Source organism: Streptomyces sp. ISL-1, from assembly GCF_018614585.1.
Taxonomy (GTDB): Bacteria; Actinomycetota; Actinomycetes; order Streptomycetales; family Streptomycetaceae; genus Streptomyces; species Streptomyces maoxianensis.
This window is the reverse complement of record NZ_JAGGOI010000029.1, coordinates 1-57,671: the sequence shown is the minus strand read 5'-3', so window position 1 is coordinate 57,671 and position 57,671 is coordinate 1. Positions and strand designations below refer to the sequence as shown.

The following is a 57,671-nucleotide window of genomic DNA, read 5'->3' as shown; positions in this document are numbered from 1 at the left end:
CGGAAGCACTACGGGCGTAGTACGCGCTTCGGCTCGCTAAGGACTGACCATTCGTGCGCGGTCAGGTAGTTGGAGAAGTTGGGCTCATCGCTGGCCACGGTTACGCGGCCGTCTGGGGTGAGGCACTGCCCAACGGCGAGGCCGTGGTCGCCGAGGGTCCAGCAGATGAGGGGACGGGCGTGGAAGTGGGTCTCTCCATCGGTACCGGTGGTGGTGAAGAGGGCGAGGTGCCCAGTGCCGGGGATGAGGGTGCTCATGGGACTTCCGTTTCTGAGGGGGTGCACGGTTCCCCCCCTTGTAAGGGGGGTGGGGAACGTGCACCTAGAGCGTGTGAGGGTGCGTGTACCTCTGCGTGTAGCTGTGACCTGGCCTTTTATGGAAGTCGTGCACCTCCGTGCGGGGTGCGTGTGGGTGCACGGCTGTGAGGGTGCGTGTACCTCTGCGTGCACCTCCGTGCGGCTCATGCGGCATCCGCGCGGCCGAGGTAGTAGCGGGCGGGGTCGCCGGGTGCAGTGGGGTCGATGCGGGCCAGGAGACCGGACTTGACGAGCTTGTCGAGCTTCCGGCGGGCCTTCTCCTTCTGTGCGGGCGTGACCTTCTTCGTCTCGAAGATCGCTTCTGCCGCTGCGATCGCCGTGATTCCGTGGACACCGCCAAAGCGGGCCATCTCAAGGAGGTCGGCAGCGTGCTGTACGGCCGTCGTGCCGGCTGCGTGGTCGTGCACCAGGTGGAAGGGGCCGACCTCGTCCATCGGCTGCTTGAGGTGCCGGAACGAGATGATCGGGTCGCCCGCCTCGCCCCACAGGAGCACCACGGAGCCAGCGCCGGAGGTGATCCAGGTGGAGCCGTAGATGTCGGCCATGGTGTTGGGCGCAGCTCCGTTCGGGCCGCGCTTGATGACGTGGTGGTTCTCCAGGACCTGCACGCCTTCGGCCAAGGCCTTCTGCCGGGCCCGGTTGTACCCGGCGCCCACCGCGTCGTCAGACAGGCCGAGCGCGGCGTCCTTGATGCTGTCGATGATGACCGTGTCAACCTTGGCCTTGGCGCACATCGCGGCGAGGATGTCCGGCTGCTTGGCGAGGTCGAACGGCGGTGGGCCCTCCCAGACGACGAGGTGGTCGTTCAGGTACTTCGGATCGTCCTTGCCGAAGATGCGGCCGCCTGCGCGACGGGTCTGTGAGGGCCTGTCCATGGCTAGCAGCAGCGCCACGCCACCAGGCATCACGGGGAAGCCGAGGACGCTCTCCTGCAAGCCGAGGCGGGCCCGGATGAGCTGATGGGCGAGCGTGGTCTTGCCGACGCCCTGCGGCGCGGCGATTAGCAGCGCTTCCCCCTCTGCCCAGAGCACGTCACCGCCGCTCCCCCAGACGGCCGGCGGTGTCTCCGGTACGTCGTGGAAGAACGAGCCGCCGGGCTTGAAGGGGGAGAACGCCTCATCCGTCGACTCCGCCGGCGTCGGCTCGGGTTCCCGCACCGTCAGGGAGGCGCGCAGCCTGTCGTGTTGCGGCTCGGCTTCCTGCTCGGGCCCCAGCAGTGCCGAGAAGTCGTTGCGGTCGTCTGCTCGAGATACTGGGGGCCAAGGGTGCCGGGGTTGGGCCATGCCTGCTCGGAGCCCGGATTCGATGGTGGCGAGGGCACGCCCTTCGGGGTGGTTACCGGCGCGCGCTGCGGCGAGCAGGTCGTCACGGGCCTCGGCCTCGCTGAGGGCGCGAGCACCGACGAGGGTGCCGAGGCTGAACGCGGCTGTATTGATGGTGTTGTTCTGGTCGCCGAGCGGGGCCCCGGTGATCGCGTCGCATTCGGCTTGGACGACCTTGCGGGTGTATGCGTCGTGGCGGTCCGCGGGGATGACGATGTTCGTTGCCGGGGCGACCGGTGGCGTTGCACGCGTCTGGAGCGCGGTGAGCAGCCACTCAGGCGCCGGTGCGGGCCAGCAGTTGGGGTCTTCCAGGGTGTAGATGACCCCTGTTGCGTGGACCGATCCGGGCCCGATGACGTACGCGTTCCCTGCTCGTACGTCGCCGTCGAACTTGCCTTTCAGCGCGCCGAGTCCGTTGCCGAGCTGCGCGTCAGCAGGTGCCCAGTAGTAGTCATGGTGGCCCTTGGCCGTGAACACCCGCATCGTGGGCGCGTGCTGCTGGCCGAGGTCCGCAGCAGTGTCCTCGATGGCTCCGGGCCGGTCGCTGTCGACGACCAGGAGCCGCGCACCGTCAGGGCCCGTGCAGGCGCCTACGGCTACACCGACGTTGCGCAGCTGGCCACCGAACAGCCGGCGCACCTCCGCCTCGTCGGCGGTGTTGCTGCGGGTGAAGGGCACGGCCGGGTGCTTTCCACGGTCGGTGCAGGTCGCGGGGTCGTGTCCGCGGCCCACCCCGGAGCACCGTTCGGCTCCGGGGTGGTCCGCGGGGAAGACGGCGAAGCCATGCTGTACGAGCCACAGGGCGCCTTCGAGGGGCGCCATGGTGGCCGTGCCGTCGTCGGGGTTGGTCACTTACGGCGCTCCATGGCGAAGGCGTGCGCTGCTTGGCTGATGACGTTGGCGATCGCGTCGAGGCCGTGGATCAGCCCGAAGTCGTCAACCCGTCCGCGCGCGCTGTGGTCGGCGGTGCCGCTGATCGTGATCTCGGAGCAGTGGGCGAGGCTGCGGCCGATGAACCGGGCCTGCTCCACCGTCATAGCGGTGGCGCTGCCTGCGTCGAGGACGACGGACGCGCCCGGGGGGAACGGCCGGTAGTGCTCGCCGAGGAATCCGGCGCTCAGGATGCGGCCATCGGCCGGGAGCTTGAGCCGGTATTCGGCGCGTACGGCGGGCCCCCGCCCGGCCATCACGGCCGGACGGGGGCGCTCCTCGGTGCGGCGGCCATTCACTTACTGGCCTCGATGGCGGCGAGCTGGTCGGCGAGCGCGTCGAGCCGGTCGCAGTGCGCCCGGATCTTCGCAGCCTCAGCGCGGAGGCCGGCAGAGTCGAGGTCCTGCCAGGTTCCGGCGTCGAGTCCGGCGACCGCGCCGCCGCCGAGGTCGATCAGGTACGCGCCGAGGTACGGCTTTTCCTGCGGGTCCGGGGCGGGGATGTCGATGGTGGCGCCCATGTGGGCGTCGTGCTCGCCGGTCCCGGTGCACCAGGTGTGCGTTTCGCACTCGGTACGGGCGGCGTTGCCCATGAGGGTGAGGACCTGGTCCGTGACGGCGGTCGGGTCGCCGGTCCGGCGGATTTCGGCGGCGACGATGTCGAGGATTTCGGCGCCCGGGCCGGTGGAGTCCTTGCGGAACTCGCCGAGCTTGGCCAGCGCGTTGGTGACGTCGGAGTTGGCCTCGGAGACGATGTACGCCTCGTGGCCGGTCGGGGTGAGGTCGAGCGGTCCGATGTTGGCGGTCTGTGCCATCATGGCGATATCCGTTTCTGTCGTTGAAGCCCTGGGTCGCTGGCGAGCGAATGAGCCCGGGGCTTCGGCGTTTCTTCAGCTGGCTTGCTGAGTGGATTCGGTGGGCGGCGTCGAGGGTGCAACCTCGGCGCCGTTCTGCTGTCGCCGATCCCGACCGAGGCCGAGGAGAGCGAAGAGGCGGCGTACCTGCGCGTCCGTGAGCTCGCGGTCGGCGTAGACGTCGGAGATGGTTCGCTGCGCGGCCATCAGGCGGCGTCCCGCAGGGCGCGGATCGCGTCGACGTACCGGTCCAGCAGCGCCCCTCGCGGGGTGCGTGTGCCGGCCTCCCATTGCGATATGGCCGCGCGGGTGACGCCGATGGCGTCGGCGACTTCCTGCTGAGTGAGTCCCGCGGCCTCACGCAGCGCCCGACGCTCGTCGGGCTGAGGGAGTTCAAGGCGAACCCCCAGGCGAGAGCGGATGTAATCCGCCGTTGCGGTCATGTGAACAACGGTAGGCCCACCCCTTCAGTTTGTCCAGCAGGGTGAGCGCACCACTTCACTTCAATGCTGTGGGTGGGCCCAATCCGGCCCAATTCGCTGCGTCCCGTTGACCTGGCGTTACGGAAGGTGCGACATTTTCGGGGTGACCACCCCCCAGAGCGACCGACACGCGGACCGCCACAATGAGCCCGCGTGGATGCACCCGCTGACCAGCTTCCAGGAGCCCGCTCCCGAGGAGGAGGAGGCCGGGATCGTCGCGCACTTCGCAAAGGGCGGCGAGGGATGGCGAGCCACGGGGACTGTTGCCCGCAGCTCTCACGGTCTCGTGATCACGCGGCTTGTAGTCGTCCCGGGCGCGTGGGGTGAGCCGGTCGGCGCGAGCGTGACCTCGCGGTTGCTCCGGGACATCCCAGTGGGGTCGATTCTCGACGAGGTACGGCATTGGGTCGCTACGAAGGAGTGGATCACCGCAGCAGACGAGCAGGGCGTTCCCGGCCCCGTGTCCATGGAGTTCGTCACGCCCAGTCGGACCGCAGACCAGATCATCGCCGCGAGCAGCCCTGATAAGCCGAGCCCCGGCAGGGCCGCCCTGCCTGACGAGCTGATGCAGGCGGTCGCTGAGGGGTACATCGCCGAGTCTGCGGCAGGCATGCCACGAGGCGCGGTCAAGCGGCTAGCCGCTGCCTTGGATCGTCCCGAGCAGACCGTCTCCCGATGGGTCGTCCGGGCCCGTAAAGAGGGCTGGCTGGGCCCCGGCGCAGCTGGCCGCGAGGGTGCCGAGCCTGGCATCAAGCTCATCGCCGCACGAGCGACACGGCGGGACGACGCCAGCTCGGAGTGAGCTCCTGCGGGGCCACCGAACCTACGTGGCGGGGTCAAGTGGAACGAGCCGGGCAGGGTCGAATCGTCGCGCCACACCCTCCTCCATCGGCATCACGCGGTAGCCGGGCAGGATCGCGAGCAGCACCTCACGACGGCCGGCAGGCTTCAACTCCGCCCACCCCTCGCGCACATCCCCAGCGAGCAGCGCCCGCAGCACCCGCGGCGCCTGCGACTTGACGAGCGCTTCCGACTCCTTCACCCGCGTGGCGATGATGCGCCGGGCCTCGGTGTACTCCTGGAGTCCCATTTCCCTGCGCGCCCACATGCCCGCCAACTCCCGCAGCTGCTTCTCGTCTTCGGCCAGCTCGGCACGCGCTGCCGCGCTCGTCTCCGTGCTCGCGAGCGACCGCAGCCGGGCGAGGACGTTGCGCTTCCCGAGGAAGTCGAGGACCTGGCGCTCTAGTTCGGCCTCAGCGTGCGCCGCGTTTATCGTGATCTTCCCGCAGCCACCCCGCGGCGTAGCGCACCAGTACCGCGGCCCCCGGTTGCCCTGCCAGCCGCACAACGGGCGGTCGCACCGCGAGCAGATCAGGGCCCCGGTAAGCCACCGTACGAAGTCGTTGCGGGAGCCGCCGCCGCGCTCGTTGAGGCGTGCCTGAACGTCGTGCCAGGTCTCGCGGTCGATGATCGCGGGCCATGAGGCATCGCCGATGACCTCGCCGCGGAAGCGACGCAGGCCGGTGATGCGGGGGCCGCGGAGGATCGAGGACACGGAGCGCGGGTTCCACGTCTCGGCTTTGGCCGGCTTGACGCCACGTGCGTTGAGGTCGTCGCAGATCTCGTTCTGTGACCAGCCTTCGAGGACGCGAGCGGCCATCCACCGGATGACTTCGGCCTCAGGCTCGCAGACGGTCATGCCGTCGCGCTCGTAGCCGTACGGGCGGAAGCCGCCGCCGCCCACCTTGCCCTCTGCGGCCAACTCCTCGTGCTTGCGGGAGACACGGCGGGAGGTGTCCCGGCTGCTCTTGTTGGCGACGGCGCACATGATGCGGGCCATGGTGATGTCGGCGTCGTTGGCGAGCCTCAGTGAGCCGGTGACGGACTCCACGGGGATGCGGGGCCGGCGGGACTCCACTACGTCGATCAGGTCCTCAAGGTCACGCGGATCGCGCGCCACGCGGTCAAGGTCGTCTGCGATGAGTCCGTCGCACTCCCCCGAAGCGAGCATGTCGAGAGCGGCACGGAAGCCGGGGCGAACGGTGCGAAGGGCGGTGGTGCCATCGGGGAGCTTGATCTTGCGCCGCTTGAAGGCGGACGTGTCGTCCTCGGGGATGACCTTGACGATCGTCCACCCGAGCCGCTTCGCGAGGGCGCGGCCGTCCTCTTCCTGGCGGCCGATGCCCTTGGAGATCCTGTGCACGCGCTCGATAGTGGTCTCGTCAGCAGCGTCCGCAGCCTCCTCCTCGGCCTTGCGGTAGCTGATCCGGAGCAGGAGCACGGCCCTTGTTGGCGTCATGTTCGATAGGTTACATTGACAGCGTCGGATCGCCGATCCCATTGACCTCGCGGAGCTCGTCGACCGACCGGAAACCCCCTTGCTGGGTGCGGTAGTCGACGATGTGCTGGGCCAGTACGGGACCGACCCCCGGCAAGGTGTCGAGCTGCTCCACGGTCGCCGAGTTGAGGCTCACCGGCCCAGCGTTCTGCCCACCCGCGCCCGCTCCCGGCATCGGCGATCCCGGCATCGGCGATCCAGGGGGCGCGAGCGCGCCCACCACCACCTGCTCGCCGTCCATGAGTACCCGCGCCCGGTTGAGCCCCGTCAGGTCCGTACCGGCCCGGACGCCTCCGGCGGCCCGCAGCGCGTCGGCGACCCTGGATCCGGCCGGCAGCCGGTGCACCCCCGGCCGCCTCACCTTGCCGCTCACATCGACGACGATCCGTCCTCCGGGCCCCGCGTCGGACGGCGGCGGCCCCGGTGACGGCTGTGGCTCCGGCTCCCGCGTGCCCGCGCCTTGCTGGACCAGTTCCGGGGCCGGCACGGTCTGTGGCCGCCCCGCCCAGAAGTGCTGCGCCGCGAAGACCGCTGCCACTACGAGTACGACGGCCAGGGCGGCGAGGGCCCTGGGCTCGAGCCCGCATCTGAGCTGCATCCACAGCGGCAACCGCTCCCGCACCGCAAGCCCCACGCGCTGCCGAGTACCCGTGCTCGTCGTGGAGTCGACGTCCGCGGCCGCGCGGCCGCCCCCGCCCGCTTCGATGCGCGAGCGCCCCGCAGCGCTGTCGAGACTCGTGCCCGTACTGCGTGGCGGGCCCTCGAACAGCGCGTCCGCCCGGCGGCGCAGGGCGGCCGTACCCGGTGCGGCAGCCACCCGCCTGCCGCGCAGGCGGACCGGACGCCGCGAACCACGGCCGGGACCGCGCCCCGAACCCGGGCCGGAGCCCGGCCCTGAACCGGGAGAGCCCGAGCCTGAGCCCCACCCCGAACCCGGCGAGACCGAACCGGGGCCCGGCCCCGAGCCGTGAGAGACCGGACCGGGGCCGGGCCCTGGCCGGGCAGGGCCCAAGCCTGAGCCGCGGCCGTCACGGGCGCGGCTGTCCGAGGCCGGGGCGCGGCCCGGGCCACTGGTTGCGGAACGTGATCGGAGAGCCATGACACAAGACGCTAGGCACATCCGTCGGAACCCGCTGAGCAGGTCCAATTCCCGTGGACAACCGACCCGTTGTGGAAAACCCGGTCACTCACCAGGGTGACGGCGACCGCCTCAGCGCGCCCACACCAGCAGCTCAGCGGGGCGAGATCACAGCCCCCAACAGCCCCGGCCCCGTATGCGCCCCGATCACCGCGCCCACCTCGCTGACATGCAGTTCGGCCAGCCCGGGAACGCGTTCCCGCAGCCGCTCCGCCAGCGTCGCGGCCCGGTCCGGCGCGGCCAGATGGTGCACCGCGATGTCCACGCTGCTCGCGCCCGCCCGGTCGACGGCGATCTCCTCCAGCCGGGCGATCGCCTTCGATGCCGTACGCACCTTCTCCAGCAGCTCGATCCGGCCGCCGTCCAGTTGCAACAGCGGCTTCACCGCGAGCGCCGAGCCCAGCAGCGCCTGCGCGGCCCCTATCCGGCCGCCGCGGCGCAAGTAGTCCAGCGTGTCGACATAGAAATACGCGGAGGTGCCCGCGGCCCGCTTCTCCGCGGCGGCCACCGCCTCGTCGAGCGTGCCGCCGCCCTCAGCCGTCTCGGCGGCCGCGAGCGCGCAGAAGCCCAGGGCCATCGCCACCATCCCGGTGTCCACCACCCGCACGGGCACCGGCGCGTCCTTGGCGGCCAGTACGGCGGCGTCGTACGTGCCGGAGAACTCGCTCGACAGATGCAGCGAGACGATGCCGGTCGCACCGGCCTCCGCTCTCGCACGGTATGCCTCTGCGAACACCTCGGGGCTCGGCCTGGACGTGGTCACCGGGCGTCGCTTCTGCAATGCCAGCGCGAGTGAGCGGGCCGAGATCTCGGTGCCCTCTTCGAACGCCCGATCACCAAGTACGACGGTCAGCGGCACCGAGATGATGCCGTGGCGCTCCATCGTCGGTGGCGGCAGGTAGGCCGTTGAATCAGTGACGATCGCGACATGGCGGGACATGAGCGGGAGGTTACCCGCAGGAGCCGCCGCACGGCAGCCCGGCCCCTCGCCATCGATCGCGTCGCCCCGGCCGGCGGATCAACGAGGGGCCGCCGACGGACCGCCGAGGGAACGCTGATGGATCAGCGAGGGACCGCCGACGGACCGCTGATGGATCACGATCCAAACCGTCGGTGGGTCAATTCGTGGTCTCGGGACGGGCGGTCTTCTGCCAGGGATACGTCCTCTGCTGCCGAGGATCGCGCGCCGTGATCGCCTGCGGCTGCTGCGGCCGCGACTCAGCACCGGGCCCAGCACCGGCCTCAGGCCCGCCTTCAGCCCCCGCACCCGCCTCCGGCCACGTCTGCTCACGCACCGCCCCGTCATCGGCCCCCGCCTCCGGCCACGACGCAGGCGCCCCGTGAGCCTGCGCCGACGAAGATCCCGCATCCCCTTCCGGCGTCTCCGCCACCGACCAGTGCCGCAACGCCCCGGCCTCGACGTCGATCTGCGCGCTCAGCGCATTCAGATCGTCGTCCGCGAACTTCTGCGCCCGGTCCCGCGCCGCCCACCTCAGGGACTCGGCCGAGTGCGTGATTCGCTCCGTGCGCTCGCGCAGCCCGGGCAGCAGCGAGGCCACCGTCGCCCGGTCGGGCTCGCGCTCCAGCCGCTTCAGTTCGTCGTCGAGCTCGCGGCCGTGCGCGCTCAGCCGCTTGAACAGTCCGAGCGACTCGGACAGCGCGGCGTCTTCGGCGGCGCCCGCCTGCAGCGCGTCCTGCGTCGCCCTCATCGACGTACGCAGCGACAGCCGCAGCTGCGCCAGCTCGCCGACCACACCGCCCTGCCCGTAGCTCTTGGCCCGCAGTGTCGTCTCCTCGACGGTGCGGCGCGCCTGCGTGACCGTACGCTCCACTCCGCGCCTGGCCGCGCCGATGGCCTTCACGCCGACATACACCCCCAACGCCACGAAGGCGACGAAAAGCAGCGTCAGTATCAGAATCGCGGCTTCCATGTGCGCCCCTCCGGCTCGGCTGTTGTCCCCTCCACCGTAAACGGAACGGGCAGGCCCAGGGTTCCATCGGAACCCTGGGCCTGCCCGTAGGGGAAACCCCTGCCCGCGCGGTCGGCGCTACGAAGCCCGCCGGCCGGCGCTACGCGGGGACGATGTTCACCAGCTTCGGCGCCCGCACGATCACCTTGCGGATATCCCCGCCGCCCAGCGCCGCGACCACCGCCGCGTCACCCAGCGCCAGCGCCTCCAGCTCCTCGTCCGAGATCGACGGGGAGACCTCCAGCCGCGCCTTGACCTTGCCCTTGATCTGCACGACGCACGTCACGGACTCGTCCACGGCATACACAGGGTCGGCGACCGGGAAGTCATGGTGCACGACCGAGTCGGTGTGGCCCAGCTTGCGCCACAGCTCCTCGGCGATGTGCGGGGCCAGCGAAGCGATCAGCAGCACCAGTCGCTCCGCCACGCTGCGCGACAGCGGGCCGCCGGCCTTCGTCAGATAGTTGTTCAGCTCGGTGATCTTGGCGATGGCGGTGTTGAAGCGCAGAGCCGCCAGGTCCTGGCCGGCGCCGTCGATCGCCTTGTGCAGCGCACGCAGCGTCGCCTCGTCGGGCTCGGTGTCGACGACCGTGACCTCACCGGTCGCCTCGTCGACGATATTGCGCCACAGCCGCTGCAGCAGGCGGTACTGGCCGACGACCGCCCGGGTGTCCCACGGCCGCGACACATCCAGGGGCCCCATGGCCATCTCGTACAGCCGCAGCGTGTCCGCGCCGTACTCGGCGCAGATCTCGTCCGGAGTGACGGCGTTCTTCAGGGACTTGCCCATCTTGCCCAGCTCGCGCTTGACGGGCTCGCCCTCGAAGTAGAACTTTCCGTCCCGCTCCTCGACGTCGACGGCCGACACCGGGAAGCCGCGGCTGTCCCGGTAGACGTACGCCTGGATCATGCCCTGGTTGTACAGCTTGTGGAACGGCTCGACCGAGGAGACGTGCCCCAGGTCGAACAGCACCTTGGACCAGAACCGTGCGTACAGCAGGTGCAGTACGGCATGTTCCGCGCCGCCGACATACAGGTCGACGCCGCCGTGCGGCTGCCCTTCGCGCGGGCCCATCCAGTACTGCTCGATCTCCGGGTCGACGAGCTTCTCGCTGTTGTGCGGGTCCAGGTAGCGCAGCTCGTACCAGCACGAACCCGCCCAGTTGGGCATGGTGTTGGTCTCCCGGCGGTAGCGCTTGACGCCGTCGCCCAGGTCCAGCTCGACATCGACCCAGTCCTCGTTGCGCGACAGGGGCGTCTCGGGCTGGGTGTCCGCGTCGTCCGGGTCAAACGTACGTGGCGAGTAGTCGTCGACCTCCGGCAGCTCCAGCGGCAGCATCGACTCGGGCAGCGCGTGCGCGATGCCGTCCTCGTCGTAGACGATCGGGAAGGGCTCGCCCCAGTAGCGCTGCCGGCTGAACAGCCAGTCGCGCAGCCGGAAGTTGACCGTCCCCTCGCCGATCCCGCGGGCGGACAGCCACTCGGTGATCTTCGACTTGGCCTCGGCAACGTCCAGCCCGTCCAGCGAGATCTCGTCGTTCGACGAGTTGATCGCCGGGCCCTGTCCGGTGAAGGCCTCGCCCTCCCAGCCGTCCGGCGGCCGGACGGTGCGGATGATGGGCAGGTCGAAGGCCTCGGCGAACTCCCAGTCGCGCTCGTCCTGGCCGGGGACGGCCATGATGGCGCCGGTGCCGTAGCCCATCAGTACGTAGTCGGCGACGAAGACGGGGATCCGTTCGCCGGTGACCGGGTTCAGGGCGTAGGCGCCGGTGAACACACCGGTCTTGTCCTTGTGTTCCGTCTGCCGCTCGACATCGCTCTTCGTCTGGGCCTGCTTGCGGTACGCGGAGACCGCCTCGGCCGGAGTGGCGGCGCCCCCGGTCCACGCCTCATTGACGCCCTGGGGCCACTCGGCCGGGACGATGGAGTCGATCAGGCCGTGTTCAGGAGCCAGCACCATGTAGGTGGCGCCGAACAGCGTGTCGGGGCGGGTGGTGAAGACCGTGATGTGTGCGTCGTCGTGGCCGTCGACCGAGAAGTGGACGCGTGCGCCCTCGCTGCGGCCGATCCAGTTCCGCTGCTGCAGCTTGATGGCCTCGGGCCAGTCCAGCGCGTCCAGGTCGTCCAGCAGCCGGTCGGCGTAGGCGGTGATGCGCATGTTCCACTGGCGCAGCTTCGCCTTGAAGACGGGGAAGTTGCCACGCTCGGAGCGTCCGTCAGCGGTGACTTCCTCATTCGCCAGTACGGTGCCCAGGCCCGGGCACCAGTTGACGGGAGCGTCGGAGGCGTACGCCAGCCGGTAGTCGCTCAGCACATCGGCGCGCTCCGAGGCGCTCAGCTCGCTCCACGCGCGCGTGGAGCCCGGCACCGCACGCTCACCGCTCTCGAACTGCGCCACCAGCTCGTCGATCGGACGGGCCTTCTTCGCGTCCTCGTCGTACCAGGAGTTGAAGATCTGCAGGAAGATCCACTGGGTCCACTTGTAGTAGCCCGGGTCGATCGTCGCGAACGACCGGCGCTTGTCGTGGCCCAGGCCCAGTCGGCGCAGCTGGGACTTCATGTTGTTCATGGCGGCCTCGGTGGTGACCCGAGGGTGCTCGCCGGTCTGCACCGCGTGCTGCTCGGCGGGCAGGCCGAAGGCGTCGAAGCCCAGCGTGTGCAGGACGTTGTGTCCGGTCATGCGCTGGTAGCGGGCGAAGACGTCGGTGGCGATATAGCCCAGGGGATGCCCGACGTGCAGGCCCGAACCCGAGGGGTACGGGAACATGTCCATGACGAACTTCTTGGGCTTGGCGACCTGGGCGGGATCCCCGGCCAGGTCGCCGACCGGATTCGGCGCCTCGTACGTACCCTCAGCGTCCCAGACGTCCTGCCAGCGTGCCTCGATGTCGGCGGCCATGGCGGCTGTGTAGCGGTGCGCTGCAGTTACCTCAGCAGCAGCGGGACTGGTCTCGCTCATGATCCTTGAAGCTCCATCGATTCGTCTCTGCCAGCGGATTCCAAAACGAAAAAACCCCTCGCACAGGAGGGGACGCCGCGCCGATTCCGACCGGATCTTTCATCCGTCGGGACTGATCAGCGCGGCTCGCTAAGCAGAAGGCGTACGGCACGCATGGCGCCAGGGTACCGCAGCGAGTGAACCGGGCGCATGGGACCATTCCCGAGCGGCCCACGAGCGGCCCCCGAAGAACTCCTTAAAGATCCCGGCAGCCATCCCCGGCAACCCCGGACGCCGGCCAGAGCCCGCCTGAATAAGCTCGCGCCACTCCCCGGCACGCTCCCTGAGCGCCTTCCGCACGCCCCCCCGAACTACGCTTCCACATGACTCCAGACGCCGAGGTTACCCCGCGTATCGCCCCTATCCGGGGCAACCCCAGAGTCAGTTGACTGTGGTTCCGCTCTCTAAACGCTCAAACCGCGTACTGCCCAGAATGGGTGGACCTAGCATGCGTCAACGGGACCGCCTTTCCCGCACCATTCGGAGTCGCCCCATGAACCCTCATCGCAAGAGCCGTTCGTCGCCAGCGCCGAGTACCGGGCTAAGCCGCCCGGTGCAAGGCGGCTTGTCCGTCGCGGCGTTCGTGCTCCTACCCCTGATAGCCGTCGGCGGGAGCGACAACTTTCGCGCCGCGCTGGACTTCACCACCGGGGTGCTGTCCCTGGTGTCCCTCTCCGCCTCCGTCGCGTGGGGCCTGATCGCCACGGACCGGCTGCTCCTCTCCACGCGCCACCGCCTCCTTGCCCAGGGCATCCACCGGACCACCGCGGTCGCCTCGCTCGGCTTCCTGCTGCTGCACGCCACCGTGAAGGTGTCGCTGGGCCATGTGGATGCGATCGGCGCCCTGATCCCGTTCGGACTCGGTGTCACCGGCACGTCCGCCCTGATCGGCTTCGGTTCGCTGGCCGGCTTCCTCATGGTGGTCGCCGCAACGACCGGCGCGCTGCGCAGCGCACTGGCCGGCAACATCAAGATCGCGGGCCGCTGGCGGCCGCTGCACATGCTGGCCTACCCGGCCTGGTGCTCCGCGCTGGTGCACGGCCTGTTCACCGGCCGGCCCGCCGCGCCCTGGGTCGTGACGATGTACTGCTTGGTACTCACAGGTGTCGCCGCCGCCGTGTCCGTGCGGCTGATGCCGCGGCCGGTGCAGCGGCAAATCGCCGCCAAGATCATGTCGCTGACCGGCTCGGGCGACGACCGGTCGGCGGACGAGCAGCTACGGCGCGATCCGGCCATGTCTCCGCTCCCCGGCGCGACCGGACCGGTCGGCCTCAACGGCATGAACGGCATTCCCTCCCAGCGCCCCTACGAGCAGGAGTTCCAGCGTCAGCCTCCCCTCGACCGGCCGCGCGCGCAGCCCCGGCGGCTCGAAGCGCCCTCGCCCCAGCTCTACGAGGTGCCGCCGCCCCCGGACGCCGAACCGGCCGTCGGGCCCGGCGTGGGCCCCGGCACGGGCATCTCCGCCGCGTATCGCGCGGTCTCCCTCGCCGGCGACCAGGCGGCCCCGCTGGCCGAGCGCATACCGATGACGGAGGAGATCCCCGTCGTCCCCGAGTCGGGTTCCCGGTCCGGTCTGTGGCCGACCCCGTCACCGCCGCCGCCCGCGCAGGCCTTCCCGCCCGAGCCGCTCGAAACACCCGCTCCCCCCTCGTACGAGCCTCCCCCTTCGTACGAGCCTCCCCCTTCGTACGAGCCTCCTCCGGCTTACGAGCCTCCCCCGGCCTACCAAACTCCCACCGCGTACGAGCCCGCTCCCGCTCCCGCCTCCTACGACCCCTCTCCCCCCTACGAAGCACCTTCCGCCCTGTACACCACCGGCAACGCCGACGTGTACGACGACACGGCGCCCCTGCCCGGACCCCTCTTTCCGCCCCCGGCAGGAGAGCCCTGGCACACGCCCGCAGGAGACCGACCGTGAACACCCCCCTCCCTGATGTCCCCGAGGTTCGTGTCGTCGGCCTTCCCCAGCTGACGCAGGGGTTCGATCTAGTCGAGCGCCTGGACCTCCCCATGCATCTCAAGGTGCACGGCCCTCTCGAGCCGGTGACCGGCGAGCTGCTCGCCCAGCTCGCCGACGACATATCCCTGCGCGGCCGCGGCGGCGCCGGCTTCCCCTTCGCGCAGAAGCTGCGTGCCGTGGCCAAGTCCGCGATCAGACGCGGGGTGCGGCCCGTCGTCGTGATCAACGGCAGTGAGGGCGAGCCCGCCTGCCGCAAGGACACCGTGCTGCTCAACCGCGCCCCCCATCTGATCCTGGACGGCGCTCTGCTCGCCGCCGAGGCACTCGGCGCGCGCACCCTGGTGGTCGCGGTCACCCGCAACTCCACGGAGATCTCCATGCGCGCCGCGCTGGCCGAGCGCGGCCTGTCGGACCGACGCGGGCAGCAGCTGCGCGCGCGGGTGATCCGTACGCCGGAGCGCATGGTCTCCGGCGAGGCCTCCGCGGTCATCCGCGCCGTGAACGGTGGACCCGCCCTGCCGCCCGGCCGCCGGGAGCGCGCCTCCGACACCGGCGTCGGCGGTGCCCCGACCCTGCTGTCCAACGCCGAGACGTACGCACAGCTCGCCATCGGCGCCCGCATCGGCGCGCGCCGCTACGGCCACACCGGCCTGGACACCGAGCCCGGCACGGTCATGCTGACGATCTCCGGGGCGGTCGCGCGCCCGATGGTCGTCGAGGTCCCCACGGGCGTCCCGCTGCGGTACGTACTGCAGCTGGCGGGCGCCCCTCCGCTCCCCCAGGGCGTGCTCACCGGCGGCTACCACGGCAACTGGATCGACTCCGTCGCCGTCCACGAGGCCAACGTCTCGCGCGAATCGCTTGCTGCCGTGGGCGGCTCCCTGGGCGCCGGCGCGATCCTCCCGATCGGCCCCGAGACCTGCCCGCTGGGCGAGGCGCTGCGGGTGGCCAACTGGCTCGCCGCCGAGACCGCCGGCCAGTGCGGCCCCTGCAAGCTGGGCCTGCCCGCCGCGGCCGGCGGCCTGTCCGACGTCATGAATGGCGGCGGCCCCGCCGCCCTGGAGGCGCTGCGCGAGGTGACGCAGGCCGTGAAAGGCCGCGGCGCGTGCAAGCACCCCGACGGCTCGGCGCGCTTCTTCGCCTCGACCCTGTCCGCCTTCACCGACGACCTCGCCGCCCATGTGCTCGACGGTGGCTGCGGGCGCGAGACGACCGGCGTGCTACCGCTTCCCGGCCCCGGCTACCAGGACGCGGAGGAGTCGATTCCGAGCGGCGAGAAGCTGGCCGTCGACTGGACGCTCTGCCAGGGCCACGGGCTCTGCGCGGACATCGTCCCCGAGCTCATCCGGCTCGGCCCCGACGGCTATCCGGCGCTCGCCGACGCCTCTGTTCCGATGCATCTGCGGGGGCGCGCACAGCGGGCCGTACGCCGGTGTCCCGCGCTGGCGCTCCGTATCGAGCAGGGACCCGCCCCGACGCCGACCACCCGCCCCTCCCTGCCGGCGAGCAACCGCAAGGCGCTTGGCAGCGGCCGCAGTTGACAGTCCCCTGGGGTCACACCGACCCCAGGGGCACACAAGAAGCGGGCCATCCGATCCGGATGGCCCGCTTCTTTGTGTCTGTTGCTTCTGTGGAGCTAAGGAGAATTGAACTCCTGACCTCCTGCATGCCATGCAGGCGCTCTACCAACTGAGCTATAGCCCCTTGCGATGTGCCGCCTTGATCGAAGAGCTACCCCCCGCGGCGACGTCGACAACATTAACGCTCCCCCTGGTGCATCACCAAATCGTTTCCGGTCTGTACGGACTGGGCCGGTAACGTCCCTCTTCGTGACCGTGATCGCGCTGTCCAGTGCCCGACGTCCCGCCCTCGCCGCCTCGGTCTGTCTGCTGTCTTTCACGGCCTTCTGGATGGCTCAGCGCGCCGCCGACGTCTCCATGATCGACCTGATGGTCTACCGGGCGGAGGGCGAGACCGTACGCGCCGGAGCAGACCTCTACGCGATGCGCGCCACCAGGGCGAACCTCCCGACGACCTACCCGCCGTTCGCCGCCCTGCTGTTCACGCCGCTCACCCTGCTCGGCGTGCCCGAGATGCGCGCCCTCGCCACCGCCGGGAACCTGCTCCTGCTCGTCGCCTTCGTCTATCTGTCGCTGCGGCTGACGCACCCCCAGACGGACCGGCGCTCGGCGACGCTCTGGGTGGCCGCGGCCGCAGTGTGGTGCGAACCGGTGTGGACGACGCTCCGCTACGGCCAGATCAATCTGCTGCTCGCGGTCGCCGTGCTCTGGGACATCACGCGCCGGGAGGGGCACAGGTGGGCGGGCGTGGGCATCGGATGCGCGGCGGCCGTGAAGCTGACGCCCGCGCTCTTCGCGCTCTTCCTGTTGATCGCCGGTCTTGTACGGGCCCGGCGCGAGGGCTGGAACCCGTGGCTGCGGAGGGCGGCGACAGCACTGGCAGCCTTCCTCGGCACGACGCTCGCGGCCGCCGCTGTCCTGCCGTACGACTCCCGGCGCTACTGGACCGGGACGGTCTTCGCGGCCGGCCGGGTCGGCCACGCCGAGGACACCGCCAACCAGTCGCTGCGCGGGATCCTCGCCCGGCTGCTGCACACTCCCGATCCGGGACTGTGGTGGGTCGTCGCGGCCGCTCTCGTCGCTGCGGCCGGGCTCGCCGTGTCCGTGGGTGCGGCGGTGCGCGGCGACCGGGCCCGCGCGGTCGTGGCCTGCGCCGCGACGGCTCTGCTGATCAGCCCGGTCTCCTGGTCGCACCACTGGGTGTGGTGCGTGCCCATGGTGCTGCTCCTGGCGGCGCGCGGCAGCAAGGTGTGGGCGACAGCGGCGGGGCTGGTGTTCTGTTCGTACGCCCTGTGGTGGGTACCGCACGGGCCGGGGCGGCTCGAACTCGCCCAGAACAGTGGCCAGATGGTCCTATCCGCCCTCTATTCGCTCACGTCCGCGACCGTCCTGGTCATGCTGTGGCGAATGAATAGAACCGTTTCAGGGTGCAGTGCTCCTCCAGGAGCCGCCCATAGATCGGCTCCCCTTCGAGCTCTCTGTACGTCTCGATGGGGTCGCCCTTTATGATCAGCGCCCGCGCGCACTCCTCGCACCAGTACTGATACTCGGGATTGATCGGGTCCATGTCCCGGACGATGGGCGTACCACCGCCGCACCAGTCGCATTTACGCCTGTGTGCACCCATCATTCAGCTCCAGCTATGGCCGCAGGCCGTGCACACGTAGGAAACTCCGCCATTGTCGCCGAGGACTTGGACGACATGCGCCGATCCGCAGGACGGGCAACTGAGACGAACACGCACCTCCGCAGTGGCAAGCAGGTCATCGGCCTCCTCGCTGCTGGCGGACATCGTGCTCTCCCTCCCGTTCTGGCCGGTGTCCCCTCCGGCCGTCCGATTCTGCCATGACCACGCAAGCGGGTCAGCGGCGTTTACGTGTGGCCATCGCCATTCCTTCGTTGAGGAGACCGGCCGCCGCACCCAAGATCGACGCGGCTGCCGGCCGAGGGCGCACACCCATTGCGCGTGGGCTGACTCCAGTGCCGCGGGGCCGGTCTTCCGATTCAGGAAGAGTGTGCCGAATGCGGCGACGCCGAGCAGCTGTCCGAGCCGAGCGACGGTCACCAGCAGGCCACTCGCGTCCGCCGAGTCCTCCCGCCGTACCGTCGTGAACCCGCCCGGGACCAGAGCCTTTTGGAGGGCCGCGGGCCGGCGCCGCCAGGTCAGCCCGACCGCTCCAAAGATCAGCGCGGTCGGTGCGAACATCAGCCCCGCGCGGAGCGCGCTGTGGCCGAGACCACCCTGGGCATGGAGGGTGACGGCGAAGAGGAAGCCCGCGTTCACCGCCACTACCAGGAGGACTGCGCGGCTGAAACGCGAAATCCCGCCCTCTGATCGAGGACGGGACCCGGATTGTGGAACTTGTGGAGCTAAGGAGAATTGAACTCCTGACCTCCTGCATGCCATGCAGGCGCTCTACCAACTGAGCTATAGCCCCGCGTGTTCTCCGCGCTCGGCGCTGCGAACAAGAAGAACTTTAGCCTGCGACCTGCCGGAAAGTGAAATCCGGGGGTGCGGGTCCGAAGGCAGGTCCGCCGCCCGGCCCGGGCGGCTCAGTCGTCGTCGCCGAGGACCGGCTCCGGAAGCGTGCCGGCGTTGTGCTCGAGGAGACGCCAGCCGCGCGCGCCCTCACCGAGCACCGACCAGCAGCAGTTGGAGAGCCCGCCCAGGCTCTCCCAGTGGTGCGAGTCCAGACCGAGCAGCCGGCCGATGGTGGTACGGATCGTGCCGCCGTGGCTGACCATGACCAGCGTGCCGTTGTCGGGCAGCTTCTCCGCGTGGTGCAGCACGACGGGAGCTGCCCGGTCGGCGACCTCGGTCTCCAGCTCGCCGCCACCGCGACGCACGGGCTCGCCGCGCTTCCAGGCGGCGTACTGCTCGCCGTACCGAGCGATGATCTCGTCGTGGGTCAGGCCCTGCCAGGCGCCCGCGTACGTCTCGCGCAGAGCGGCGTCGTAGGAGACGTCGCACCCCGTGACCGCGGCCAGCTCACCCGCCGTGGCCGCGGCCCGCTTGAGGTCGGAGGCAACGATCGCGTCGGGCCGGAGGGAGGCGAGCAGCCGCGCGGCCCGGCGCGCCTGGGCGACGCCGGTCTCGGTCAGCTCGATGTCCGTGGAGCCCTGGAATCGGCGCTCCAGGTTCCACGCCGTCTGGCCGTGCCGCCACAGGACGACGCGGCGGCCTCTGCCGCTGTCCCTTCGCTTGCTGCTGTCGCCGCCGTTCAGCTCAGCTCACCGTCCGGGTCGCCGGCGAGCCGTGCGTGCTCCTTGGCCTTGCCGCGGGTCTTCAGGGCGTCCTCGGGGAGGGGCAGCTCGGGGCAGTCCTTCCACAGCCGCTCCAGGGCGTAGAAGACACGCTCCTCGCTGTGCTGGACGTGCACGACGATGTCGACGTAATCGAGCAGGATCCAGCGGGCGTCGCGGTCACCCTCGCGGCGCACCGGCTTGGCGCCGAGCTCCTTGTTCAACCGCTCCTCGATCTCGTCGACGATCGACTTGACCTGGCGATCGTTGGGCGCGGAGGCGAGAAGGAAGGCGTCGGTGATCGACAGCACGTCGCTGACGTCGTAGGCGATGATGTCGTGCGCGAGCCGGTCGGCGGCCGCTTGAGCGGCGGCATTGACAAGCTCGATGGAGCGATCCGTGGCGGTCACAAGCAGGCTTTCGTCGTCGGTCAGGTACCCCTCAAGGGTCTCACGGACCACCGACAGCGCTTGCCGCGATTATTCGGCCCTGGACAGGGCCGACCGCTCAGTCTTGATCATTCAGTCTCGTAGTCCTTGCCGAGGACGACGGAAACGTCGGCGTTGGGGGCGCGAGCACCCTTCTTGACCGCGCTCGACGGCAGGCCCAGGGTCTTGGCGACCTCCGCCGCCTTCGCCTTCTGCACCTCGTCCGCGTAGGTGACCCGCGAGGCCGACTCGGTGTCCGCCTTGCCGCCGTCGAGCACCGAGTAGCCGCCGTTGACCAGGTCGATCCGGGCCTTCTCCGTGGCACTGGTCTTCCCGGTGGCGTTCTTGATCCCCACACGGACGGCCGCGTCCTTGTCCGGCGCAGTGACCCTGCCGCCCAGGACGTCCTTGACGACGCTTTCGGCGGCCTGAGCGGTGAGCGTGCCGTCCTGCTGGACGGGCAGCAGCGCCGTCCTGTAGTCGCCACCCTTGGCGTGCTCGGCGAGCTTGGCCAGCGAGGCGGCCAGGTCGCTCTCGCGCAGCGAGGGGTCGAGGATCTGCGCCAGCGTCTCCACGGTGACGGTCGCCGCCCTGGGGTCGTCCGGGAACTTCTTCAGGATGCCCTGCATGACCTGCCCGAAGCGCTGCAGCTGCTTCGCCTCGGCCTCGCCGGGCCCGAGGTAGGTGGCGTACGCGACGGCGGCGCGGCCGTTCAGCGTCTGGTTCTCGCCCTTCTTCACCAGCGGCGCCTCGCCCTTCTTGGCGCCGGGCACGTCGGTGTCGGTGGTCAGGTCGATGTTGCCGACCAGCTCGACGAGGTTCTCCAGATACGGGGTATCGAGCCGCCAGGTGCCGGTGACCTTGGCCCCGAGGAGCGTGCCGACCGCCTCCCGGGTGCCCGTCGACCCGTCGTCCTCGACCGACTTGCCGAGGGTGGTGGCGGTGCCGTCGTCATTGGCGACGGAGAGCGAGTTGGGGAGCAGGACGGTGGTGCCCTGCTTGGTGGTGGTGTTGTCCACGAGGAGGACCGTGGAGGTGCCCTTCTTCTTGGTGTTGTGCAGATGCACCACGATCACGTCCCGCTTCTGCGGTCCGGTCGCCGTGCTGTTCTTCTTCTCGGTGTCCGACAGGCCGGGCAGCTTGCCCGCGTACCAGAGGTAGCCGACTCCGCCTGCGACGGCCAGCGCGAAGACGACGACGAGCGCGACGACGCGGTTGCGGCCGCGGCGCTTGGCCTCTTCGCGTCGCTCGGAGCGGCTCTCGCTGAATTTCAGCCAGTCGATGACGTCTTCGGAGTCCTCGTCGGGCTCCTCGATGAAGGAGAACTGCTCGGTGCGGTAGTCGCGGTCGGGCGCGGGCCCGCGCTGCCCCGGTACGGCGGCCCGCCCCTGCTCGGGTGCCCGCCCCGTCTCAGGCGCCTGCGCGGGGGGCTCGGCCGGAGCGGAAGGCTGCTGCGGGATGTTCCACTGCTGGCTGGTGTCGACGACGGCGGGCTGCTGGCCGGTGTCGTAGCCGTAGCCCTCATAGCCGTAGCCCTGCCCCTGCGGCTGCTGGGCCTGCTGCCGGCCATAGGGGTCGTACTGCTGAGGCTGGGCGTACGGGTCGTAGCCGTAGCCCTGGTCCTGCCCCTGCGGCTGCTGGGGCCGCCGCGGCTGCTGGGGTTGCTGTGGCCGCCGCGGTTGCTGAGGGTGCTGCGGCGGCTGCTGCGCGTAGGGGTCGTACTGCTGGGGCTGTTGATAGACCGGCTGCCCGTATTCGTCGTAGCCGATGATCTGCGGCTGGTAGTACGGGTCGTACGGGTTCTGCTGGTCGTTCACCGGTGCCCCTCTCCGTGGCTCACTCGCCGCGGTACAACTGGCGCTTGTCGATGTAGCGCACCACACCGTCCGGCACCAGGTACCAGACCGGATCACCTTCCGCGACCCTCGCCCGACAGTCGGTCGACGAGATCGCCAGCGCCGGAACCTCCACCAGGGAAACCCCGCCCTCCGGCAACCCGTCGTCCGTCAGATCGTGACCCGGCCGGGTCACACCGATGAAGTGGGCGAGCGAGAACAGCTCTTCGGCGTCCCGCCAGCCGAGGATCTGGGAGAGCGCATCGGCTCCGGTGATGAAGAAAAGATCCGCGTTCTTGTTGAGGGAGCGCAAGTCCCGCAGCGTATCGATCGTGTACGTCGGCCCGCCGCGGTCGATGTCGATGCGGCTGACCGAGAATTGCGGGTTCGACGCCGTGGCGATGACCGTCATCAGATAGCGGTCCTCGGCCGGAGACACCACTTTGTGGCTCTTCTGCCACGGCTGCCCGGTCGGTACGAACACCACCTCGTCGAGGTGGAACAGGGCGGCCACCTCGCTGGCGGCCACCAGGTGTCCATGGTGGATCGGGTCGAACGTCCCGCCCATCACGCCGATTCGGCGCTTGCCGGAACCGGAACCCGAACCGGTAGGCACTTCCTGCTCTCCCATGCGTGCAGAGCCTACTGGCAAGGCGGCCCGACTCAGCGGTCGCGGTTGAAGCGGGTGGTGATCCACAGCAGCAGAAGCAGCGCGAACAGCGCGCCGCCGCCTGTGAGGTAGGGGTTGAGGCTTTCGTGGTTGCCACCGTGCTCGGTGCCTTCGGCGAGAGTGACCAGGTTGGCGGCGGTGCTGGCGAGGCTCATCTTCAGCAGGACCTATCGATCGGGAGTCGGAGCTCGGGAATCGGACTGGCGGAGAGACTTCGCGCACATCGTATGCGGGCGGTCCGGGCACGCTCACGCCGACTCAGTCGTTGTCGTGGTCGTCGGCGCCGTTCCCTCGGTAGCCGCGCAGCAGGAACCAGGCGAGCAGGGCCGCTCCGGCGATCAACGCGATCAGCAGGATGCGCAGCGTATTGCCCAGCCCCTGCTGCTCGGATGCGGCGGCGAGCAGTGCGGCGGTGTCCGGCATGGCGGGTGTACTCCTCAGTTATCCACAGGCCCCGCCACACCGTAGCCCCAGCACCTACGCTGGGGGCCGTCAGGGGGACGAGCCGGTACTCGCAGCAACAGGGGCAACAGGGGGCTTGAATGACCGCAAGCAGTCACGAGAGCGTGCCGAGCAGGCAGCGCAAACGCTTCCCGGGCATCTCTTCACGGGCGTACGAACATCCCGCCGACCGCTCGGCGCTGGTCGCCCTGCGCAAGCTCAGCGGCTTCGACACCGTCTTCAAGGCGCTGAGCGGACTGCTGCCGGAGCGCAGCCTGCGGCTGCTCTTCCTCTCCGATTCGGTGCGCGTGAGCGACGCGCAGTTCGCGCATCTCAACAGCATGCTGCGCGACGCCTGCTACATCCTGGACCTCGAGAAGGTCCCGGCGATGTACGTCACGCAGGACCCGCGGCCCAACGCCATGTGCATCGGCCTGGACGAGCCGCTCATCGTGGTCACCACCGGGCTGGTGGAGCTGCTCGACGAGGAGGAGATGCGGGCGGTCGTCGGGCATGAGGTGGGCCATGCGCTCTCCGGCCACTCCGTCTACCGCACGATCCTGCTCTTCCTCACCAATCTCGCGCTGAAGATCGCGTGGATCCCGCTCGGCAATGTCGCGATCATGGCGATCGTCACGGCACTGCGCGAATGGTTCCGCAAGTCGGAACTCTCGGCGGACCGCGCCGGGCTGCTGGTCGGCCAGGACCTGCAGGCCTCGATGCGCGGCCTGATGAAGATCGCCGGTGGCAATCACCTCCACGAGATGAACGTCGACGCGTTCCTGCAGCAGGCGCAGGAGTACGAGGCGGGCGGCGATCTGCGCGACTCCGTGCTGAAGATCCTCAATTTGCTGCCGCGCTCGCACCCGTTCACCACGGTGCGCGCGGCAGAGCTGAAGAAGTGGGCCGAGAGCCGCGACCACCAGCGGATCATGGACGGTCACTACCCGCGGCGCACAGAGGACAAGGACACCTCGGTGTCCGACTCCTTCCGCGAGTCCGCCTCGCACTACGCCGACACGGTGCGCACCAGCAAGGATCCGCTGATGAAGCTGGTCGGCGACATAGCCGGCGGCGCGGGCGACCTGGGCGGCAAGCTCCGCGACAAGTTCACCGGCTCGGGCAGCGGCGCGAGTGGCGGGAGCGCCGACGGCAGCAAGGGCACCGGCAACGGCAGCGGCCCTGGGAGCGAGACCGGGAGCGGGGAGGGTCGGGGCGAAGGCTGAGCGGCAGCGGCGGGCTCGGCGAAGGCTGAGCGGCAGCCACCGCGGTCAGGGCCATGGCGGCGACCACGGCAGGTCAAGCGCCACCACCGCCAGGGCAAGGCCGCGCCACCACCGTCAGGGCGAGCGCTGAGCCGCAGCGGCGGTCATGGCGAAAGCCGCGCGGCGGCGACCACGGCCACACGGCCAGGGCAACGCCACCACGGCCAGAGCCAAGGCCGCGCGGTACAGCGGTGATGGCGACGGCTGAGCCACCTCGGTCAGGGCGACGGCTGAGTCCCGGGCGCCAGTGAGCCGCAGAGTGCCGCGGTGGCCTGGCCCGTGGCATACGGGTCGGTGCCCGCCGGGCCCCCCGCGGTCGCCCGTTGGCCCGCGAGCAGCGGACGCAGCGTGCCGGACGCGTCCTCGGAGCAGCCCTGCGGGCCGGCCTGGACATAGCTGGCCAGCAGCTCCGCGCGGTGCTGGTGCAGATCGTCCCGGTCGAAGCGGAAGTGCAGCTCTCGGCGGACGGTGAACAGCGACGCCTCGCTCGCCCGCGGCCCGCTCACGCCGACCGGCCGTAGCGCATAGGCGAAGGTGTGGTCCGACGTCACCTCCAGGGCGTCGGGCCCCGCCTCGGCGACGCGCAACGTGCCCTGCACCCGCACCTCGGGGTCGGCCAGCGACACCTTCGCCGAGTCGTAGCGCACCAGCCAGCCGGAGGCGGCATGCCGGCCGTCGGAGGCAGGGGCGGCCATGCTCCGGTCGAACTGCTCCAGTTGGTCGGGGTCGAGCAGCACCCGCACCGATCGCACCTCGCCGCCCGTGAGGACATCAGGGTTGAGTGAGGACTGCACGAGGTAGTCCTTCGCGGTGGTCAGGGCCGTCATCACCTGGCTCTCGGAGAAGTTCTTGGTGCGCTGAGCGGCGGGCAGAGTGATTCCCGAGGCTCCGACACGGAACTGCGCGGCGGGGCTGTGCTCGTAGAGGTCGGCGGGGGTGCCACCCGGGACCGGACCGTCCGGCACCAGCGGGATCACTGTGATCCGCAGTGGCTCGGCAGGCTTGGCGGCCGGTGCCTGGTACGGATGCCGGATGCCCAGGTATATGGCTGTTCCGAAGGCCATCGCGACCAGCAGGACGAGCATCAGGATCTGTTTGGAACCGCTCCTGCGACCCCAGGCGGGAAGGCTGCGCACGGCTCGCGCGTGCTCGCCCATCCGCTCCTGGGCCGAGAACTCCTGAAGCCGGGCAGCCCGCACGAACGATTCGTCGAAGACGACGGATCGGTACTCGTCCTCACCACCGCCGGGGAGTCCCTCGGGTGTCCCCTCAGGCGGGTCTCCGCGCCCAGCCATACTTTCAGGGTAGGTCTGGCGGGGCTGCGGTAAACGCGGTGATGTGCGACAAACTCCGACGAGTTCCCACGTAGCCGTCCAAGGGCCCAAGGGGCGGCCGTCCAAGGGCCGATGGAGCAACCGTCCAAGGGCTCGTGGAGCAGTCCGTTCGAGGGGGTACAGACGCGGCACACAGGGGGCGCACAAGGGGGCGCACAGGCTCGGTCAGGGCGTGCGAGGGTCCGCCGAAACTGCCGGCGCGGAGTACTCCGCGGAGGCGGAGGGCCCACCCACCCGGGCCGTGGCGGAGCCGGCTGTGGGTGTCGTGTCGACGCCGGTGGTGGCTGGTGGCGGGACCCGGTCCTGGCGGTTGCCCGCGGCCCCGCGGTAGACGGCCGTGAAGGCCAGGGCGACCATCCCGATGCCCATCACCATTGCGAGGATCCAGGCCACCGGCCGGTGCCAGCGGGCACTGCCACGGTAGGGGCGCAGGTTGCCGCCGTGCCGTCCGTAGGGCCCGGCGTACTCGCCGTCGGGGTCCAGGCCGTCGTCATCGTCGTCGTACGCCCGCTCCCGGCCGTACTCCGCGCCGGGTCCGTATCCCTCGTCGTAGAGCTCCTCGTCGGGCACCCCGCCACGGCGTCTGCCGCGTGCGGCCTCGGCGTCGGCGCGGGCCTGTGCGGCAGCCACCATCCGCTCGACGGCCGTGGGCTCATGGAACTCGGCGGCCCGTACGAAGTCCTCGTCGAACACCACGGAGGCGAAGTCCTCGTCCGCGCCCCCGCGGTCGTCGTCGGGCTCCCAGCCGTCCGGGAACGGCTTGCCCCCCACGTCGTCCGGCACGCCTTCAGAGTAGACCGGGGCAGTCGGTTTGGGCAGGGAGAGCGGGAACTCTCCCTGCCCGGGTGACGCCCCGCACAGCCGCTTTGACGATCACCGAATGTGACCGTCTCCCGTCACGATGTACTTCGTGGACGTCAGCTCCGGCAGGCCCATCGGGCCGCGTGCGTGCAGCTTCTGGGTGGAGATCCCGATCTCGGCGCCGAATCCGAACTGGCCGCCGTCCGTGAAACGCGTCGACGCGTTCACGGCGACCGTCGTGGAGTCGACCAACTGGGTGAACCGGCGGGCCGCCGCCTGCGAGGTGGTGACGATCGCCTCGGTGTGCCCGGAGGACCAGAGCCGGATGTGGGCGACGGCCGCGTCCAGCGAATCGACGACCGCCGCGGCGATGTCGTACGAGAGGTACTCCGTCTCCCAGTCCTCGGCCGTGGCCGCCACGATCGTGGCCTTGGTGGCGCCGGCGTACTCCAGCACCCGCTCGTCGCCGTGCACCGTCACCCCGGCCTCTGCCAGGGCGTCGAGCGCCCGCGGCAGGAATTCGGCCGCGATGTCCTGGTGGACCAGGAGCGTCTCGGCCGCGTTGCAGACGCTCGGCCGCTGCGCCTTGGAGTTGATCAGGATGTCGACGGCCATGTCGAGATCGGTCTGGGCGTCCACATAGACATGGCAGTTGCCGGTGCCGGTCTCGATGACCGGGACGATGGACTCCTCGACGACCGTACGGATCAGGGACGCGCCGCCACGCGGGATCAGGACGTCCACCAGGCCGCGGGCGCGCATCAACTCCCGTACGGAATCGCGGCCTTCACCGGGTACGAGCTGCACCGCGTCGGCGGGCAGGCCGGAGCCGCCGACCGCGTCCCGCAGGACCTTCACCAGTGCGGAGTTGGAGGAGTACGCCGAGGAAGAGCCACGCAGGAGCACCGCGTTGCCGGACTTCAGGCAGAGCGCGGCGGCGTCCACGGTGACGTTCGGCCGGGCTTCGTAGATGATCCCGACGACGCCGAGGGGGACGCGGACCTGGCGCAGGTCGATGCCGTTGGGCAGGGTCGAGCCGCGCACCACCTCGCCGACCGGATCGGGCAGCGCGGCCACGTCCCGGACGTCGGCGGCGATGGCCCGCACCCGCTCCGGGGTCAGGGTGAGCCGGTCGATGACCGACTCGCTGGTGCCGGCCTCCCGGGCGCGCGCGATGTCCTCGGCGTTGGCCGCGACGATCTCGCTCGTACGGACCTCGAGCGCGTCCGCGATCGCCAGCAGCGCGTCGTCCTTGGCCGACCGCGGCAGCGGCGCGAGGTCGGCGGCGGCGCCACGGGCCCGGTAGGCGGCCTTGGCGACCGGGGAGAGGTTGTCGTACGGCGAGAGCGAGGTCATACCCGCAGGGTAATGGCCTCCCCGCAGGCGTCCATCACCTATTCCGCACTACGAGACGGAAGTGAGACACAGGGCGCGGGAGGGGTTTTAGAAGGGGTGTACGCCCACCGGAGCGGCCGGCGGCGGGCCGTAGCCCTCCGCGATGCGCTGGTGGTACGTCTGGCGGTCGATGACCTCCAGGCCCACGATCTCCCACGGCGGCAACTGGGCGCTGGAGCGGTGCTCGCCCCACAGCCGCAGCGCGACCGCCGCGGCGTCGTGCAGGTCCCGCGCCTCCTCCCAGTACCGGATCTCCGCGTGGTCGTTGGCGTACCGGCTGGTCAGCAGGAAGGGGTGGTCGTGCGCGAGCTGCTCCAGACCGCGCCGGACCTCCTTGAGCGAGGCCTCGGCACCGGAGACGCTGAGGGTGATGTGCCACAGCTTCGACTGCACACGCTCTTCACCGAGGGCATCCGTCTCGGTGCCCTGGTCCGCCCGGTCCACCCGGCCGTCGTCGAAGTCCGCCCCCGCTCCGACGCTGGTCAGGGCTCGTTCCTCGCCCACGGCCCGGCGGCCGTGGGGAATGCCCCCTGTCCCGCGGGGCACATCCCCTGGGCGCGCTCGTCGCACCGGCGGCCTCCTGTTGCATGTGTCGTGTTGCTGTACCCCGCCATTCCTCCGCAACAAAGTTGACCAGTCCCGGGCGGAGCGTGGGGCGCTTTTGCCGAAGGTCTCTGCCACAAGACTGGACTTTCAGCCGTTTCAGGGGTGCAGGACGACCAGATCGTCCCTGTGTACGACTTCCCGCTCGTATTCCGGGCCGAGTTCCTGGGCGAGTTCCCGGGTGGAGCGGCCGAGGAGCTGTGGGATCTCCTTGGCGTCGAAGTTGACGAGCCCGCGGGCCACGGCGTGGCCCTCGGTGTCTCGCAGCTCGACCGGGTCCCCCGCGCTGAACTCGCCCTCGACCCCGGCGATCCCGGCCGGCAGGAGCGACTTCCTGCCGTGCACGACGGCCCGTACCGCGCCGTCGTCCAGAGTCAGGGAGCCCTGCGGGGTGGAGGCGTGAGCGAGCCAGAGGAGCCGGTCGGCGGAGCGGCGCCCTGTGCTGTGGAAGTACGTGCCGGTGGCGCGGCCCGCGAGGGCGTCGGCGGCGCGGCTCGCGGAGGTGAGGACGACGGGGACGCCTGCGGCGGCCGCGATCCTGGCCGCCTCGACCTTGGTGACCATGCCGCCGGTGCCGACGCCGGCCTTGCCCGCGCTGCCGGTCTGAACGTGGGCGATGTCGGCGGGGCCGCGTACCTCGTCGATCCGTGTGGTGCCGGGCCTGGCCGGATCTCCGTCGTAGAGGCCGTCGACGTCCGAGAGGAGGACCAGCAGATCGGCTCGTACGAGATGGGCGACGAGGGCGGCGAGACGGTCGTTGTCGCCGAACCGGATCTCGTCCGTGGCCACCGTGTCGTTCTCGTTGACGACGGGTACGGCGCCCATGTCGAGCAGCTGGTCCAGGGTGCGGTAGGCGTTGCGGTAGTGGGCGCGGCGGCTGGTGTCGTCGGTGGTGAGAAGAACCTGGCCGACGCGTACGCCGTAGCGTGCGAAGGAGGCGGTGTAGCGGGCGACGAGCAGGCCCTGGCCGACGCTGGCGGCGGCCTGCTGGCGGGCCAGGTCCTTGGGGCGACGGGCCAGGCCCAGTGGGGCGAGGCCCGCGGCGATGGCCCCGGAGGAAACCAGCACTATCTCCTTCTCGCCGCCGCTGCGGACCTTGGCGAGCACATCGACGAGGGCGTCGACGCGGTCGGCGTCGAGTCCGCCGGCCGCGGTGGTCAAGGAGGACGAGCCGACCTTGACGACGATCCTGCGGGCTTGCGTTACCTGCACTCTTGCCACTGTCACAGGGCCGAATCTATGTCAGGAGCACGGTGGGTGCTCGGTCATTTCATTCGCTGGACAGCGAGCCGTCGGCCGCGGCGAACGGCCGTCCTTGGGGCCCGCCTTGGCGTCGTCGACGGCCGGGAGCGCCTCAAAGCCCGCGGCGCAGCCGGCGCATCGCACGCAGCACGCGGGACGGACGGCTGCGACGACCGGTCGCGGCGGCCGGGTCGAGCGGTGTGAGGTGCTCCTCGCCGGCCCGCTCGGCCACCCGTACCTCGTAGACCTCGTCGGTGAAGCCTTCCGTCCCCTTCCCGAAGTGCGGATACGCGAGATACCTCCGGCCCTCCCGCTCCACCACGTCGGGCACGGTCCCGGCCCGCTCGAAGGCCAGCACCTCCTTGAGGACGTCGAAGCGTCCCGTAGCGGCACATGTGAGCCGCAGCCGCTCGCCGACCTTGAGGCGCTTGGCCACCCCGTCGGTCCAGTACGTCTCCATCAGTGGAGCGACGAGCGCGAGTTTGTCCCGCCCTCGCTCGTCCGGCTGCTTCAGCACGATGGGGCCCAGCTGGGGCAGCAGGGAGGTCACGAAGGGCCTGACCATCAGCAGGTCGCGCCGGTCACCCGGCGGCACATGCGCGGCGATCAGCTTCATCAGCCGGTGCGCCGCGTCGATGATCGCGGCATGGTCGATGCCCTTGGTGACGTGTTTGCCGTCGTCGCGCCCGACCAGGTAGTAGCAGGTGTGGTCGGCGACCACGGAGACTCCGTCGGCGCGCAGATACGCCTCCATGGTGAACAGCGCGTCCTCGCCGAGCCGCATGCCCTCGTCGAAGCGCAGCTCGTGGCGGACGAGCAGCTCGCGCCGGAACAGCTTCTGCGCGCTGAGCGTGAACTTGATGCTGGAGGAGAAGACGTCCGTACGCTCGGCGTTCTTGCGGTACATCGACTTGCCGGCACCCCGGTTGACGCCCTCGGTCCGGCCGAGCACCACGTCTGTGCCGGCCCGGTCGGCCACCGCGACCATCCGCTCAAGTGCCTCGACGCCGAAGTAGTCGTCGGCGTCGAGGAAGAAGACGTAGCGGCCGCGGGCGAGGGAGAGCCCGAGGTTGCGCGGGCCGCCGGGGCCGCCGGAGTTGGCCTGTCGCACCACCCGGGCCGCGACCTCGCTGCGGACCGCGAACTCATCCAGGTACTCCCCGGTGCCGTCGGTCGAGCCGTCGTCGACGGCCACGATCTCGATCCGCTCGGCGCCGATCGTCTGCGCCTCGACCGACTCCAGGCAGCGCACCAGATAGGGCATGGCTTCATAGGCCCCGATGATCACGCTGACATCGGGCTCATTGCCGTTCATGCCCGCAATCCTCTGTCATGATCCTCTGTCACGCCGGGCCCAGGGACGTCAGCGGGCGGCAGACGAGTCCAATGAGGCCACCGCGGCTCCGGCCTCACCGGCTGCCGCCTCCTCCGCGGCGTCCTCCGCCGCGTCGTCCATCGACACCTCGACCAGTTGCTGGCCGGGGCCCGTGTTCCGCGCCTCGGCCCGCGCTGCCAGCACAGCCACCGCGGCGTTGAACTGCTCGATGGAGGTGGGCTCGTCCGGCCCGAGCAGATAGCGCTTCAGCTCACGTCGTGCCTCCGCGAGGACGTCCGCCGCCGGGTCGGCGACGGCATCCAGCAACTCGCCCAGTTCCTCAGCGCTGTTGGAGAGTACGACCGCGGCCCGTACGGCGGTGTTCTGCCGCCTGAACTCCTCGGCGCCCACGGCGCCCGAGTCGGTCACGGCGTACGGCTTGCCGCTCGCGATGAAGTCCGAGACCACGCTGGAGATGTCGGAGACCATGCCGTCCGACTCGTTGAAGCAGTCGTACAGGTGCGGCTGGGTGCCGGTCACCGTCTTGTGCTCCCACCAGCCGAAGGAGCGCCAGTAAGCCTCGTTCCACTCGGCCCGCAGCTGCTTGATCTCGGCGAGACGCTGCGGGTCGGCGAGCGAGACCCGCGACACCTCCGACTCGTCGCCACCGGCCCGGCCGGGCTTGGACAGCTCGGCCAGCCGGGCATCGATGCGTGCCAGGGTCGCCCGCGCTGTGGCCTGGTCGGCCTGCGCGGCGGCTGTCTCCTTGGCCCAGCGGGGCTCGGCGGCGCGCTCGGCGGTGGCCTTGTCGACCATCGCCATGATCCGGGTGTGGACCGCCTTGGCCCTGGCGCTGCGCGTGCCCGTGAAGGGGTGCGGCTTGTAGATCACCCGGACCGGCCGCTCGGCGTTCAGCAGCCCCTTGACGATGTTCTCGCCGGCCAGCAGGAGCGAGGTGTTGCCGGGGTTGTCGTCCCAGCCCTCCCAGGTTGGGGCGTACAGGATCGTCGGGATCGGGTTCTTCGGGGTGCCGGTCCAGGTCTTTATGGGCGCCAGCTGCGGGCGGCCCACCTCGACGATGTCCTCGTCGCGCACACCGACGTCGGCGAGGGCATAGCGGTCCCGCCCGGCCCGGCCGGCCGTCCACACCTCGTCGTACACCTTGCTGAACGGGTTGACGCTGGCCATCTTGTCGCTGTCGCCGTGTCCGATGAAGACGTGCTTCATGGTCGGTACGCGCAGGATGTGGATGTTCTTGCCGACGTTGGCCGGGTAGAGCGCCACCCGGAGCGTGGACAGGTCCATGTTCATCAGGTGTATGCCGCCGGGCACACAGATGACCGGCACCGAGGTCTCACCGAGCTGCGGCACGATGTAACGCTCGCGCAGGATGATCAGCGGCCGGGCCTCCAGCTGCTCCATCGCCTCGATCCACATCTTCACCTGGTACGCCGACTCCTTCGAGCCGGAGAAGTACAGAACCGCGGTCGGCCGGTACTCGCGCAGCCAGGTGTCGACGCCCTTGAGGACCTTGGCCGCGTTCGGTACGAGCCTGCTCGGCCGCATGTAGCGGAAGAGTGCGGCGGTATAGAGCAGCGCCAGGCCGATGGTGACGGAGATGCCGATGTAGGCGAGGACGTCGGTGTCCATCTGGGTGGCGGCGAGCACACCGGCCACCGCGGGCACGTCCAGGTGGAGCATCTTCTCGGCGGAGCGGTTCAGCAGGACCCTCGGCGGGGCGTCCGGGATCTTCAGGCCGTGCAGGTCGACGTTGCGCGTCACCACCGGCATGGTGCGGCGCAGCCGGATCAGGGTGGCCAGGGCGCCGTGCGGGGCCTGCAGGCCGAAGGTGAGCAGGAAGCCGCCGACCGCCAGATAGAACAGGGTCTGGTCCGCGAGGTTCAACCGGGACAGCAGCAGGACCAGCAGCAGCTGACGCACCAGGAAGTGCATCGGCAGACCGAACTTGATCTTGTTCAGTCGGTTGACGAGATAGCTGCCGCGCTGATGCAGGTACCAGTCCGCGACATACGTCACGGCGGCTGCGGCGACGAATCCCCAGAAACTGGGAATCAAGGCGGCGATCAGCGCACACGGAAAGCCCAGCCCCAGAAGGACTGCAGCAACCAATTCTGATCCGCTGCCCACGCGGGCCCGGCGAATGGCGGTCGAAATCACGAAGAACCTGCTCCAAGGGGTGCCGGTTTTACCACATTAAGATGCAAAAGCGAGGGATAAACTTTATGAATTCGGGCCTCTGCGGTCGCATCACCGCAACCGCAGAGGCCCATAAATTCAATTATCGGGATTATTACACATCTTCCTGACGATCCAGGACAGAAGCCAGCGCCTGCTCGAACCCGGACGACTCAGTCGCCTCGCGGGTCGGATCCTGCTGCCGTACATCGATGACATGGCCGGTCAGCTCGGAGAGCAGCACGTCCAGGGAGGTCCGGGCCACGGCCTCGGAGGAGAGCAGCGAGCCGCTCGGCTCCTGACCGAAGGCCTTGGTGCGCATCGGGGTCGCGGTGCGCTCGGGATTCACGCAGTTGACGCGAATTCCATCGGGCGCCCATTCGTCGGAGAGCGCCTGCGTGAGGTTCACCATGGCCGCCTTGGTCGACGAATAGAGGCTGTACTCGGCACGCCCGCGGGTGTAGCTGGAGGAGGTATAGAGCAGCAGTTGCCCCTTGGTCTCCGCCAGGTACTTGTACGAAGCACGAGCGATCTGGACCGGCGCCAGGTAATTGACGTTCAACGCCTCCTGAATGGTCGTGTTGTCCGTCTCCGCGAGCTTGCCGATGCGCAGCACACCCGCGGTGTTGATGACGTAGTCGATCCGGCCCGTCTCGGAGTACGCCTTGGAGAGCGCGTCGTCGACGTGTTCCGGGTTCTCCACGTGCGTGCCCGTGGTGGAACGACCCAGCGCGTACACCTGGGCGCCGTACTGCTTGGCCAGTTCGGCGATGTCCGCGCCGATGCCGTACGAGCCGCCGAAGACGACCAGCGTCCGGCCGGCCAACAGCTCGCGGTACGCGGCCTCGTCGGCCTGCCGCGGCGAGGCGGTGGTGGCCAGCTGGAACAGCTTGTCGGCGATGAAGACATCGACCGGCTGAGTCACCTTCATGTTGTACTCGTCGCCCGCGACGACGTAGATCGGCACATCCGGCAGATACCTCAGCACCACCGAACAGTCGTCGGTGGCCTGGAAGTTGGGGTCGCCGGCCGCGATCTCGTACGCCCTGCGGATCGTGGAGAGCTTGAAGGCCTGCGGGGTCTGGCCACGGCGCAGCCGCGAGCGGTCCGGCACCTCGGTGATGAACTCGCCGTCCTCGCCGTGGGTGCGGGTCACGATGATCGTGTCCGCCGACGGGATTGCGACATCTACGGCCTGATAGCGGTCGAGGGCGTCGACACAGCCCTGGATCACACGCTGTGACAAAAGCGGACGGACAGCGTCATGGAAGAGGACGTTGGCGTCCTCGCCCTCGGCAAGCCCCTCGCCCAGTGCGGCGATTGCACGCTCGGTGGTCTCGTTGCGGGTGGAGCCGCCTTCGATGACCCGGGTGACCTTGGTCAGTCCGGCCTTTGCGATGATCTTCTCCACGTCGGGTACAAAACCCGGCGCCATCAGCACAATCACGTCATCGATGGACTCGGCCTGCTCGAAGATCGTCAGCGTGTGCTCGATGACAGCCTTGCCGGCGATCTTCAGCAGCTGTTTGGGGATCGACAGACCCACGCGCTGGCCGGTGCCACCGGCGAGCACGACTGCTGTGGTGCGGGGCTTGGCTATGGGCTGCACAGACACAGACGACCTACCTTGCAGGGGCTGGGGAACATTCCGATAGTTGCACTCTGCGTTACCGTCCCGCAAGGCGGATGCCTTTCCCACCTCACCGTGGTGCAACCTGCTGTTTGCCTTGTGATCAGGGCAATCCGGGCGCGCCCCCCAATTATGCGCGTGACCGAAACCACATGAGACCAGGCTCGAATCACTCTTGCGGCCAAAACCGCACTACGGCAGCCGACCTCCGTAATCCACGTGCGGAAAATCTCTACAAATCGACCACGTTGAGAGCGAGATCGTTGGAGGCGGTGTAGAAGAGGCGCACGCGGACCCGCTGCTTCGGCCTTCGGAGCACTTTCTTGGCGAGCGCACGCACAGGACTCCCCCTCCTCTTCTTCGGCAGGATGGCCAACGGGTAGTTGTAGACATCCTTCTTCATTACGACATCGTCCAGCACCCGCCCGATCTTCACCGGTTGGACATTCGGCACATATCGCAAGAAGGTGTCCCACACATCGTGTGCGGTGTTCTGCTGCGCGACCGGAGCGGCGCAGGGAATGGTGAAGCGGAACGTGCTCGCGCCGTCCCACCGCCCGGAAATGGTCAGTTCACACGCCGGCCCGCCGCGACGGCGCAGCACGAGCACGGGGTCGCCGACCGGGGTGGCGCCGATCAAGCGGCCCGACAGTGTGACCTTCTTGCCGGCGAGCCGCACATCCGCGGCCTCCGCGTGCACCGGCCGGACCCAGGACCGAAGGACGAGCGTGCCCTTGGCCTTGTCGGCGTACGGCACGAGGTTACGGACGGCCTCGCCCGGCGCCAGGCGCTCCGCGGCGTGCATCGCGCCGCGCTGATCGACATTGCGGCTCCCGAGCCGGGAGCGCGCACCGGTGGCCGCCATCTCGACGAAGAGCTCCCAGACACCCTCGCCCAGTTGCTCACCGGCCGGGATCGTGACGGATCCGTTCGGCCCGAACGCGAACGTACGGACCTCCGTACTGCCTTCGGTACGTGCGCACAGCAGCCGCAGCCCGGCCTCGTCGGCCGTCGGTCGCGGGCCGACCAGGGTGATGGTCAGCGCGCCGTCCGCGGCCACCACGCAGTCGGCCACCGGCGCGAACTCAGGCGCGGAGCCGCGCGGTGACTCGCCGGCAGCCAGCTCCTCGAAGAGGTTCTCGTACTCCTTGACGACCTGGGAGGGGTCGAAGCGGCGAGCGCTCTCCTGCGCTGCGGCGCCCAGTCGGTGCCGCAGCGCCTGGTCGTCGATCAGCCTGAGCAGCGCGTCGACGACCGCCTTCACATCGCCGACCGGGACGAGGACGCCGTCCACGCCGTCCTTGATGATCTCGCGCGGCCCGTAGTCGCAGTCGGTGGAGATCACCGGCAGGCCGCAACGCATGGCCTCCACCAGCGTCATGCCGAACGACTCGTGGCGCGAGGTGGAGACGGCGATGGCGCCCTTGGCCCACTCCGGTTCGATGGGTGAGTGCGGACCCATGAGGTGGACCTTGTTGTAGAGGCCCATCCTCAGGATCTGGTCCCGGAGCGCGGGTCGGCGGTCGCCGCCGCCGTAGATGCGCAGCACCCAATCCGGGCGTAGGGCCGTGACCTTGGCGAAGGCGTCGATCAGGACGTTGTACTGCTTCTCCGTCGCCAGCCGGCCGGCCGCGACGACGGTGCTGCCCGTCCCGTCGGAGGGAGCGACCTGCGGCTCGGGAACGCTGTTGGGGATGGCCAGCACGCGGGTGCTCGGCAACGGCATCTTGTCCCGCCACACCCTGGCGTCGCCCTCGGAGACCGTCACAAAGGCGTCGATCGCGGCGAGATGCTCGTACATCTCGGCGCGCAGGGCCGCCTTGTGGTGGTTGTGCGTCATGTGTTCCTGGCCGATGCGGACCGCTCCGGTCGGGGCGAACTGCGCTACGTACGCGACGAGTCCGGGCCGGGTGCCGACGACGACATCCGCGTCGGATGCGGCGTAGTGCTCGCGGACACGGTCGTCGGTGAGCCGGCTGTACTCCTTGTAACGCGCCTCGTTCTGCGGCAAGAACGTCGCGGGCTGGAGCTGGAAGGGGTGTTCCTTCTCGTTCGTCGGCGAGTTCACCCGGGTGTCGACGAGGGGCACGACGGTGATGCGCGGGTCGATGGAGAAGAGCGGGTCGTCCCGGTGCCGGAAGACCGAGACGATCTCGACCTCGTGGCGGTTCACAAGCTCTTCGGCGAGGTTGAGCGTGGTGCGGATCGTCCCGCCAATACCGTAAACGGTATGGATGAGGAAGGAGATCTTCATCGGCCCTTGGTGCTCCGTTCGACTGAGACTCGGGAGACGTACGGGTAGTCCCCGTAACGCCACACGCCAGTCAGACGGGTCTGGAAGCCCGGAGGTTGCCCTCGATCCGTGGATTTAGCCGGATCAGGGGATACAGAACGGGACAAACTCGTCGTACCCGCACTGCGCCTCGCCCCGCGGCCCACGGCACACCGCCGCCGGCCGCGGGCACCACCCCGCGGCCGGGGGCCGTCCTAGAACGGGTCGAACTCGTCGTACTCCCGCTGCGACTCGTCCCGCTCGGCATCGCGGTCCCTGCGCCGCTGCTCCGCCGGACGCGGGGCCTCCAGGCGGTGGTCCTCGCCGCGGCGGCCGAGCATCTCGGCGCCGGCCATCATCGTCGGCTCCCAGTCGAAGACGACCGCGTTGTCCTCGGGGCCGATGGCCACGCCGTTGCCCCCGCGGGCACCGGCCTTCATCAGCGCCTCCTCGACCCCGAGGCGGTTGAGGCGGTCGGCGAGGTAGCCGACGGCCTCGTCGTTGCTGAAGTCGGTCTGGCGGACCCAGCGCTCCGGCTTCTCGCCGCGCACCCGGAACAGCCCGTCCTCCTCCTGCACGACCGTGAAGCCCGCGTCGTCGACGGCCTTGGGGCGGATGACGATTCGGGTCGCCTCCTCCACCGGCTTGGCCGCGCGCGCCTCGGCGATGATGCCGGCGAGGGCGAAGGACAGCTCCTTGAGGCCCGTATGAGCGATCGCCGAGACCTCGAAGACCTGGTAACCGCGATCCTCGAGCTCGGGACGGATCATGTCGGCCAGGTCCTGGCCGTCCGGGATGTCGATCTTGTTGAGGACGACGATGCGCGGGCGGTCGTCCAGGCCGCCGTACTGCCGCAGTTCCTCCTCGATCACATCGAGGTCGGAGACCGGGTCGCGGTCCGACTCCAGCGTCGCGGTGTCCAGGACGTGTACGAGCACCGAGCAGCGCTCGACATGGCGCAGGAACTCCAGGCCAAGACCCTTGCCCTGGCTGGCGCCCGGGATCAGACCGGGGACATCGGCGATGGTGTAGACGGTCGACCCGGCGGTGACCACGCCCAGGTTCGGCACGAGCGTGGTGAACGGGTAGTCCGCGATCTTCGGCTTGGCCGCGCTGAGCACCGAGATCAGCGAGGACTTGCCGGCGCTCGGGTATCCGACCAGCGCCACGTCGGCGACGGTCTTGAGCTCCATGACGACGTCACGCGACTCGCCCGGCACACCGAGCAGCGCGAAGCCGGGGGCCTTGCGGCGGGCGGAGGCCAGCGCGGCGTTGCCGAGGCCGCCGCGGCCGCCCTGGCCGGCGATGAAGGTGGTGCCCTGGCCGACCATGTCGGCGAGCACATTGCCCTGCTTGTCGAAGACGACGGTGCCGTCGGGCACCGGCAGGACCAGGTCCTGGCCGTCCTTGCCGGAGCGGTTGTCGCCGGCACCGGGCTGGCCGTTGGTGGCCTTGCGGTGCGGGCTGTGGTGGTAGTCGAGCAGCGTCGTCACCGACTGGTCGACTACCAGGATGACGTCACCGCCACGGCCGCCGTTGCCGCCGTCGGGGCCGCCGAGCGGCTTGAACTTCTCCCGGTGAACGGAGGCGCAGCCGTGGCCTCCGCTACCCGCGGCGGCATACAGCTCGACGCGGTCCACGAAGGTGGTCATGGGTGTGCCTCCAGATACGTACGTACGAAATGTCTTAGCTACAACACGCGAAAGGCGGACCCACTTCCCGAACGGGAAGTGAGGTCCGCCCTCGCAAAGATCCGATCAGGCGACCGGGACGATGTTCACGACCTTGCGGCCACGGTGCGTGCCGAACTCCACCGCACCGGGCTGCAGGGCGAACAGGGTGTCGTCGCCACCGCGACCGACGCCCGTACCCGGGTGGAAGTGGGTGCCGCGCTGGCGGACCAGGATCTCACCGGCGAGGACGACCTGACCGCCGAAGCGCTTCACGCCGAGCCGCTGAGCATTGGAATCGCGACCGTTCCGAGTGGACGATGCGCCCTTCTTGTGTGCCATCTCTCCTCAGTCCCTTACTTCGCAGCCGTGGGGATACCGGTGACCTTGATCGCCGTGTACTGCTGGCGGTGACCCTGGCGACGGCGGTAGCCGGTCTTGTTCTTGTAGCGAAGGATGTCGATCTTCGCGCCCTTGTGGTGGTCCACAATCTCGGCCGTGACCTTGATACCGGCCAGCACCCACGGGTCGCTGGTCACGGTGTCGCCGTCGACAACGAGCAGGGTCGAGAGCTCGACCGTGTCGCCAACCTTGGCGGTGGGAATCTTGTCAACCTCAACGATGTCGTCGACAGCAACCTTGTGCTGGCGACCACCGCTGCGCACGATGGCGTACACGCGGACTCTCTTTCGCTCGGAACGGATCCCCTGATGCCAGCCGCTCGCACAGGCCGAAGCCTGTGACGATCCGGAAGGATGAGCGGCCTCTCCCGACCGGCGGAACCATCGGGAGGGAGTTGCTCAGGGGTGGGCGTGCATGGAAACACACCGAGGGTCAAGGTTACGGGGCCGGGCTTGAGGGGTCAAACCGGCTACGCGCCGTGAATCCCTGGTGGATGCCGGACGTGGCCTGTTGAATAGGCGGTCGTGTCCCTGCGCTCCCTGATCACCATGCCTCGTATGCTCCGCCACGGCTCGGCCGTGGGCGCCGATCTGCCGCCCGACGAGGCAGTCACCGTCGATGCCGTCGCCGACCCCACTCTGCGGGCCGCGCTGGCCGCCGCCGCGAGCGGCGATGCCGGCCCCGCCCGCGAACTGCTCGCGCAGACCCGGCTCGACGCCCAGTGGGAGCGCCGCAGTGGGTGCGTCTCCGAGCTGGCCGAATGCGCCCTGCACAGTCCGGGCTGGCTGGAGGGCTGGCTGGCCGCTTCGCCCGAGGACCCCGACGCGATGCTGGTGAAGGCGGATCTCTGCATCCAGCAGGCCTGGGAGATACGTACCGGCCACCGCGCCAGCCATGTCTCCGAGGATCAGTTCCGCGCCTTCTTCACGCTCCTCGAGGATGCCGTTCCGGTGATCGCCGCCGCGGCCGAGCTGAATCCCACCGATCCGGTGCCCTGGGAGGTCGCGCTCACGCATGCCCGCGGCATCCAGGCCCCCCGGGAGGTCTTCGACACGTACTGGGCACAGGCCGTGGCCAGGGCCCCGCACCACTACGGCTGCCACGCGACCGCCCTGCAGTACCTGTGCGACAAGTGGTACGGCTCGCACGAGGAGATGTTCGCCTTCGCCGAGCGGGCCGCCGAGGGGGCGCTGCCCGGCTCGAAGCTGCACGCGCTGCCGCTGATGGCCGCCGTGGAGTACGAGGTCGTCTCCGACGACTCCACCGAAGACGGCCCGATCGGCCGCGCCCGGGTCGAGGCGGCGGTCACCCGCGCGCTGGAGCTCTCCAGTTGGTACGAGCCGGGCGACCCCGACGCCGCGGGCTTCCGTAATCACCTGGCCCTGATGCTGATCTTCGCCGAGCGCTGGACCGAGGCCCTGGAGGTGTTCCGGGCGATCGGCGTGCACGCGCGCAGCTTCCCGTGGGGGTACGTCGGCGAGGCCCGCAAGGAGTTCCTCGAGTTCCGCCTTGGCGTACGGATGCAGGTCGCGTCGCAGACCCCGTTCTTCGGCCGCCCGCAGCCCACGACCCCGACGGCCGCCGCCTCCGTCCCGGCGCCGCGCTCGCTCGCGATAGCCGCGGCCCCGCCGCACGAGGTCGCCGAGGCGGCATTGATGTGCGGCGTCTCGCTCCGGATCGCCCCGGCACCGTCCCGGATGAGTTACGTCGAGCTGGTCCCCGACCCCTCCCCCGGCAGACGGGCGACCCTCGCGGCCGGGGAAGAGCTGCTGACGGCCGTCGCCGACAACTTCACCACCGGCGAGAAGTGGCCCGCGCTGGTGCTGCGCCGCACCGACGACCGCTACGGCTTCACACTCTTCCTCAAGGGCAAGCCGGTCGCCTCCCACCTGTGGGACCCGTCCGCCCCGGTCACCGGCCACACCGAGGCCACGGCCACCGCGCAGGCCCTCGCGGCCGTCTTCCCGGTCCCCGACCCACGCCCGCTTCTCACCCTGCTGCGCGGCACGAACGACCCGGCCCGCCGCCAGTCGGAGCTGGTCACGGCGCTCAAGCTGCCCTTGGTCCCGGCCGGCTTCGGCGAGCGGGACGAGATCCTGGCCGACTTTCCCGGAGCCCAACTCCTCGCCCGGCGCGGGGTGTTCAAGGGCATCCGCGACACCATGTCGACGGACCTGGGCACCCCCGCCATCCCGGTCCCCCGCCCGAGGCGCTGGTGGGTGCTGCGCATCGCGGCCCTGACGGTCATGGTCCCGACGGCGGTGTACGGCTGGTGGTCGCCGGACGTTGGCTGGTACCGCACGGTGGTCCCCACGGCGGCGTCACTCTTCTACACGCTCCAGCTGCGGAAGGCGTGGGCCCAGCGACGCTGAGCGGTCGGCGGGCTTCTGCTCTCCGGCGGGCGCGACCGATTCGTCGATCCAGTCGTCCGCTTTGGCCCCGGTCGCCGTGACCCCGCGGGCCGCTCCAGGGGCCGACGTATGCTCGCGTGGCAAACCGCGCACCGGAAGGCAGAACAGTGAATTACAGGGTCCAGCCCACCGCCCAGGTCGACGAGAGCGCCGAGATCGGCGCCGGGAGCAGCGTCTGGGAGCTCGCCCAGATCCGCGAGGGCGCGCGGCTCGGCGAGGGCTGTGTAGTGGGGCGGGGCGCCTACGTCGGCACCGGCGTCACGATGGGCGACAACTGCAAGCTGCAGAACTACGCGCTGGTCTATGAGCCCGCCGAGCTCGGCGACGGTGTCTTCATCGGCCCCGCCGTGGTGCTCACCAACGACCACAACCCGCGTTCCGTCGACCCCGAGGGCAAGCAGAAGCGCGGTGGCGACTGGCAGGCCGTCGGTGTGCAGATCGCCGACGGTGCCTCGATCGGCGCGCGTTCGGTGTGTGTCGCCCCGGTGCGGATCGGGCGCTGGTCCATGGTCGCGGCGGGCGCCGTCGTCACCAAGGACGTACCGGACTTCGCGCTGGTCGTCGGCGTGCCGGCGCGGCAGATCGGCTGGGTCGGCAAGGTCGGTGTCCGTCTGGTGGAGCGCGCGGACGAGTCCGGCGTGTGGGAGTGCCCGCAGACCGGCGCGTTGTACGTGGAGAAGGACGGCGTCCTCGACGAGCGGAGCTGACACCTGACGGTGATGCGGCCGGAACCGGCACCCGTCAGCTCGACGACCGGAACGGGCACCCGTCAGCTCGATGGCCGGAACGGGCACCCGTCGGCTACGACCGAGTCCGGCACCTGTCCGGCTCGGCGACCCGATCCCGCACCCGTCCGGCTCCCCGCCACCTCTCCCCCACCCTCTCCTCGCCGCAGAGTCCGCCCCGGGCTTCGATACCCTGGGGCCCTGCGTCATGTTGTGCGAAGGGAACCAGATGAAAAGCCACGTGCTCTATCTCGCGCTCGGAACGTACCGGGTACGGGCAGCACGCGAGCATGTCAAGGAACTTGCGTCCTCCGGCTCGCCGGTCGTCCTGGTCGTCGCGGACGGCGAGGAGTGGGCGGAGACCGCCGACGAGCTCTCGCGCCTGGACGGCGTGGAAGTCGTACGCCTCCCCCTCGACAAGCACGGCTCGGCATGGCCCGCCGCGAAGAAGCTGGTCGGCAACAAGTCGGGGCCCTTCGCCACGGCCGAGCGGCTGATCGCCGGTGACGCGCACGCACTGCCGGCGGCCTGGGCGACCACCCGGCGGCGCCCGGAGCTCACGCTCGAGCTGGAGCCCGCGAACACGGACGGTCACACCGCGCAGCCTTCGGACCTCGCCGTGATCACCCCCTGGTACCCCTCGCCGAACAACCCGTACGCCGGTTCGTTCGTCCAGGCGATGACGGCAGCGGTGGCCGGCCAGTTCGGCCGGGTCACCGTCATCCACACCGAGGACTGGTCGGGCCGGGCGCACCCCGCGCTGAACGACGCGATCAAGGTCACCGTGAACCGCCTCCAGGAGCGCTCGGACCTCATCCCCGTCGTGGAGTCGGCGGAAGGCACCGTCGTCCGGGTCCCCGTGCCCCTCACCCACCGCAAGAACTACGGCCCCTGGGTCGCCGCCCAGGAGGAGGCGCTGCTCCCCGCGCTGCCCACGGGCAAGATCGAGGCCCCCCTCGTCCACGCCCACACCGGCGTCTACGGCGGTGTGCTGGCCCTCCACCTGGCCAGGCCCGACGCGCGCGTGGTCGTCACCGAGCACTCCTCGTTCCTCGAGAAGGTCTTCGCGCAGCCCGCCGCCCGGGAGCTGTACGGCGAGGTGCTGGAGCGGGCTGACGCGTTCCTGTGCGTCAGCACCCGGCTTCGGGATCAGATCGCCGCGGAGTTCCCGGCGTACGCGCACAAGCTCAGCGTCGTACCGAACATGATCGACTTCGATCGCTTCACGCCCGGCCCGGAGCGCTCGGCCGAGCTGCTCAGCTGGCTGTACGTCGGCCGGCTTATCAAGCCGAAGGGCGTCGACGAGCTGCTCGAAGCCTTCGCCCTGGTGGCGAAGAAGGAGCCGCGGGCGACGCTCACCCTGGTCGGCCACGGTGCCCGTGAGGAGGACCTCATCGCCCGCGTCGACGAGCTCGGCCTCGGCGACCGCGTCAGCATCCTGCCGCCCGTGTCCCCCGAGGACGTCAACGCGCTGATGCACAAGCACGATCTGCTCGTGCACGCGAGCAAGGGCGAGACGTTCGGTATGACGGTCGTGGAGGCCGTCGCCGCCGGCCTGCCCGTCCTCGCCACACGCAGCGGCGGCCCGCAGGAGAGTCTGGCCGGCATCGAGTCCAAGGCCGGCGCGTTCATGGACGTCAGCGAGGACCCCAGGGTCATCGCCGACGCCTACTGGCAGCTGCGGCAGGACGCGGCCGGGATCGACCTGTCGGCGGCCCGCGAGGTTCTGGAGACCCGGTACGGCACCGAGGCGGTGGCCAAGCAGCTCATCTCGGTCTACGAGGGCACCCCGCTGCCCGCCGCGGAGGTGCCCCTCCCGGCCTTGGCCGAGCGGCCCGAGCAGCCCGAGCAGCCTGCCCAGATCGCCGCGACGGTCGCCGAGAAGCAGGACGAGAAGGCCCCTGAGAGCACCGAGCCGGTCGGCCGCGCGGTCATCCTCGCCCTGACCCCGCCCGGCAAGCCGCGCCGTATCGTCGACTTCGCCAACTACCTGACCGAGGTGGGCGTCGAGGTCACCGTGGTGTCGGGCAGGGCGGGCCAGTTCTGGCAGCGCGCGCAGCTTGACTCCCGAGTCCCCGTGGTGAGCATCGAGGACGCCGAGAAGAAGCTGCGCATCCCGCGCGGCGAGCGCTTCCTCGTCTACCGCGCCCCTCGCGCGGTGCTGCGCAGGGCCCGCAGGGTGGCCGCGCGTAACCGCAAGTCCATCTCCCCCGAGCTCGCCGTCGCGTCCGTCCAGCGGGCGCACACCAGGGCGGCCAACGCCTTCCACAAGAAGATCTTCAACCGTGGATACCGGGAGATCCGGCCGCAGTTGCTGTCCCGTGTGGCAAAGCGCGTCGCCCTTCCGGAGGTGCGGCTCGACCTCGCGGACCATGTGTTCGTGAGCGACATCAACTCCACGGTGACGGGCTGGAAGTGGGCCAAGGCCCACCCGCACCTCACCGTCACCATGCACATGGACCGGGAGATCTACGCCCCGAAGGACGAGTAGGCGCCGATGCCGACGGCGAAGGCCCCGACCGGAACTCCGGTCGGGGCCTTCGCCGTTGGCGGCTCCGGATCAGTCTCCGGATCAGTCTCCGGATCAGTTCTCGAATCAGCCCGCGAATCAGCCCGCGGAACGGTGCTCGGAGGGGTCCTCGGATCGGTCCTCGCGGCCGACGATGGTCCGCAGCCGCTCCTCGAAGGGCTTGAGCACGGCGTCGCGCTGGTACATGTCCGCGTGACTGCGCGCGATCTCGCGCTGCTCCGGCGTCAGATCACGCGCGGCCTTGCCCGCCGCGACCATCGAGGCCGCCAGCTCGTCCACGTCCAGGCTGTTGGCGTTGAACCACAGCGGGTAGCCATCGAGCACGTCCTGGGCGGCGATGCCCGGCGCGTGCACAGAGACGATCGGGTGCCCGAAGGCCATGTACTCGAAGATCTTGCCCGAGGTCACGTACTTGCCGCCGCCGGCCAGGAAGACCAGCACGTCCGCGTCCTCGTAGACCTTGCCGACCTCCGTCTTGGAGACCGGTCCGCAGTAGCGCAGTCCGGTGTCCTCGGCCCCGTTCTCGGCAGCCTCGTCGTCCAGGCCGAGCTTCTTCTTCAGCGTCGCCGGGCTGTTCTTGAAGAAGCCGAGGTGGCCGTGGATCTGCAGCTCGGCGTCCGCCAGATCGGGATGACGGCGCGCGATCTTGAACGCCTCGGCCATCTCCTCGACGGGCTGCTTGACGGTGAGCGTGCCGAGGTACGCGAACTTCAGCGGCCGCTGCCCGTTGGCAGAAGGCTGCTCGGTCGCGGGCGCCTCGGCCCCGGCAGCCGCCGGGACCTCCTCGGCCGGCTCGGGGGCCGCCGGAATGACGTCCGCGTCCCAGCCGTTCGGGACCACCATCATGCGGTCCGCGACCTCCGGGTACCGCTCCGCGTGCCAGCCCCGCAGCGCCTCGTTCACGAACACCGACGCCGACGCCTTGCCCAGCATCCGCTTCTCCCAGGCCCACGCGATGTGGCCCTTGGGGAAGGCGGGCTCGTCGTGGAACAGGTCCAGCGTCCACGAGTCGCGGTAGTCCATGACGTACGGCACACCCGTCAGCCGGTTGAACAGCCAGGCCGCACCGAACGACGCGAACGGGTTGCCGGTGGCGACGACGACATCGAAGCGCTTCTTGGAGTGCAGCTTCAGGGCGCGCACAACCGAGGCCCAGGCCCATGAGGAGTAGCGCTCCGGGAACAGCTTCGTCTGGCTGAACTGGTACACGCGCTTCGCCATCAGCGGGAAGCTGCGGCGCAGCCAGCTGAACTCACGCAGGTCCTGCTGCCAGGTGTACTGATTGAGCGAGGGCCGCTCGACCTGGATACGCGGGTCGACGGTCTCCGAGAGACCCTCGTCCACCGAGCCGATCCTCTTGTAGAGGAAGTCCAGCGGAGACGCGCAGACCGTGACGTCCCAGCCCTTCTCGACGAGGTGGTTCGCCGTCGCCCTGGCGCGGTACACACCACTCGCCCGGGAGGGCGGGAAGTAGAACGCCAGATAGAGCACGCGGGGGCGCCGGTCGCTGCGGTTCTTCATGGATCTTCCTCGGTGTTGAAATCAGCGAGCGGCTGAGGTCTGCGGGGTCTGCGGGGACACGTCGGAGTCGATGCCGTAGCAGACTCGGGGGACTGCCAGGCCGTCCGACTCCCACGCCTGAATCAGTTGTACGGCGCGGGGCACCGAAAGCGCATCGGCGACGACGAGCAGCTCCGGGCCCTTGCGCGGGCCGAAGTGGCGCCAGACCAACCGGTCGGAGACCCTCGGCCACACCCGGCGGTGCAGCGGAACGAAGACCCGCCGGTGGAGGCGGGCCGCCACGCGACGCTCGTACGCCTTGAGGGCTCGCTTCGCCTTGCCGGCCAGTGGGCCGCGGCCCGCGACTCGTACGACGAGCCTCGGTACACGGTAGAGCACCATGCGCTCCAGCCGCCGCGGCAGGTGGCGCGCCTCCAGGTCGTCGGCCGTCAGCAGCTCCACGCCGGGCTCGAAGCCCTGGTCGAGCCACGGTTTGCGCGCGCCTACCAGGACGACGGCCCGGCCGCCGCGCGCCACCACTTCCGCCGACTCTTCGACCACTGCGCGCTTGCGGGAGGCGCCGAGAGCCAGGAACAGGACCTGCATGTCACTCCATCACGGGGAGTCGGGGAACCAGAGACGGTAGTGCGCCTGGGCGACGGCCTCGTAGCCGTACTGCGCGGCCAGCTGCTCCTGGGCACGCTTCAGATCCAGACCGCTGCTGTCGAAGCGGCCGCGCAGGCGCCGGTAGCCGTCACTGATCGACTCGGCGTTCTCTTCCACATCAATGAGCTCGCCGGCCGCGTCCTCGATGCCGGCCAGCGTCTTCTCGGGTCCACCGCAGCGGGTCACAAGCACCGGCATTCCGGCGGCGATGCCCTCCACGATGGTCATGCCGAACGTCTCGTACCGGCTCGGGTGGACCAGCAGGTCGTGCTCGCGCATCAGGTCGAGCGCCTGCTCGTGCGGGATCGAACCGGGCAGGTCCACGGCGTCGCTCAGCCCGAGCTCGGCCACCCTCGCGGTCAGCGGCTTACGCAGCGGGCCCTCGCCGACCATCGTCAGCGTCAGCGTGGGGTCTTCGGCATGGCACTGGGCGAAGGCCTCGACCAGCCAGTTGACGCCCTTCAGCTCGACCATGCTGCCCAGGTAGAGCCACCTGCGCAGCTCGGTGACCGGGGCGGTGCGGCTCACGTCGAAGGCGATCGGGTTGGGGATGCGAAGGATCTTGTCCGCGTGGTGCGGGAACTGCTTGCCCAGCACCTCGGTGACCTTGTCGCCGACGGCGAAGAAGCCGGTGACCCGGGCCAGCAGCTCGTCGTAGAGCTCGACGGCCTCGGGGTCCTGGAAGACCCGCTCGAGGAACGAGGCGTGCTCGGTGACGAAGACCTTCGCGTCGGGGCGGGCGTTCTGCACGGCGGCCCAGCCGCTCGGCAGCCCGACATGGGCATGGACGACAGCGGCGTCGATGGGCTTGTTGCCGAGGGCCGCGCGCAGCTGGCGTTCGTGGTTGCGGGACTGGGCGCCGTAGTCCTGGCCGCGCGGGGTGGTGACGGGGAAGTGCACCAGATCGGCGCCGCCGGCGGTGGGCACGCGGTGTGCGGCACGGGTCACGAGTTTGCCATTGGCCGCTTCCACCGCTTGGGTGGTGGTGGCGTCCATCGGGGCGACCCAGGGGTCACAGTGATAAACCACGAAGCTGTCACAGCCCGGGGCCGTCGCACCGACCATTGCCTGGACGAAGGAACCTCGGAAAGGCAGCTCACGTGTGGGGTACCACGGCGTGACCACGGCCGCATCCCTGGATGCTGCCTCTTTCATTACCGACTTCCTCCCCGGAGCACACGTCGAGGCGTCACTTTATCATCGGACGGAATTCGGTCTCCGGCCCAGCCGGAGGCCCGTACCCAAGGTATCGAGGAGCAGTTCACCGTGAAGGTCATCAGCGTCGTCGGAGCTCGTCCCCAATTGGTCAAACTCGCACCGATCGCCGCTGCGTTCGCGGAGACCGACCACCAGCATGTGATTGTTCATACAGGCCAGCATTACGACGCCGACCTGTCCGACGTCTTCTTCTCCGGCCTCGGTATTCCGGACCCGGATGTCCACCTCGGCATCGGCTCGGGCAGCCACGGCGTCCAGACCGGCGGTGTGCTCACGGCGATGGACCCGGTCCTCGACGCCGAGCAGCCCGACTGGGTCCTGGTGTACGGCGACACGAACTCCACGCTGGCCGGCGCGCTGTCGGCGGTGAAGATGCACTTCCCCGTCGCGCACCTGGAGGCAGGGCTGCGCTCCTTCAACCGCCGGATGCCTGAGGAGCACAACCGCATCCTCACCGACCACGCGGCCGACCTGCTGCTCGCGCCGACCGAGGAGGCCATGCGCCACCTGTCGGCCGAGGGCCTGGCCGGGCGCTCCGTGCTCGCCGGTGACGTGATGGTCGACGTGTGCCTGCGGATCAGGGACGCGGTGCTGGCCGGCGAGCACCCCGAGCCGGTGCTGCCGGAGGGCATCGACCCCAAGGCGCCGTACCTGCTCGCCACGCTGCACCGGCCGGACAACACCGACGACCCGAAGCGGCTCGCGGCGATCGTCGACTCGCTCGCGAATCTGCCGGTGCCGGTGGCCCTGCTGGCGCACCCGCGCCTCGTCGTGCGCGCCGAGGAGCACGGCATCAAGCTGAACCAGGGCTCGCTCCACTCGGGCCGTCCGCTGCCGTACGCGGGGCTGGTCGCCGCCGTCCTCGGCTCGGCCGGTGTGGTCACGGACTCGGGCGGTCTGCAGAAGGAGGCGTTCCTGCTGGACCGCGTCTGCACCACGATCCGCCCGGAGACCGAGTGGGTCGAGACGATCGAGGGCGGCTGGAACCAGCTTGTCCCGAACCCGCATGAGCTGGGCGCTGCCGACTGGGCCGCGATCGCCACTCGCCCGGCCCCGGCGGCCGAGCGCGGCACTCCCTACGGCGACGGCCGGGCGGCCCACCGCGTGGTGGAGTTCCTGGAGCAGCACAAGCGCTAGTACGTACGACGAAGGCCCTGCTCACCTCCAGGAGGTGAGCAGGGCCTTCGTCTTGGTACATCAGCCATCAATTGAGGAACCCCAACGGCGCCCGGCCACCTCCGCGAAAGCGGCGCCGGCTTAGGCGCAAAAACAGCGCGTCAGCCGCCGATGACGACCCGGCGTACGCCTTCCCAGCGCTTCGGGTCGGTGGTGCGCCGACCGTCGACCAGGACGCGGACGTCCGGCAGGTCGGCGGCGGCCAGCTCGCGGTACTCGGCGTGGTCGGCCTGCAGGATCGCGGCTGTGACGGCCTGGCCCTCGTGCGGGGTCAGCCCGTGCGCGGTGAGCTCCTCGGCCGTGTACATCGGGTCCGACACGAAGGGGACGGCCCCGCGCGCCTTGAGCGCCTCGACGGTCGGGAAGACGCCGGAGAAGGCCGTCTCCTTCACGCCGCCGCGGTAGGCGGCACCGAGCACCAGCACGCCCGCGCCGTCCAGGTCGCCGTAGGCGGCGGCCAGCAGGTCGACGGCGTACTCGGGCATGGCGGCGTTCGCCTCGCGCGCCGAGCGCACGACGGTGGCCTCCGGGTCGTTCCACAGGTACATCCGCGGGTAGATCGGGATGCAGTGGCCGCCAACCGCGATGCCGGGCTGGTGGATGTGGCTGTAGGGCTGCGAGTTGCAGGCCTCGATGACCTTCTTGACGTCGATGTCGTTCTTGTCGGCGAACCGCGCGAACTGGTTCGCCAGGCCGATGTTGACATCGCGGTAGGTGGTCTCGGCGAGCTTCGCCAGCTCGGATGCCTCGGCAGTGCCCAGGTCCCAGACTCCATTCGGCTGCGCCAGGTCGGCACGCTCGTCGAAGTCCAGCACCTGCTCGTAGAACTCCACGCCGTGCTTGGCCGAGGCCTCGTCGATGCCGCCGACGAGCTTGGGGTAGCGGCGCAGGTCGGCGAAGACACGGCCGGTGAGCACCCGCTCCGGCGAGAAGACCAGGTGGAAGTCCTTGCCCGCGGTGAGTCCGGAGCCCTGCTCCAGCATCGGGGCCCAGCGGGTGCGGGTGGTGCCGACCGGCAGGGTGGTCTCGTACGAGACGAGGGTGCCCGGCTTGAGACCGGCGGCAATCGCCTTGGTCGCGGAGTCCATCCAGCCGAAGTCCGGGACGCCCTCGGCATCCACGAACAGCGGGACGACGACCACGACGACGTCGGACTCGGCGACTGCGGCCGCGGTGTCGGTGGTCGCGGTCAGCAGCCCGGCGCCGACGGTCTCCTTGAGCAGACGGTCGAGGTCGTGCTCACCGGGGAACGGCTCGGAGCCGGCGTTGACCAGCTCGACGACCTTCTCGTTGACATCGGCGCCGATGACCCGGTGGCCCTTGGCGGCGAACTGCACGGCGAGCGGAAGCCCGATCTTGCCGAGCGCGACTACACAGATATTCATCGGGATACTTTCCTCTTCAACCGGACCAGCAGGGGTCGCACACGCGACCACCATCTATTCGCGGGCGGGAACAGCAGGCCGGTCAGAACGACCATCCGGCCCTTGTTGTTCACGCGCGCCGCCACTCGATACGGGGTGCCACTGCGCCAGCGCCGGGCCAGCGGCATCGGCTTGTCCGTGCCGCGCACCGGGATCTCGTACGTCCAGCCTGCGACATCCACGTAGAGACGCACGCCCAGCTGGGCCTGGCGGGGCTCTATCGGGATGCACGCACGGATCACCGTGCCGACTCCGTCAGCAGCGACTTCCTGGGTGAACTCGCCCACGGGTGCGGGGAGTTCATGACCGGCGGGCAATCTGCGGGCGCCGGCCTTGTCCGCGCTCCTGGGCATCGAGCCCTGGATGAGGCGGATGACGGCCGACTCGGTGTCGCCGGTGAGCGCGGTGCGTACCGCGATGGCCAGGGACAGATCGTCGCCGCTCTGCTCCCACTGCGCCGAGACGAACTCGGTGCCCGCCGAGAGCCGGCCGGGCACCGACTCCCCGATCAGCTCGAAGACCCGGTCGGGGATGTTCAGCGCGGGGTCCCTGAAGCCCGGGTACCGGGCGAAGGCCCGGTCGTCCTCCAGGTGGAACGGCGGTGCGCCGTTCGCCTCCTCGTCCACGATGGCCGCGACGAGCTCGTCCACGGCGCCGCGCTGGGCCAGGGCGAGCCTGACCCGCCGCGTGACCGGCAGGGAGTCGCGCAGTGGGTCGGTGAGGTACTCGTCGGCCAGACCGGCGATTCCGGCGCACACCTCGCGCCTGGTCTGCGGGTCGAGCGCCGGGAAGTCGGCCTGGATGAGCTTGGAGATCTCCCAGTTGAAGTGGCGCTTGAAGACGGTGTCCCGCTGCGGCCCGGGCTCGATGAGTCCGGCCGCGTGCTTCATGATCTTCGCGGTGCAGCGCAGCCGCGCCAGATGGTCGGCGCGGTATGTGATGTTGCTCGCGTCCCCGCGCTTCACCGCGTAGTAGTACGTGTAGTCCGCGAGCACCGAGATCTTCGAGGCCCGCACGCACGCCTCGACGGTGAACGGCTGGTCGCTGCCGACCGGCAGGTCCTCGGGGAAGCGCAGCTTGTACTTCTCCACCAGCTCGCGGCGGAACAGCTTGGTGTTGGCCAGCGTGTACGGCAGCGCCGAGTCGTACAGGCTGACGTCCGGGTCGCTCTTCTTGTAGAGCGCCTGGTGCACATAGCGGCCGTTGGTGCCGACCATCTTGCCGACCACGACGTCCGAGTCGTGCTTGTCGGCACAGGCCACCATCCGCGCCAACGCCTCTTTGCCGAGGTGGTCGTCGGAGCCGATGAAGTAGACGTAACGTCCGGTGGCCACGTCCAGCGCCCTGTTGCTGGGCGCGGCCGGGCCACCGGAGTTCGCCTGGTGGATCACCTTGACGGTGTCCGGGTACTTCTTGGCGTAGCGGTCGAGCTCCGCCCCGCTGTCGTCCGTGGAGCCGTCGTCGACGGCCACGATCTCGAGCCTGTCCAGGCCAATGCTCTGCCCGACAAGGGAGTTAAGGCATTCCGTCAGATACGGCATCGTGTTGTACACGGCGACGACGACGGTGACATCAGGACTGGTCAAGGCTCCTCGCCCTACTGGGCCGCGGCGTGCGCGGAGAGATCGACTGTGGTGCCGCTGGCGGCTGACTGCAGCACGGCTGCTGCCACCTCTACCGTACGAAGTCCCTGGCGCAGCGTGCAGATGTCGCTGGACTTGCCAAGGACAGCGTCGCGGAAGAGCTCGTGCTCGACCAGCAGCGGCTCGCGCTTCGGGATGGCGTAACGAATCATGTCGCCCTCGGCGACACCGCGGAACGCCTGCAGCGCCTCCCACTCGGTGGCCTGGGCGGCGTTCGAGTAGAAGGTCAGGTCGGCGGTGAGGGTGTCCGCGATGAAGCAGCCCTTCTCACCGGTGACCGAGGTGAACCGCTCCTTGAGCGGGCTCAGCCAGTTGACCAGGTGGTTGACCATGGTGCCGTCGGAGAGCTGGCCGACCGCGGAGACCATGTCCTCGTGCGGACGGCCCGACTTGGAGACCGTGCGCGCCGAGATCGACGTGTACGTCTGGCCGGTCACCCATCCGGTGAGGTCGATGTCGTGGGTGGCGAGGTCCTTGACCACGCCGACATCGGCGATGCGGTGCGGGAAGGGGCCCTGGCGGCGGGTGACGACCTGGTAGACGTCACCGAGCTCGCCGGCCTCCAGGCGCTGGCGCAGCGAGCGCAGCGCCGGGTTGCAGCGCTCGATGTGGCCGACGCCCGCCACCAGGCCGCGCGACTCGAAGGCCTCGACGAGCCTGCGGGCGCCGTCCACGGTGTCCGCGACGGGCTTCTCGACCAGCGCGCCGACACCGGCCTCGGCCAGCTTGAGGCCGACTTCCTCGTGCAGCGCGGTCGGGCAGGCCACGACGGCGTAGTCGACGCCGAGCGAGATCAGCTCTTCGACGGTCGACAGCACGGGGACGCCCTGCGCCCAGCCGTTCTTGTCACCCATCGGGTCGACGACGGCGACGAGTTCGACGCCTTCCAGGCCGGCGAGTACGCGGGCGTGGTGGCGACCCATCGAGCCGAGGCCGATCAGGCCGGCCCGCAGTCTCTGGGCGGTGGTCACAGGTTCTCTCCAAGCTCGTTCACGGCGGCGACGATGCGCTCGAGGTCCTCCGCGGTGAGCGAAGGGTGCACCGGAAGCGAGAAGACCTCGGCGGCCGCACGCTCGGTCTCGGGCAGGTCCCAGTTGCGGCCGGCCTTCTGGTCCGGCTCCCAGTACGGCTTCAGCCGGTGGATCGGGGTCGGGTAGTAGACGGCGTTGCCGACACCCGCCTCGGTGAGCTTCGCCATCGCGGCGTCGCGGTCCCCGCTGATGCGGACCGTGTACTGGTGGTAGATGTGGCGCGCGCCCTCGGCGACCGTCGGGGTCTGCACATTCGGCGCGGTGATGTTCTCGGTGAGGTACGCGGCGTTGGCGATGCGCTGCTCGGTCCAGCCGCCCAGCTTCGCGAGCTGTACGCGGCCGACTGCGGCGGCGACGTCCGTCATACGCATGTTGGCGCCGACGATCTCGTTGGCGTACCGCTGCTCCATGCCCTGGTTGCGCAGCAGGCGCAGGGTGCGGGCGATCTCGGCGTCACCCGTGGAGATCATGCCGCCCTCGAGGGAGTGCATGTTCTTGGTCGGGTAGAAGCTGAAGGTGCCGCCGGAACCGAACGCGCCGACGGGGGTGCCGTTCAGCGCCGCCGCGTGCGCCTGGCAGGCGTCCTCGACGACGGCCAGCTTGTGCTTGGCGGCGATGGGCATGATCTTGTCCATCGCGGCCGGGTGGCCGTACAGGTGCACTGGCATGATCGCGGCGGTGCGAGGCGTGATGGCGGCCTCGACGGCCGCCGGGTCCAGGCCGTAGGAGCCGGGCTCGATGTCGGCGAAGACGACATCGGCGCCGACCAGGCGGACCGCGTTCGCCGATGCGGCGAACGAGAACGATGGAACGATTACTTCGTCACCCGGGCCGATGCCCAAAGCCAGCAGAAGGAGGTGCAGCGCGGAGGTACCCGAGTTGACGGCCACACAGTGGCGCCCCTCGACGAGCTCCGAGAAGCCCTCCTCGAACGCTGCGACCTCAGGGCCCTGTACGACCCTTCCGCTGCGCAGTACGCGTACCACGGCCTCGATTTCTTCCTCACCGATAACCGGGCGGGCAGCGGGAATGGGCTGCTGATTGCTGCTCGTCATTGGACGTCCTCCTTGAACACCGCAAGAGCTCTTTGTGGCAGAGGTCAGGGGCGGAGCGGACGTCTCGCGAGGCCGCGCACACCCCTCCGGCGCAAGCCAACGCCCTACCGAGGATCTGGGACCGGTCTTGTCCCGAACCGGGCCGGTCACCCACCGTAGTCTCCGGAAACGGGGCACTCACCCGGCAGCGACCGCCGTCACATTATCAGGGATTTCCTAGTCAATTTCGGGGCTGTTAACGGAGCACTGCATCGATTCAGCGACAAACAGCGTGTCCCACCCCGCAAGCTGCGAGGTGGGACACGATCCGTTCACTGAGGGCTCATCAACTGTTCAGCTCTCTGTGGACGCCGTCACAGAGGGCAGCGTCTGCTGCTCGGCCGCGGCGGTCTTCTTCGCATCGGCCTTCTTGGCGGTCGTCTTCTTCGCCGCGGTCTTCTTGGCCGCCGTCTTCTTGGTGGCGGCCTTCTTCGCGGTGGCCTTCTTGGCGGTCTTGCGAGCCGCCTTCTTGGCCGGGGCGGCCTCTTCCGCTGCCCTCGCCTCCTCGGTCTCGGCTGCCGTGGCGCTGCTCACCACGACGACCGCGGCCTCTTCCCCGCCCGAAGGCGAGCCGGCGGGGGCGGTGACCTTGCGGGTCGCCCGGCGGCGGGCACGCGGCGGGGCCGCGACCGGAGCCTCCTCGGCGACCGGGGCCTCGGGAGCCTCAGGGGCGGCCTCGACAGGCGTCTCAGCCTTCGCCTCGATGACGACCTCCGCCTCGGCGGCCTGCGCCTCGGCAGCCTTCGGCGCACCGGCCGGAGCCGTCGCCTTACGGGTGGCCCGGCGGCGGCCACGGCCCGTCGGGGCCGCCTCCTCCACGGGAGCCGCGGGAGCCTCCGGCTCGGCGACCGGAGCCTCGGCCCTGGCCTCGATGACCACCTCGGCCTCTGCGGCCTTCGGCGCACCCGCCGGAGCGGTCGCCTTACGGGTCGCCCTGCGGCGGCCACGGCCGCGCGACGCGGCGGCCTCGGCCTCCGCGGCACTGCTGTACAGCTCCTCGTCCGGCACGAAAGTGTCCGACAGCGGCTCCGGCGCGGGCAGCTCGGCCGGGGCAGCCACCTCGGCGGCGACCTCCGCCTCGGTTTCGGCCTCGGTCATGTCCACGGCCTCGAGCTCGTGGACATGCTCCGCACCACCGCGGCCGCGCTTCTTGGAGCGCTTGCCACCGCCACCGCCACCGGCGACGGTCGGCTGCTCCATGTGCACGATCACGCCACGGCCGTTGCAGTGCACGCAGGTCTCGGAGAAGGACTCCAGCAGACCCTGGCCCACCCGCTTACGGGTCATCTGCACCAGGCCCAGCGAGGTGACCTCGGCCACCTGGTGCTTCGTACGGTCGCGGCCCAGGCACTCGAGCAGTCGCCGCATGACCAGGTCACGGTTGGATTCGAGCACCATGTCGATGAAGTCGACGACGACGATGCCGCCCAGGTCGCGCAGCCGCAGCTGGCGCACGATCTCCTCGGCCGCCTCCAGGTTGTTCCTGGTGACGGTCTCCTCGAGGTTGCCGCCCTGACCGGTGAACTTGCCGGTGTTGACGTCGACCACGACCATGGCCTCGGTCTTGTCGATCACCAACGAACCGCCGCTCGGCAGCCAGACCTTGCGGTCCAGCGCCTTCATCAGCTGCTCGTCGATCCGGGACGACGCGAAGACGTCGGTCTCGCTCGTCCACCGCTGCAGACGGTCGACCAGGTCCGGCGCGACGTGCGACACGTAGCCGTGGATGGTTTCCCACGCCTCGTCGCCGCTGACGACGACCTTGGAGAAGTCCTCGTTGAAGATGTCGCGGACGACCCGGACCGTCATGTCCGGCTCGCCGTAGAGCAGCGTCGGGGCATTGCCGTTCTTGGACTTCTTCTGGATCTCTTCCCACTGCCCCTGGAGCCGCTCGACGTCGCGGCGCAGCTCGTCCTCGCTCGCGCCCTCCGCGGCGGTACGGACGATGACGCCCGCGTCCTCGGGGACGATCTTCTTGAGGATGGTCTTCAGACGCGCGCGCTCGGTGTCGGGCAGCTTGCGGCTGATGCCGGTCATCGAGCCCTCGGGCACGTACACCAGGTAGCGGCCGGGCAGCGAGACCTGGCTGGTCAGGCGGGCGCCCTTGTGGCCGATCGGGTCCTTGGTCACCTGGACGAGGACCGACTGGCCGGACTTGAGGGCGACCTCGATACGGCGCGGGCCGTTCGCCATGCCCAGCGCTTCGAAGTTGACCTCACCGGCGTACAGGACGGCGTTGCGGCCCTTGCCGATGTCGACGAACGCGGCCTCCATGGACGGCAGTACGTTCTGCACCTTGCCCAGGTAGACGTTGCCGACGTACGAGGTCGCCTGCTCCTTGTTGACGTAGTGCTCGACGAGCACGTCGTCCTCGAGGACGCCGATCTGGGTGCGCTCGCCGCTCTGCCGGACGACCATCACGCGCTCGACCGCCTCGCGGCGGGCCAGGAACTCGGCCTCGGTGATGATCGGCACACGGCGGCGGCCCTGCTCGCGGCCCTCGCGGCGGCGCTGCTTCTTCGCCTCCAGACGGGTCGAGCCCTTGATGGACTGCACCTCGTCGGACGGCTCGTCGCTCTTCGGGCGCGCGGGGCGGGGCTCGCGGACCTTGACGACCGTGCGCTCAGGGTCCGTCGTACCCGTCTCGTCCTCGCCGCCCGAGTCACCGCTACGACGGCGGCGACGGCGACGGCGACGGCTGCTGGCGGTGCCGGCGGCAGAGGGAGTCTCGGTCTCGCCGTGCTCGTCGTCCTCCTCTTCCTGGACGTCCTCTTCCTGGACGTCCTCGGCGGCGGCCTCGTCACCCTGCTCATCCGAGGTCTCATCGGCGTCGGCGGGCTCGCCACGGCGACGGCGACGGCCACCACGGCGGCGACGGCGCGACGGGCGGTCCTCGAACTCGTCCGACTCCTCGCCCTCGGCGGCCTGCTCGGGCTCGGTCTCCTCCTCCGGCTCGGCATGCCGGGCGGCCCGCGCGGGGGTCTCGACGGGCTCGGCGGGCTCACCGCGGCGGCGGCGACGGCGACGGCCGGCGGGCTCCGGGGCCGCGGTCTCGGCAACCGGCTCGACGACGTCCTCGTCCGCTTCCGGCTCGGTGTCCACGGCAGCGGCGGCGGCCGCGGCGGCCGACTCCGGGGTCTGGAACATCGGCTCGGTGAAGACCGGGGCCTGGAACACAGCCATGGCGGGCCGGGCGGCACGGCGGCCGCGCGTGGGCGCCTCGGCCTTCTCGCTCTTCCCGGCCCTCTGGGCCTTGTCGCCCTTCTCGGCCTTCTCCGGGTGAGCGGCGGGCTCGGGGGATGCGGCGCGGCGGCGTGTACGGCCCCGGGTCGCCGCCTTCTCGGCTGCCGCGACCTCGGCCTCGTCGGAAGCGATCTGCGCGACCGCGCCGGCGGGCAGGCTCTCGCCCTCATCGGTGACGGCCTCGTCGGCCTGCGGGGCACCGGCGGGCGCGGTGGCCTTGCGACCGGCGCGACGACGGCTGCGGGCCGCCGGGGCGGTCTCCTCGGCGGCGGTCTCCTCGGCGGCGGCCTCCTGCTCGGTGGCCTCGGCCGTCTCCACGGCCTGCGGCGCACCGGCGGGCGCGGACGCCCGTCGACGGGCACGCGCACGCGGCGCGGGGG

At 69.9% G+C, this 57,671-nt stretch carries 47 protein-coding genes, 2 tRNA genes and 1 pseudogene; 9 read left to right on the top strand and 41 right to left on the bottom strand.

The window, feature by feature from the left end; translation table 11 throughout:
• Positions 1-8: 8 nt before the first annotated feature.
• From J7E87_RS19920 to J7E87_RS19895, 6 genes are all read right to left on the bottom strand, one after another.
• Entirely contained in the window at positions 9-257 is a 249-nt protein-coding gene (locus J7E87_RS19920; RefSeq protein ID WP_215095823.1) for a DUF6253 family protein, read from the bottom strand.
• A gap of 203 nt (positions 258-460) precedes the next feature.
• Complete coding sequence (locus J7E87_RS19915; protein ID WP_215095822.1) at positions 461-2,491, bottom strand: bifunctional DNA primase/polymerase; 2,031 nt, start codon at positions 2,489-2,491, stop codon at positions 461-463.
• Positions 2,488-2,868, bottom strand: a complete 381-nt coding sequence (locus J7E87_RS19910) for a hypothetical protein (protein ID WP_215095821.1) — start codon at positions 2,866-2,868, stop codon at positions 2,488-2,490. The genes J7E87_RS19915 and J7E87_RS19910 overlap by 4 nt, the downstream gene beginning before the upstream one ends.
• On the bottom strand, positions 2,865-3,386 hold the full coding sequence (locus J7E87_RS19905) for a hypothetical protein (protein WP_215095820.1): 522 nt from the start codon (positions 3,384-3,386) through the stop codon (positions 2,865-2,867). The genes J7E87_RS19910 and J7E87_RS19905 overlap by 4 nt, the downstream gene beginning before the upstream one ends.
• A gap of 72 nt (positions 3,387-3,458) precedes the next feature.
• The gene (locus J7E87_RS19900) at positions 3,459-3,629 is read right to left on the bottom strand and encodes a hypothetical protein (protein ID WP_215095819.1); all 171 of its coding nucleotides are present in this window, start codon (positions 3,627-3,629) and stop codon (positions 3,459-3,461) included.
• The gene (locus J7E87_RS19895; protein WP_215095818.1) at positions 3,629-3,865 is read right to left on the bottom strand and encodes a helix-turn-helix transcriptional regulator; all 237 of its coding nucleotides are present in this window, start codon (positions 3,863-3,865) and stop codon (positions 3,629-3,631) included. The genes J7E87_RS19900 and J7E87_RS19895 overlap by 1 nt, the downstream gene beginning before the upstream one ends.
• 142 nt (positions 3,866-4,007) lie before the next feature.
• Here J7E87_RS19895 and J7E87_RS19890 point away from each other — a divergent pair, with 142 nt between their 5' ends.
• Complete coding sequence (locus J7E87_RS19890) at positions 4,008-4,706, top strand: hypothetical protein (protein ID WP_215095817.1); 699 nt, start codon at positions 4,008-4,010, stop codon at positions 4,704-4,706.
• Positions 4,707-4,727: 21 nt separating this feature from the next.
• On the opposite strand, the gene J7E87_RS19885 is transcribed toward J7E87_RS19890, so the two are convergent.
• The 5 genes from J7E87_RS19885 to leuS all read right to left on the bottom strand — a co-directional run bounded on the left by J7E87_RS19885 (position 4,728) and on the right by leuS (position 12,309).
• Positions 4,728-6,203 carry a recombinase family protein gene (locus J7E87_RS19885; protein ID WP_215095815.1) on the bottom strand — a complete coding sequence of 492 codons (1,476 nt, stop codon included), beginning with the start codon at positions 6,201-6,203 and terminating at the stop codon, positions 4,728-4,730.
• Between the two features lie 10 nt (positions 6,204-6,213).
• A complete protein-coding gene (locus tag J7E87_RS19880) occupies positions 6,214-7,059 on the bottom strand; it encodes a helix-hairpin-helix domain-containing protein (RefSeq protein ID WP_374195197.1) in 846 nt (281 codons plus the stop codon).
• 415 nt (positions 7,060-7,474) lie between these two features.
• The gene (locus tag J7E87_RS19875) at positions 7,475-8,320 is read right to left on the bottom strand and encodes a DegV family protein (RefSeq protein ID WP_215095813.1); all 846 of its coding nucleotides are present in this window, start codon (positions 8,318-8,320) and stop codon (positions 7,475-7,477) included.
• A gap of 178 nt (positions 8,321-8,498) precedes the next feature.
• On the bottom strand, positions 8,499-9,311 hold the full coding sequence (locus J7E87_RS19870) for a hypothetical protein (protein WP_215095812.1): 813 nt from the start codon (positions 9,309-9,311) through the stop codon (positions 8,499-8,501).
• A 139-nt stretch (positions 9,312-9,450) separates the two neighbouring features.
• Positions 9,451-12,309 carry a leucine--tRNA ligase gene (gene leuS, locus J7E87_RS19865; RefSeq protein WP_215095811.1) on the bottom strand — a complete coding sequence of 953 codons (2,859 nt, stop codon included), beginning with the start codon at positions 12,307-12,309 and terminating at the stop codon, positions 9,451-9,453.
• Positions 12,310-12,841: 532 nt separating this feature from the next.
• Here leuS and J7E87_RS19860 point away from each other — a divergent pair.
• A complete protein-coding gene (locus tag J7E87_RS19860; RefSeq protein ID WP_215095810.1) occupies positions 12,842-14,266 on the top strand; it encodes a ferric reductase-like transmembrane domain-containing protein in 1,425 nt (474 codons plus the stop codon).
• Positions 14,263-15,849 carry an NADH-quinone oxidoreductase subunit NuoF family protein gene (locus J7E87_RS19855; RefSeq protein ID WP_215095809.1) on the top strand — a complete coding sequence of 529 codons (1,587 nt, stop codon included), beginning with the start codon at positions 14,263-14,265 and terminating at the stop codon, positions 15,847-15,849. The genes J7E87_RS19860 and J7E87_RS19855 overlap by 4 nt, the downstream gene beginning before the upstream one ends.
• Positions 15,850-15,939: 90 nt before the next feature.
• Here J7E87_RS19855 and J7E87_RS19850 read toward each other — a convergent pair.
• Positions 15,940-16,012, bottom strand: a tRNA-Ala gene (locus tag J7E87_RS19850).
• Positions 16,013-16,137: 125 nt separating this feature from the next.
• On the opposite strand from J7E87_RS19850, the pseudogene J7E87_RS19845 reads away from it, so the two are divergent.
• Positions 16,138-17,304 (top strand): annotated as a pseudogene (locus tag J7E87_RS19845) (glycosyltransferase 87 family protein); the annotation flags it as partial.
• On the opposite strand, the gene J7E87_RS19840 reads toward J7E87_RS19845, so the two are convergent.
• The 9 genes from J7E87_RS19840 to J7E87_RS19800 all read right to left on the bottom strand — a co-directional run bounded on the left by J7E87_RS19840 (position 17,282) and on the right by J7E87_RS19800 (position 22,487).
• Complete coding sequence (locus J7E87_RS19840; protein ID WP_215096040.1) at positions 17,282-17,515, bottom strand: hypothetical protein; 234 nt, start codon at positions 17,513-17,515, stop codon at positions 17,282-17,284. The pseudogene J7E87_RS19845 and the gene J7E87_RS19840 sit on opposite strands and share 23 nt — an antisense overlap.
• A 3-nt stretch (positions 17,516-17,518) precedes the next feature.
• Positions 17,519-18,172 (bottom strand): hypothetical protein, encoded by a 654-nt coding sequence (locus J7E87_RS36510; RefSeq protein ID WP_374195206.1) that lies wholly within the window; start codon positions 18,170-18,172, stop codon positions 17,519-17,521.
• Between the two features lie 81 nt (positions 18,173-18,253).
• A tRNA-Ala gene (locus tag J7E87_RS19830) sits at positions 18,254-18,326 on the bottom strand.
• 115 nt (positions 18,327-18,441) lie between these two features.
• Positions 18,442-19,113 (bottom strand): histidine phosphatase family protein, encoded by a 672-nt coding sequence (locus J7E87_RS19825; protein ID WP_215096039.1) that lies wholly within the window; start codon positions 19,111-19,113, stop codon positions 18,442-18,444.
• Complete coding sequence (gene rsfS, locus J7E87_RS19820) at positions 19,110-19,541, bottom strand: ribosome silencing factor (protein WP_215095807.1); 432 nt, start codon at positions 19,539-19,541, stop codon at positions 19,110-19,112. The genes J7E87_RS19825 and rsfS overlap by 4 nt, the downstream gene beginning before the upstream one ends.
• Positions 19,542-19,648: 107 nt before the next feature.
• Positions 19,649-21,376, bottom strand: a complete 1,728-nt coding sequence (locus J7E87_RS19815) for an LCP family protein (protein WP_215095806.1) — start codon at positions 21,374-21,376, stop codon at positions 19,649-19,651.
• Positions 21,377-21,395: 19 nt separating this feature from the next.
• Complete coding sequence (nadD, locus tag J7E87_RS19810; protein ID WP_215095805.1) at positions 21,396-22,025, bottom strand: nicotinate-nucleotide adenylyltransferase; 630 nt, start codon at positions 22,023-22,025, stop codon at positions 21,396-21,398.
• A 32-nt stretch (positions 22,026-22,057) separates the two neighbouring features.
• Positions 22,058-22,219: a hypothetical protein gene (locus J7E87_RS19805; RefSeq protein ID WP_215095804.1), complete on the bottom strand. Its 162-nt coding sequence runs from the start codon at positions 22,217-22,219 to the stop codon at positions 22,058-22,060.
• 103 nt (positions 22,220-22,322) lie between these two features.
• Positions 22,323-22,487: a hypothetical protein gene (locus J7E87_RS19800; RefSeq protein WP_215095803.1), complete on the bottom strand. Its 165-nt coding sequence runs from the start codon at positions 22,485-22,487 to the stop codon at positions 22,323-22,325.
• A 119-nt stretch (positions 22,488-22,606) separates the two neighbouring features.
• Between J7E87_RS19800 and J7E87_RS19795 the strand changes: the two genes are divergently transcribed.
• On the top strand, positions 22,607-23,731 hold the full coding sequence (locus J7E87_RS19795; protein WP_215095802.1) for a M48 family metallopeptidase: 1,125 nt from the start codon (positions 22,607-22,609) through the stop codon (positions 23,729-23,731).
• A 257-nt stretch (positions 23,732-23,988) separates the two neighbouring features.
• Here the strand turns inward: J7E87_RS19795 and J7E87_RS19790 are convergent, their stop codons facing one another.
• From J7E87_RS19790 to rplU, 12 genes are all read right to left on the bottom strand, one after another.
• Positions 23,989-25,065, bottom strand: a complete 1,077-nt coding sequence (locus J7E87_RS19790; protein ID WP_215095801.1) for a hypothetical protein — start codon at positions 25,063-25,065, stop codon at positions 23,989-23,991.
• 204 nt (positions 25,066-25,269) lie between these two features.
• On the bottom strand, positions 25,270-25,887 hold the full coding sequence (locus J7E87_RS19785; RefSeq protein ID WP_215095800.1) for a hypothetical protein: 618 nt from the start codon (positions 25,885-25,887) through the stop codon (positions 25,270-25,272).
• Between the two features lie 90 nt (positions 25,888-25,977).
• Complete coding sequence (locus J7E87_RS19780) at positions 25,978-27,261, bottom strand: glutamate-5-semialdehyde dehydrogenase (protein ID WP_215095799.1); 1,284 nt, start codon at positions 27,259-27,261, stop codon at positions 25,978-25,980.
• Positions 27,262-27,348: 87 nt separating this feature from the next.
• Positions 27,349-27,870: a hypothetical protein gene (locus J7E87_RS19775; RefSeq protein ID WP_215095798.1), complete on the bottom strand. Its 522-nt coding sequence runs from the start codon at positions 27,868-27,870 to the stop codon at positions 27,349-27,351.
• A 132-nt stretch (positions 27,871-28,002) separates the two neighbouring features.
• Positions 28,003-29,115 carry a glutamate 5-kinase gene (proB, locus tag J7E87_RS19770; protein ID WP_374195196.1) on the bottom strand — a complete coding sequence of 371 codons (1,113 nt, stop codon included), beginning with the start codon at positions 29,113-29,115 and terminating at the stop codon, positions 28,003-28,005.
• 142 nt (positions 29,116-29,257) lie between these two features.
• Positions 29,258-30,460 (bottom strand): glycosyltransferase family 2 protein, encoded by a 1,203-nt coding sequence (locus J7E87_RS19765; protein ID WP_215095796.1) that lies wholly within the window; start codon positions 30,458-30,460, stop codon positions 29,258-29,260.
• 48 nt (positions 30,461-30,508) lie between these two features.
• Positions 30,509-32,638, bottom strand: a complete 2,130-nt coding sequence (locus J7E87_RS19760) for a hypothetical protein (RefSeq protein WP_308312978.1) — start codon at positions 32,636-32,638, stop codon at positions 30,509-30,511.
• Between the two features lie 133 nt (positions 32,639-32,771).
• Complete coding sequence (locus J7E87_RS19755) at positions 32,772-34,271, bottom strand: bifunctional cytidylyltransferase/SDR family oxidoreductase (protein ID WP_215095795.1); 1,500 nt, start codon at positions 34,269-34,271, stop codon at positions 32,772-32,774.
• A 247-nt stretch (positions 34,272-34,518) separates the two neighbouring features.
• Positions 34,519-36,540: a glycosyltransferase family 4 protein gene (locus tag J7E87_RS19750; RefSeq protein WP_215095793.1), complete on the bottom strand. Its 2,022-nt coding sequence runs from the start codon at positions 36,538-36,540 to the stop codon at positions 34,519-34,521.
• A gap of 233 nt (positions 36,541-36,773) precedes the next feature.
• The gene (gene obgE / locus J7E87_RS19745; RefSeq protein ID WP_215095791.1) at positions 36,774-38,210 is read right to left on the bottom strand and encodes a GTPase ObgE; all 1,437 of its coding nucleotides are present in this window, start codon (positions 38,208-38,210) and stop codon (positions 36,774-36,776) included.
• Positions 38,211-38,315: 105 nt separating this feature from the next.
• Positions 38,316-38,570, bottom strand: coding sequence for a 50S ribosomal protein L27 (gene rpmA / locus J7E87_RS19740; RefSeq protein ID WP_215095789.1), 255 nt, complete (start codon positions 38,568-38,570; stop codon positions 38,316-38,318).
• A gap of 14 nt (positions 38,571-38,584) precedes the next feature.
• Positions 38,585-38,905, bottom strand: coding sequence for a 50S ribosomal protein L21 (gene rplU / locus J7E87_RS19735; protein ID WP_215095787.1), 321 nt, complete (start codon positions 38,903-38,905; stop codon positions 38,585-38,587).
• A gap of 282 nt (positions 38,906-39,187) precedes the next feature.
• Between rplU and J7E87_RS19730 the strand changes: the two genes are divergently transcribed.
• The 3 genes from J7E87_RS19730 to J7E87_RS19720 all read left to right on the top strand — a co-directional run bounded on the left by J7E87_RS19730 (position 39,188) and on the right by J7E87_RS19720 (position 44,257).
• Entirely contained in the window at positions 39,188-41,002 is a 1,815-nt protein-coding gene (locus tag J7E87_RS19730; RefSeq protein ID WP_215095785.1) for a hypothetical protein, read from the top strand.
• A gap of 146 nt (positions 41,003-41,148) precedes the next feature.
• Complete coding sequence (locus J7E87_RS19725; RefSeq protein WP_215095783.1) at positions 41,149-41,748, top strand: acyltransferase; 600 nt, start codon at positions 41,149-41,151, stop codon at positions 41,746-41,748.
• A gap of 247 nt (positions 41,749-41,995) precedes the next feature.
• Positions 41,996-44,257: a glycosyltransferase family 4 protein gene (locus J7E87_RS19720; RefSeq protein WP_215095781.1), complete on the top strand. Its 2,262-nt coding sequence runs from the start codon at positions 41,996-41,998 to the stop codon at positions 44,255-44,257.
• Positions 44,258-44,374: 117 nt separating this feature from the next.
• Here the strand turns inward: J7E87_RS19720 and J7E87_RS19715 are convergent, their stop codons facing one another.
• The 3 genes from J7E87_RS19715 to J7E87_RS19705 are packed head-to-tail and all read right to left on the bottom strand — an operon-like array spanning position 44,375 to position 47,458.
• Positions 44,375-45,817, bottom strand: a complete 1,443-nt coding sequence (locus J7E87_RS19715; protein WP_215095779.1) for a glycosyltransferase — start codon at positions 45,815-45,817, stop codon at positions 44,375-44,377.
• Positions 45,818-45,838: 21 nt separating this feature from the next.
• Positions 45,839-46,402 carry a hypothetical protein gene (locus J7E87_RS19710; protein WP_215095778.1) on the bottom strand — a complete coding sequence of 188 codons (564 nt, stop codon included), beginning with the start codon at positions 46,400-46,402 and terminating at the stop codon, positions 45,839-45,841.
• 9 nt (positions 46,403-46,411) lie between these two features.
• Entirely contained in the window at positions 46,412-47,458 is a 1,047-nt protein-coding gene (locus J7E87_RS19705; protein WP_251017705.1) for a glycosyltransferase family 4 protein, read from the bottom strand.
• 270 nt (positions 47,459-47,728) lie between these two features.
• Here J7E87_RS19705 and wecB point away from each other — a divergent pair, with 270 nt between their 5' ends.
• A complete protein-coding gene (wecB, locus tag J7E87_RS19700; protein WP_215095776.1) occupies positions 47,729-48,817 on the top strand; it encodes a non-hydrolyzing UDP-N-acetylglucosamine 2-epimerase in 1,089 nt (362 codons plus the stop codon).
• A gap of 140 nt (positions 48,818-48,957) precedes the next feature.
• On the opposite strand, the gene J7E87_RS19695 is transcribed toward wecB, so the two are convergent.
• The 5 genes from J7E87_RS19695 to J7E87_RS19675 form a co-directional block, all read right to left on the bottom strand.
• A complete protein-coding gene (locus tag J7E87_RS19695) occupies positions 48,958-50,241 on the bottom strand; it encodes a nucleotide sugar dehydrogenase (RefSeq protein ID WP_215095774.1) in 1,284 nt (427 codons plus the stop codon).
• A complete protein-coding gene (locus J7E87_RS19690; protein WP_215095772.1) occupies positions 50,238-51,866 on the bottom strand; it encodes a glycosyltransferase in 1,629 nt (542 codons plus the stop codon). Before J7E87_RS19690 ends, J7E87_RS19695 begins: the two co-directional genes overlap by 4 nt.
• A gap of 11 nt (positions 51,867-51,877) precedes the next feature.
• Positions 51,878-52,894, bottom strand: a complete 1,017-nt coding sequence (locus tag J7E87_RS19685; protein WP_215095770.1) for a Gfo/Idh/MocA family protein — start codon at positions 52,892-52,894, stop codon at positions 51,878-51,880.
• Positions 52,891-54,009 (bottom strand): DegT/DnrJ/EryC1/StrS aminotransferase family protein, encoded by a 1,119-nt coding sequence (locus tag J7E87_RS19680; RefSeq protein ID WP_215095769.1) that lies wholly within the window; start codon positions 54,007-54,009, stop codon positions 52,891-52,893. The genes J7E87_RS19685 and J7E87_RS19680 overlap by 4 nt, the downstream gene beginning before the upstream one ends.
• A 333-nt stretch (positions 54,010-54,342) precedes the next feature.
• Positions 54,343-57,671: Rne/Rng family ribonuclease (locus J7E87_RS19675; protein WP_215095767.1), on the bottom strand; the 3,329-nt coding region annotated here is incomplete at its 5' end.

Excerpts from the sequence above, each read along its gene's own strand:
- J7E87_RS19800 (WP_215095803.1), bottom strand. The coding sequence starts at position 22,487 with ATGCCGGACACCGCCGCACTGCTCGCCGCCGCATCCGAGCAGCAGGGG.
- J7E87_RS19730 (WP_215095785.1), top strand. The coding sequence starts at position 39,188 with ATGCTCCGCCACGGCTCGGCCGTGGGCGCCGATCTGCCGCCCGACGAG.
- J7E87_RS19790 (WP_215095801.1), bottom strand. The coding sequence starts at position 25,065 with ATGGCTGGGCGCGGAGACCCGCCTGAGGGGACACCCGAGGGACTCCCC.
- J7E87_RS19680 (WP_215095769.1), bottom strand. The coding sequence starts at position 54,009 with ATGACGAGCAGCAATCAGCAGCCCATTCCCGCTGCCCGCCCGGTTATC.
- J7E87_RS19885 (WP_215095815.1), bottom strand. The coding sequence starts at position 6,203 with ATGACGCCAACAAGGGCCGTGCTCCTGCTCCGGATCAGCTACCGCAAG.
- J7E87_RS19710 (WP_215095778.1), bottom strand. The coding sequence starts at position 46,402 with ATGCAGGTCCTGTTCCTGGCTCTCGGCGCCTCCCGCAAGCGCGCAGTG.
- J7E87_RS19860 (WP_215095810.1), top strand. The coding sequence starts at position 12,842 with ATGAACCCTCATCGCAAGAGCCGTTCGTCGCCAGCGCCGAGTACCGGG.
- J7E87_RS19720 (WP_215095781.1), top strand. The coding sequence starts at position 41,996 with ATGAAAAGCCACGTGCTCTATCTCGCGCTCGGAACGTACCGGGTACGG.
- J7E87_RS19920 (WP_215095823.1), bottom strand. The coding sequence starts at position 257 with ATGAGCACCCTCATCCCCGGCACTGGGCACCTCGCCCTCTTCACCACC.
- J7E87_RS19765 (WP_215095796.1), bottom strand. The coding sequence starts at position 30,460 with ATGAACGGCAATGAGCCCGATGTCAGCGTGATCATCGGGGCCTATGAA.
- J7E87_RS19905 (WP_215095820.1), bottom strand. The coding sequence starts at position 3,386 with ATGATGGCACAGACCGCCAACATCGGACCGCTCGACCTCACCCCGACC.
- leuS (WP_215095811.1), bottom strand. The coding sequence starts at position 12,309 with ATGAGCGAGACCAGTCCCGCTGCTGCTGAGGTAACTGCAGCGCACCGC.
- J7E87_RS19840 (WP_215096040.1), bottom strand. The coding sequence starts at position 17,515 with ATGGGTGCACACAGGCGTAAATGCGACTGGTGCGGCGGTGGTACGCCC.
- J7E87_RS19795 (WP_215095802.1), top strand. The coding sequence starts at position 22,607 with ATGACCGCAAGCAGTCACGAGAGCGTGCCGAGCAGGCAGCGCAAACGC.
- J7E87_RS19695 (WP_215095774.1), bottom strand. The coding sequence starts at position 50,241 with ATGAATATCTGTGTAGTCGCGCTCGGCAAGATCGGGCTTCCGCTCGCC.
- nadD (WP_215095805.1), bottom strand. The coding sequence starts at position 22,025 with ATGGGAGAGCAGGAAGTGCCTACCGGTTCGGGTTCCGGTTCCGGCAAG.
- J7E87_RS19715 (WP_215095779.1), bottom strand. The coding sequence starts at position 45,817 with ATGAAGAACCGCAGCGACCGGCGCCCCCGCGTGCTCTATCTGGCGTTC.
- J7E87_RS19750 (WP_215095793.1), bottom strand. The coding sequence starts at position 36,540 with ATGAAGATCTCCTTCCTCATCCATACCGTTTACGGTATTGGCGGGACG.
- rpmA (WP_215095789.1), bottom strand. The coding sequence starts at position 38,570 with ATGGCACACAAGAAGGGCGCATCGTCCACTCGGAACGGTCGCGATTCC.
- J7E87_RS19870 (WP_215095812.1), bottom strand. The coding sequence starts at position 9,311 with ATGGAAGCCGCGATTCTGATACTGACGCTGCTTTTCGTCGCCTTCGTG.
- J7E87_RS19895 (WP_215095818.1), bottom strand. The coding sequence starts at position 3,865 with ATGACCGCAACGGCGGATTACATCCGCTCTCGCCTGGGGGTTCGCCTT.
- J7E87_RS19805 (WP_215095804.1), bottom strand. The coding sequence starts at position 22,219 with ATGAGCCTCGCCAGCACCGCCGCCAACCTGGTCACTCTCGCCGAAGGC.
- J7E87_RS19705 (WP_251017705.1), bottom strand. The coding sequence starts at position 47,458 with ATGGACGCCACCACCACCCAAGCGGTGGAAGCGGCCAATGGCAAACTC.
- J7E87_RS19780 (WP_215095799.1), bottom strand. The coding sequence starts at position 27,261 with ATGACCTCGCTCTCGCCGTACGACAACCTCTCCCCGGTCGCCAAGGCC.
- obgE (WP_215095791.1), bottom strand. The coding sequence starts at position 38,210 with ATGACCACCTTCGTGGACCGCGTCGAGCTGTATGCCGCCGCGGGTAGC.
- J7E87_RS19900 (WP_215095819.1), bottom strand. The coding sequence starts at position 3,629 with ATGGCCGCGCAGCGAACCATCTCCGACGTCTACGCCGACCGCGAGCTC.
- J7E87_RS19875 (WP_215095813.1), bottom strand. The coding sequence starts at position 8,320 with ATGTCCCGCCATGTCGCGATCGTCACTGATTCAACGGCCTACCTGCCG.